General features: G+C 74.0%; 42 protein-coding genes and 2 pseudogenes (2 of these 44 only partly in view). 23 read left to right on the forward strand and 21 right to left on the reverse strand.

Features of this window, described 5'->3' with window-relative positions; all coding sequences use genetic code 11:
- On the forward strand, positions 1-1712 hold the end of the coding sequence (locus ACFFHU_RS19490) for a WG repeat-containing protein (protein WP_377340890.1). 3406 nt of this gene lie to the left of the window's left edge; the window shows 1712 of its 5118 coding nt (coding positions 3407-5118); the start codon falls outside the window, past its left edge; it ends in the stop codon at positions 1710-1712.
- 65 nt (positions 1713-1777) lie between these two features.
- Entirely contained in the window at positions 1778-2776 is a 999-nt protein-coding gene (locus tag ACFFHU_RS19495; RefSeq protein ID WP_377340893.1) for an aldo/keto reductase family protein, read from the forward strand.
- Between the two features lie 158 nt (positions 2777-2934).
- On the opposite strand, the gene ACFFHU_RS19500 is transcribed toward ACFFHU_RS19495, so the two are convergent.
- Positions 2935-3732 carry a site-2 protease family protein gene (locus ACFFHU_RS19500; RefSeq protein ID WP_377340895.1) on the reverse strand — a complete coding sequence of 266 codons (798 nt, stop codon included), beginning with the start codon at positions 3730-3732 and terminating at the stop codon, positions 2935-2937.
- A gap of 52 nt (positions 3733-3784) precedes the next feature.
- A complete protein-coding gene (locus ACFFHU_RS19505; RefSeq protein WP_377340897.1) occupies positions 3785-3988 on the reverse strand; it encodes a hypothetical protein in 204 nt (67 codons plus the stop codon).
- Between the two features lie 131 nt (positions 3989-4119).
- Here ACFFHU_RS19505 and ACFFHU_RS19510 point away from each other — a divergent pair, with 131 nt between their 5' ends.
- The 4 genes from ACFFHU_RS19510 to ACFFHU_RS19525 are packed head-to-tail and all read left to right on the forward strand — an operon-like array spanning position 4120 to position 9079.
- Positions 4120-4647 carry an HIT family protein gene (locus ACFFHU_RS19510; RefSeq protein WP_377340899.1) on the forward strand — a complete coding sequence of 176 codons (528 nt, stop codon included), beginning with the start codon at positions 4120-4122 and terminating at the stop codon, positions 4645-4647.
- Between the two features lie 10 nt (positions 4648-4657).
- Positions 4658-6982 carry a bifunctional adenosylcobinamide kinase/adenosylcobinamide-phosphate guanylyltransferase gene (locus tag ACFFHU_RS19515; RefSeq protein WP_377340900.1) on the forward strand — a complete coding sequence of 775 codons (2325 nt, stop codon included), beginning with the start codon at positions 4658-4660 and terminating at the stop codon, positions 6980-6982.
- Complete coding sequence (locus tag ACFFHU_RS19520; protein WP_377340902.1) at positions 6975-7748, forward strand: adenosylcobinamide-GDP ribazoletransferase; 774 nt, start codon at positions 6975-6977, stop codon at positions 7746-7748. The genes ACFFHU_RS19515 and ACFFHU_RS19520 overlap by 8 nt, the downstream gene beginning before the upstream one ends.
- A 59-nt stretch (positions 7749-7807) precedes the next feature.
- Positions 7808-9079: a DUF2314 domain-containing protein gene (locus ACFFHU_RS19525; protein ID WP_377340904.1), complete on the forward strand. Its 1272-nt coding sequence runs from the start codon at positions 7808-7810 to the stop codon at positions 9077-9079.
- 108 nt (positions 9080-9187) lie between these two features.
- On the opposite strand, the gene gcvT is transcribed toward ACFFHU_RS19525, so the two are convergent.
- Positions 9188-10303: a glycine cleavage system aminomethyltransferase GcvT gene (gcvT, locus tag ACFFHU_RS19530; protein ID WP_377340906.1), complete on the reverse strand. Its 1116-nt coding sequence runs from the start codon at positions 10301-10303 to the stop codon at positions 9188-9190.
- 226 nt (positions 10304-10529) lie between these two features.
- On the opposite strand from gcvT, the gene ACFFHU_RS19535 reads away from it, so the two are divergent.
- Positions 10530-12098: a leucyl aminopeptidase gene (locus ACFFHU_RS19535; protein ID WP_377340908.1), complete on the forward strand. Its 1569-nt coding sequence runs from the start codon at positions 10530-10532 to the stop codon at positions 12096-12098.
- A gap of 73 nt (positions 12099-12171) precedes the next feature.
- On the opposite strand, the gene ACFFHU_RS19540 is transcribed toward ACFFHU_RS19535, so the two are convergent.
- Entirely contained in the window at positions 12172-12498 is a 327-nt protein-coding gene (locus ACFFHU_RS19540; protein ID WP_377340909.1) for a hypothetical protein, read from the reverse strand.
- Between the two features lie 188 nt (positions 12499-12686).
- Here ACFFHU_RS19540 and lpdA point away from each other — a divergent pair, with 188 nt between their 5' ends.
- The 3 genes from lpdA (at position 12687) to ACFFHU_RS19555 (ending at position 17383) form a co-directional block, all read left to right on the forward strand.
- On the forward strand, positions 12687-14075 hold the full coding sequence (gene lpdA / locus ACFFHU_RS19545) for a dihydrolipoyl dehydrogenase (protein ID WP_377340910.1): 1389 nt from the start codon (positions 12687-12689) through the stop codon (positions 14073-14075).
- Between the two features lie 63 nt (positions 14076-14138).
- Entirely contained in the window at positions 14139-16073 is a 1935-nt protein-coding gene (sucB, locus tag ACFFHU_RS19550; RefSeq protein ID WP_377340912.1) for a 2-oxoglutarate dehydrogenase, E2 component, dihydrolipoamide succinyltransferase, read from the forward strand.
- A 263-nt stretch (positions 16074-16336) separates the two neighbouring features.
- On the forward strand, positions 16337-17383 hold the full coding sequence (locus ACFFHU_RS19555; RefSeq protein WP_377340915.1) for an NAD-dependent epimerase/dehydratase family protein: 1047 nt from the start codon (positions 16337-16339) through the stop codon (positions 17381-17383).
- 95 nt (positions 17384-17478) lie between these two features.
- On the opposite strand, the gene ACFFHU_RS19560 is transcribed toward ACFFHU_RS19555, so the two are convergent.
- On the reverse strand, positions 17479-17841 hold the full coding sequence (locus ACFFHU_RS19560; protein WP_377340917.1) for a MerR family transcriptional regulator: 363 nt from the start codon (positions 17839-17841) through the stop codon (positions 17479-17481).
- A gap of 50 nt (positions 17842-17891) precedes the next feature.
- Here ACFFHU_RS19560 and ACFFHU_RS19565 point away from each other — a divergent pair, with 50 nt between their 5' ends.
- Positions 17892-18902, forward strand: a complete 1011-nt coding sequence (locus ACFFHU_RS19565; RefSeq protein WP_377340919.1) for an aldo/keto reductase — start codon at positions 17892-17894, stop codon at positions 18900-18902.
- Between the two features lie 127 nt (positions 18903-19029).
- Positions 19030-19950: a TIGR01777 family oxidoreductase gene (locus tag ACFFHU_RS19570; RefSeq protein ID WP_377340921.1), complete on the forward strand. Its 921-nt coding sequence runs from the start codon at positions 19030-19032 to the stop codon at positions 19948-19950.
- A gap of 228 nt (positions 19951-20178) precedes the next feature.
- Here the strand turns inward: ACFFHU_RS19570 and ACFFHU_RS19575 are convergent, their stop codons facing one another.
- Positions 20179-21351, reverse strand: coding sequence for an extracellular catalytic domain type 1 short-chain-length polyhydroxyalkanoate depolymerase (locus ACFFHU_RS19575; RefSeq protein WP_377341229.1), 1173 nt, complete (start codon positions 21349-21351; stop codon positions 20179-20181).
- Between the two features lie 211 nt (positions 21352-21562).
- On the opposite strand from ACFFHU_RS19575, the gene ACFFHU_RS19580 reads away from it, so the two are divergent.
- Both ACFFHU_RS19580 and lipB read left to right on the forward strand, forming a co-directional pair.
- Positions 21563-23473, forward strand: a complete 1911-nt coding sequence (locus tag ACFFHU_RS19580; protein WP_377340922.1) for a DUF6311 domain-containing protein — start codon at positions 21563-21565, stop codon at positions 23471-23473.
- Between the two features lie 47 nt (positions 23474-23520).
- A complete protein-coding gene (gene lipB / locus ACFFHU_RS19585; protein ID WP_377340923.1) occupies positions 23521-24174 on the forward strand; it encodes a lipoyl(octanoyl) transferase LipB in 654 nt (217 codons plus the stop codon).
- Positions 24175-24316: 142 nt separating this feature from the next.
- Here lipB and ACFFHU_RS19590 read toward each other — a convergent pair whose 3' ends face one another.
- A complete protein-coding gene (locus ACFFHU_RS19590) occupies positions 24317-24826 on the reverse strand; it encodes a MarR family winged helix-turn-helix transcriptional regulator (protein WP_377340925.1) in 510 nt (169 codons plus the stop codon).
- Positions 24827-24907: 81 nt separating this feature from the next.
- On the opposite strand from ACFFHU_RS19590, the gene ACFFHU_RS19595 reads away from it, so the two are divergent.
- Together ACFFHU_RS19595 and ACFFHU_RS19600 are read left to right on the forward strand one after the other, a co-directional pair.
- The gene (locus ACFFHU_RS19595; RefSeq protein WP_377340927.1) at positions 24908-25789 is read left to right on the forward strand and encodes a pirin family protein; all 882 of its coding nucleotides are present in this window, start codon (positions 24908-24910) and stop codon (positions 25787-25789) included.
- Between the two features lie 36 nt (positions 25790-25825).
- Positions 25826-26419, forward strand: a complete 594-nt coding sequence (locus ACFFHU_RS19600) for a nitroreductase family protein (protein WP_377340929.1) — start codon at positions 25826-25828, stop codon at positions 26417-26419.
- 94 nt (positions 26420-26513) lie between these two features.
- Here ACFFHU_RS19600 and ACFFHU_RS19605 read toward each other — a convergent pair whose 3' ends face one another.
- The 5 genes from ACFFHU_RS19605 to aspS form a co-directional block, all read right to left on the reverse strand.
- Entirely contained in the window at positions 26514-26681 is a 168-nt protein-coding gene (locus tag ACFFHU_RS19605) for a hypothetical protein (RefSeq protein ID WP_377340930.1), read from the reverse strand.
- A gap of 146 nt (positions 26682-26827) precedes the next feature.
- A complete protein-coding gene (locus tag ACFFHU_RS19610) occupies positions 26828-27007 on the reverse strand; it encodes a hypothetical protein (protein ID WP_377340931.1) in 180 nt (59 codons plus the stop codon).
- A gap of 109 nt (positions 27008-27116) precedes the next feature.
- Positions 27117-34670: an Ig-like domain-containing protein gene (locus ACFFHU_RS19615; protein ID WP_377340933.1), complete on the reverse strand. Its 7554-nt coding sequence runs from the start codon at positions 34668-34670 to the stop codon at positions 27117-27119.
- 141 nt (positions 34671-34811) lie between these two features.
- Positions 34812-35954, reverse strand: a complete 1143-nt coding sequence (locus ACFFHU_RS19620) for a winged helix-turn-helix domain-containing protein (RefSeq protein ID WP_377340935.1) — start codon at positions 35952-35954, stop codon at positions 34812-34814.
- A gap of 225 nt (positions 35955-36179) precedes the next feature.
- Complete coding sequence (aspS, locus tag ACFFHU_RS19625) at positions 36180-37466, reverse strand: aspartate--tRNA(Asn) ligase (protein ID WP_377340936.1); 1287 nt, start codon at positions 37464-37466, stop codon at positions 36180-36182.
- Positions 37467-37986: 520 nt separating this feature from the next.
- Between aspS and lipA the strand changes: the two genes are divergently transcribed.
- Positions 37987-38898 carry a lipoyl synthase gene (gene lipA, locus ACFFHU_RS19630; RefSeq protein ID WP_377341230.1) on the forward strand — a complete coding sequence of 304 codons (912 nt, stop codon included), beginning with the start codon at positions 37987-37989 and terminating at the stop codon, positions 38896-38898.
- 55 nt (positions 38899-38953) lie between these two features.
- Here lipA and ACFFHU_RS19635 read toward each other — a convergent pair whose 3' ends face one another.
- Both ACFFHU_RS19635 and ACFFHU_RS19640 read right to left on the reverse strand, forming a co-directional pair.
- Entirely contained in the window at positions 38954-41860 is a 2907-nt protein-coding gene (locus tag ACFFHU_RS19635; RefSeq protein ID WP_377340938.1) for a helix-turn-helix transcriptional regulator, read from the reverse strand.
- A 299-nt stretch (positions 41861-42159) separates the two neighbouring features.
- Positions 42160-42330 (reverse strand): hypothetical protein, encoded by a 171-nt coding sequence (locus ACFFHU_RS19640; RefSeq protein ID WP_377340940.1) that lies wholly within the window; start codon positions 42328-42330, stop codon positions 42160-42162.
- 212 nt (positions 42331-42542) lie between these two features.
- On the opposite strand from ACFFHU_RS19640, the gene ACFFHU_RS19645 reads away from it, so the two are divergent.
- Positions 42543-43235 carry a DUF4191 domain-containing protein gene (locus ACFFHU_RS19645; RefSeq protein ID WP_377340941.1) on the forward strand — a complete coding sequence of 231 codons (693 nt, stop codon included), beginning with the start codon at positions 42543-42545 and terminating at the stop codon, positions 43233-43235.
- 41 nt (positions 43236-43276) lie between these two features.
- Here the strand turns inward: ACFFHU_RS19645 and ACFFHU_RS19650 are convergent, their stop codons facing one another.
- Positions 43277-44239 (reverse strand): cyclase family protein, encoded by a 963-nt coding sequence (locus ACFFHU_RS19650; protein ID WP_377340943.1) that lies wholly within the window; start codon positions 44237-44239, stop codon positions 43277-43279.
- 170 nt (positions 44240-44409) lie between these two features.
- Positions 44410-44754, reverse strand: a complete 345-nt coding sequence (locus ACFFHU_RS19655; protein WP_377341231.1) for an RDD family protein — start codon at positions 44752-44754, stop codon at positions 44410-44412.
- Between the two features lie 357 nt (positions 44755-45111).
- On the opposite strand from ACFFHU_RS19655, the gene glnA reads away from it, so the two are divergent.
- Positions 45112-46536, forward strand: coding sequence for a type I glutamate--ammonia ligase (gene glnA, locus ACFFHU_RS19660; protein WP_377340945.1), 1425 nt, complete (start codon positions 45112-45114; stop codon positions 46534-46536).
- Between the two features lie 251 nt (positions 46537-46787).
- Here glnA and ACFFHU_RS19665 read toward each other — a convergent pair whose 3' ends face one another.
- Complete coding sequence (locus tag ACFFHU_RS19665; protein ID WP_377340947.1) at positions 46788-47807, reverse strand: RNA polymerase subunit sigma-70; 1020 nt, start codon at positions 47805-47807, stop codon at positions 46788-46790.
- A gap of 149 nt (positions 47808-47956) precedes the next feature.
- On the opposite strand from ACFFHU_RS19665, the gene ACFFHU_RS19670 reads away from it, so the two are divergent.
- Entirely contained in the window at positions 47957-48541 is a 585-nt protein-coding gene (locus ACFFHU_RS19670; protein ID WP_377340949.1) for a dihydrofolate reductase family protein, read from the forward strand.
- A gap of 26 nt (positions 48542-48567) precedes the next feature.
- Here ACFFHU_RS19670 and ACFFHU_RS19675 read toward each other — a convergent pair.
- The 3 genes and pseudogenes from ACFFHU_RS19675 to ACFFHU_RS19685 all read right to left on the reverse strand — a co-directional run.
- A pseudogene (locus ACFFHU_RS19675) lies at positions 48568-49632 on the reverse strand ([protein-PII] uridylyltransferase family protein); the annotation flags it as partial.
- A 126-nt stretch (positions 49633-49758) separates the two neighbouring features.
- Positions 49759-51672 (reverse strand): annotated as a pseudogene (locus tag ACFFHU_RS19680) (bifunctional [glutamine synthetase] adenylyltransferase/[glutamine synthetase]-adenylyl-L-tyrosine phosphorylase); the annotation flags it as partial.
- A 67-nt stretch (positions 51673-51739) separates the two neighbouring features.
- Positions 51740-52504: a type 1 glutamine amidotransferase gene (locus ACFFHU_RS19685; RefSeq protein WP_377340950.1), complete on the reverse strand. Its 765-nt coding sequence runs from the start codon at positions 52502-52504 to the stop codon at positions 51740-51742.
- A gap of 312 nt (positions 52505-52816) precedes the next feature.
- On the opposite strand from ACFFHU_RS19685, the gene ACFFHU_RS19690 reads away from it, so the two are divergent.
- The 3 genes from ACFFHU_RS19690 to ACFFHU_RS19700 all read left to right on the forward strand — a co-directional run bounded on the left by ACFFHU_RS19690 (position 52817) and on the right by ACFFHU_RS19700 (position 56086).
- Positions 52817-53692 (forward strand): S66 peptidase family protein, encoded by an 876-nt coding sequence (locus ACFFHU_RS19690; protein WP_377341232.1) that lies wholly within the window; start codon positions 52817-52819, stop codon positions 53690-53692.
- A 181-nt stretch (positions 53693-53873) separates the two neighbouring features.
- Positions 53874-54377 (forward strand): hypothetical protein, encoded by a 504-nt coding sequence (locus ACFFHU_RS19695; protein ID WP_377340952.1) that lies wholly within the window; start codon positions 53874-53876, stop codon positions 54375-54377.
- Positions 54378-54676: 299 nt separating this feature from the next.
- Positions 54677-56086, forward strand: coding sequence for a glycosyltransferase (locus ACFFHU_RS19700; protein WP_377340954.1), 1410 nt, complete (start codon positions 54677-54679; stop codon positions 56084-56086).
- Here ACFFHU_RS19700 and ACFFHU_RS19705 read toward each other — a convergent pair.
- On the reverse strand, positions 56079-57671 hold the final stretch of the coding sequence (locus tag ACFFHU_RS19705) for an NACHT domain-containing protein (RefSeq protein WP_377340955.1). 1734 nt of this gene lie beyond the right edge of the window; 1593 of the gene's 3327 nt are visible here — the last part of the coding sequence; its start codon lies beyond the right edge, outside the window — the gene reads right to left on this strand; it ends in the stop codon at positions 56079-56081. The two genes, ACFFHU_RS19700 and ACFFHU_RS19705, sit on opposite strands and share 8 nt — an antisense overlap.

Below are 57671 nucleotides of genomic sequence, written 5' to 3' on the forward strand. Positions count from 1 at the left end.
GCACGGCGAGCGGCACCGGCCCGCGGGACCGGTCGGCCCGAAATCCGGCGACCGGGCCGGCGCGCCGGCCGGCCGTACCGGCCTCGTCCGTGGCCGCGCTGCGGCTGGAGTTCGGCGCCGCCATGACCCGACCGGCGCCCGGCCCGCCGCAGGCCGCCACCGGGCCGGACCCGGCGCGGCCGCAGTCCGCCACCGAGCCGGACCCGGAGCGGCCGCCCGCCGAGCCGGCCACGCCGCAGCCGGCGGCGGGGTCGGCAACACCGCAGCCGGCGGCGGGGGCGCCAACGCCGCAACCGGACCCGCCGGCCGCATCGGCGGAGGACGCCGCGGAGGCCGCCGGGCCGGACCGGGCACAGTCGGCCGACCAGCCGGTACGCGCCGAAGCGGCGGACGGGCCGCGCACCGCGCCGGCCGATCCCGAGCAGGCGCTCGCGGCGTACCGGTGGCAGTTCGACCCGGAGACCCTGCGCGAGGTGGTCGATGACCCGGAGGAGCTGGGGGCGATCCGGGAGGGGCTCACCGAGCGGTTGGCGAACGCCGCCGACGATCGTGCCCGGGCCCGGCTGTTGAGCCTGCGGGCCGTGGTGTCGCGGGTCCTCGGCGAGCTGAGTTCGGCCCTGGCCGACGGCCGGCTGGCCGTGACGCACGCCGAGAACACCGGTGAGCTGCGCCGGATCGCGATCGCGCAGGCCCGGCTCGCCAACGTGCTGCACTGGCGGGGCGAGTTCGGCGAGGCCGACCGGCTCTTCACCGACGCCAACTCCACGGAGCTGCCGGACCGGTTGCGGGCCACCATCCACGAGCACGCCGGGCGATGCTGCTACGAGCAGGGGCGATACATGGAGGCCTGCAACCACTTCGAGCGGGCCCTCGACCTGCGCCGGGCGGACGATCCGAAGCTGATCGCCCGCACGGAGGTCGCGCTCGACGCCGTGTTCGCCCGGATGGCGCGGGACGGCGTCGGCCCGTACCCCCGGAGCCTGGACGAGATCCGCCAGTCGCGGCGGCCGCCGACCCCGGTCTTCGACGACGACCTGCACCGGTGGGGCTACGACGGCCCGGACGGCGACCGGGTGGTCGCGGCCCGGTTCACCGAGGCACAGCCGTTCCACGAGGGCCGCGCCTGGGTGCGCCGTCCCGAGGCGCAGACCTGGGAGCTCATCGACGAGTCGGGCGACCGGATCGACGCGGCCGTCGGTTACCGGGGGGTGGGCCCGTTCGCCGACGGGCTCGCCTGGGTCTCCCGGGACGGCCTCGGCTCGTGGCTGGCCATCGACCGGAGCGGCACCGTGGTGATCGGCGGCGGCTTCGACGACGTACGACCATTCCGGCGCGGCGTGGCCGCGGTGCGCCGAGGCGGCTGGGGTGCGGTGGACCGGGACGGCCGGATGGTGCTGCCGCCGCGGTACGCGGGCTTCGCCACCGCGCTCGCCGACGGCCGGCAGCTGGACGGCTTCAGCGACGAGGGTCTCGCGGTGGTCGAGTTGGACGGCCGGCGTGGCGTGGTCGACCGGACCGGGAAGATCATCGTGCCGCCCACGCACCCGACGCTGGTGATCCATCCGGTGGCGTTCCTCTTCACCACCGGCGCCGGCGGTTGGGGCGCGCTGGACCGTCGGGGCCGGTTGCTGGTCGACCCGGTGCATCCGGGGCAGGCCGAGGTGACCGAGGAGCTTGAGCGGCTGCTCGCGGACACCGAGCCGGTGCTCTGACCCCGGGACACCGGGCCGGGCGTCGCTGCCGAGCCGGTCGCCGGGGGCGGCGTTAGGGTCGGAGCATGGAATTCCGACACCTTGGCCGCTCCGGCCTGATGGTCAGTGAGATTTCGTACGGCAACTGGATCACCCACGGCTCCCAGGTGGAGGAGGAGGCCGCCCTGGCGTGTGTCCGGGCCGCCCTGGACAACGGCATCACCACGTTCGACACCGCCGACGTGTACGCCGGCACCCGCGCCGAGTCGGTGCTCGGCCGGGCGCTGGCCGGCGAGCGGCGGGAGGGCCTGGAGATCTTCACGAAGGTCTACTGGCCGACCGGCCCCGGCCCCAACGACCGCGGGCTGTCCCGCAAGCACATCCTGGAGTCGATCAACGGCTCCCTGCGCCGGTTGCAGACCGACCACGTCGATCTCTACCAGGCACACCGGTTCGACTACTCCACGCCGCTGGAGGAGACGATGGAGGCGTTCGCCGACGTCGTCCGGTCCGGCAAGGCGCTCTACATCGGGGTCTCGGAGTGGAACGCCGGGCAGATCCGTGCCGCGTTCGAGCTGGCCCGCGGGCTGAACATCCAGCTCGTCTCCAACCAGCCGCAATACTCGATGCTCTGGCGGGTGATCGAGAGCGAGGTCGTGCCGGCCAGCGAGGAGCTGGGCGTCGGGCAGATCGTCTGGTCCCCCATCGCGCAGGGCGTGCTGACCGGCAAGTACCAGCCGGGCCAGCCCCCGCCGGCCGGCTCCCGGGCCACCGACGAGAAGTCGGGGGCCGACTTCATCGCCCGGTTGATGACCGACGAGGTGCTGGGCGCGGTGCAGCAGCTCAAGCCGCTGGCCGAGCAGGCCGGCCTGTCCATGGCCCAGCTGGCGGTCGCCTGGGTCCTGCAGAACTCGAACGTCTCGTCGGCCATCATCGGGGCGTCCCGCCCGGACCAGGTCGTGGAGAACGTCAAGGCCGCGGGCGTCAAGCTGGAGGCGGACCTGATGAAGGCCATCGACGACGTGCTCAACCCGGTGGTGCAGCGCGATCCGGAGCTCACCCAGAGCCCGGCCGAGCGGCCCTGATGCCGGTTGCCGCCGGCCGCGCCCGGTTCGCCGGCCGCGCCCGGTTCGCCGGCCGCGCCCGGTTCGCCGGCCGCGCCCGGCGGCAGCCGGGGTAGCCGGGGTAGCCGTTAACAAGGGCCCCTTCCTATACCGAAAGCGACAAGAAGGGGCCCTTCCTTTCAGCCCTCCCAGAAGCGCATGAGGCGCAGGCCGTAGGCGGCGAAGTCGGGGGGCAGGCCGATCAGGTCGGCCAGCGCGTCCACGCCGTCGAAGAACCAGCCGCCCAACCGCGGGTTCCACAGCAGCGCCACCAGCAGCAGGAAGCCGTACGGGGCGAACAGGTCGTACATGCGGCGCCACTGCGGCGACAGCCACGGCTCGATGATGTTCCCGCCGTCCAGCCCGGGCACCGGCAGCAGGTTGAGCAGGCTGGCGGTCAGCTGGAGGAAGCCCAGCGCGGCCACGCCGAACCAGAACTCGATGTGCCCGTACGGGTCGACGCCCAGCACGAAGGGCGCCGCCAGGACCAGCGCGAACACCACGTTGGTGGCCGGGCCGGCGAAGCTGACCAGGGTGTGCCGGAGCCGGCCCGGGATCGCGTGCCGGTCGACCCAGACCGCGCCACCGGGCAGGCCGATGCCGCCCAGCAGCACGGCCAGCACCGGGAAGACGATCGACAGCAGCGGGTGGCTGTACTTCAGCGGGTTGAGCGTCAGGTAACCGCGGTGCGCCACCGTCCGGTCGCCGGCCCGGAACGCCACCACCGCGTGCGCGTACTCGTGCAGGCAGAGCGAGACGAGCCAGCCGGAGACCACGAAGAGGAACACGCTGAGCCGGACGTTCCCGGTGCCGCGCCAGCCCAGGATGCCGCTGACGACGAACAGCGCCAGCAGGGCCAGGAAGATGGGGCTCGGCCGGAAGGCCGCCCGGGGCACGCCGAGCACGAGGCGGTCCCGTTCCGGCCGATCGAAGTCCATGGCGCTCATCCGGGTGTCCCGGCGCGCCGCCGCGGGGCTCGCATGATCCGGGTCACTCGGTGGAGGCCGGTTGCAGGCTCATCTTGTACTCGACCCGGTCGTCCTCGACCAGGGTGACCGAGCTGACCCCGGCGGCCGTGAGATCCCGCCAGGTCTGGCCGATCCACGACTCGGCGTCAGCCTGGCTGCCGAACGTTTCGCTCGGCCCGCTCACCGGCTCACCGTTCGTGCCCTCGTACCGCCAGCTCCACGGCATTGTCGCGTCTCCCCTCGCCGTTGTGCGCGCGCAATCCTCGGCAAGCGTAGTCGCCGGCTCGGGCGGATCGGCCGGTGCCGCTGCCCCGGCTCGCGCCGGCGGCCAGCGGTGGGCGCGGATAGGGTCGTCCGGTGGCCGCCGACGACCGGGTGCCGATCGATCTCGACGGGTACGTCCGGCGGTCCCGGACCGGGCCGTGCTTCGTCTGCGCCATGCTGGCCGGCGATCCGGAGTACGCCCACGAGATCGTGTACGACGACGACACGTTCGTGGCGTTCCTGAGCCGCTATCCCACGCTGTACGGGTATGTCCTGGTGGCCCCGCGGGAGCATCTCGAACACGCGATACGGGACTTCGACGAGGCCGGCTACCTGCGGTTGCAGTCGGTGCTCTACCGGGTGGCCCGCGCGGTGGAGTCGGTGGTGGGCGGGGAGCGCACGTACCTGCTGTCGCTCGGCAGCCAGCAGGGCAACGCGCACCTGCACTGGCACGTGGCGCCCCTGCCGCCCGGGGTCCCGTACGAGCGCCAGCAGTTCCACGCGCTGATGATGAGCGACGGCGTCATCCCCTGGTCGCCACGGCAGGCCGCCGAGCTGGCCGGCCGGCTTCGCCGGGCGTTGGCCACACCTGAGGGCGAAAACCCCGGGCCGGCACTCTAAGGTACGCAGCATGTCGGTTGACGGGTGGAACAGCCTCCTCGTGCTCGGCGGGATCCGGTCCGGTAAGTCCGAGTTCGCCGAGTCCCTGCTCGGCGACGCCGATCGGGTCCGCTACCTGGCCACCGCGGCCGACGCCGGCCCCGACGACCCGGAGTGGACCGCCCGGATCGCGGCGCACCGCGGCCGGCGCCCGCAGGCGTGGGAGACCGAGGAGGCGGCGGCCGATCCGGCGCGGCTGATCCAGCTGCTCACCGAGGCCCGGCCCGGCGAGACCCTGCTGGTGGACGACCTGGGCGGCTGGGTGACCGTGCTGCTCGATCCGGCGCACCAGCCCGCCGACGACGTGGCCACGATCGAGGAGCTGGCCCGGGCGGTGCAGGGCTGCGCCGCCCGGCTGGTGCTGGTCAGCCCCGAGGTGGGGCTGTCGCTGGTCCCGACGACCCCGCTGGGTAGGGCCTTCGCGGACGCGCTCGGCGCCGTCAACCAGGCCGTCGCGGCCGCCTGCGACGCCGTGGCGCTGGTGGTGGCCGGGCAGCCCGCGTGGCTGAAGCCGGAGGGCGGCGCCGGCCGGCGTCCCGCAGCGGGCCCGATCGACGCGGCCGGCCGGCCGATCCCGCTGCCGACCCAGACCGGCGTGCCGACCCAGACCGGCACGGCGAGCCAGACCGGCACGGCGACCCGGACCGGCACGGCGAGCCGGACCGGCGCGCCGGGTCCGGCCGCGGCGGGCGTACCGGATGGGGTGGAGCCGGCGGGCGAATCCCCGGACGTGCTCACCCCGGCCGTGGCGCCGCCCGCGACCAGCGCGCCGCCCCCCGGCCCCGGGTGGGCCGCGCCCACCATGACGCTGCCGATGCTCGCCACCGGGCTGGTCATCCAGCCCGGCATGGAGCTGCCGCTGCCCGACGAGTTCGCCGGGCCGCGCGCGGTCGACCGGCTGGCCACCCTCGACCTCCCCGGGGCGGGGCTGGGCAATCTGGACCGGGTGGTCGGCTTCGCGGCCGGCACCCAGGGCGTCCCGGTGCCGGAGCCGTGGCGGAACATCAGGGTCCTGCTGGTGCACGGGGACCACTCCGGCGGCGCCGCGGCCGGCGTCGCGCCGGGCGAATCGGGGCGGCGGGCCGACCAGGCCCGGGCCGGCGAGGGCCCGCTGGCCCGGCTCGCCGCCGAGGTCGACGCGGGGCTGCAGGTGATCGACGCGCCCACGGCCGCCCCCATCGAGGAGGAGGCGGCGCTGACCGACGCGGCGGTCGAGTCGGCGCTCCGGTACGGCTGGCGGCTCGCCGAGGAGGCCGCGGACGCCGGCGTACAGCTGCTGGTCCTCGCGGCCTGCGGAGCCGGCGCCGACGCGGCCGCGGCCGCGGTGCTGGCCGCCACGGCCGGCGCGGAGCCGGCCGCCGTGCTGGGCCGGGTGGTCACCGCGGGCGGCGGGGTGGACGACACCGCCTGGATGCGGCGCTGCTCGGCGGTCCGGGACGCGCTGCACCGCACCCGCCGGTCGAGCCGGGGACCGCGGGAGATCCTGGCCGAGCTGGCCGGCGGGGACATCGCCATCGCCACGGGCGTCCTGCTCGGCGCGACGGCCCGCCGGCTGCCGGTGCTGCTCGACGGCCCGGTGGGGGTGTCGGCCGCGCTGATCACCCGGGACCTGGCCGGTCAGGCCCGGCACTGGTGCCTGCTGCCCGACCACGGCGGTCACCCGGCGGTCCGGCTGGCCACCGACGTCCTCGGCCTCACCCCGCTCTTCGACCTGCGCCTCGACCTCGGCGAGGGCGCCACCGCGCTGGCCGCCCTGCCGCTGCTGCGCTCGGCCCTCACCCTGGCCCGCTCGCTGCCGGCGCACCCCCGGCTCGGCGGCGCAGACCCGGCGGCCGGCGCCGGCGACTGGTCGCCCGCCGAGGAGGATGCCGGCACCGGCGGCTGGTCGCCCGCCCGGGACGAGGCCGGTACGGGCACCGACGCCTGGTCGCCGTCCAAGGAGGGGGCCAGCGCCGACGCCTGGTCCTCGTCGGAGCAGGGGGCCAGCGCCGGCGCCTGGTCCTCGTCGGAGGAGGAGGCCGGCGCCACCGCAAGCCGGTCCCCGACCGGGGAGGACGACGGCGGGCACGGCGCCGGCGCGGCGGGCGAGAACACCACCGAACCGCACCCCACCGACCCGCACCCCACCGAACCGGCTCCCACCGAACCGGCTTCCACCGAGCCGGATTTCGTCGAGCCGGACGACGCGGGTCCCGGCCCGGCGGACCCGGACCGGCCCGAGTCCCCGCCGGGCGCCGGCCACCCGCAAGGGCTGGGCGCGGATCCGGCGGACGCCCGCACCCCGCACGGTGGCTGAGGGCCGCCTCCGCTCCGGCGCCCGGTTGGCGCTCACCACCTTCACCGTGCTGCCGCTGCCGGCCGGCCGGGCCGACCGGGCCGACGCCGGGGCGGCGATGCTGCTCGGTCCGGCCGTCGGCGCGCTGCTCGGCGCCGCCGGGACCGCGGTGCTGCTCTCCTGCACGGCGGCCGGGGCGCCGCCGTTGGTGGCCGGCGGCCTGACCGTGGCCGCGGCGGCGGCGCTGACCCGTGGCCTGCACCTGGACGGGCTCGCCGACACGGTGGACGCCCTCGGCTCCTACCGGTCCGGGCCGGCCGCCCTGGAGATCATGCGGCGGCCCGACGTGGGGCCGTTCGGCGTGGTGGCCCTCGTCCTCGTACTGCTGGTCCAGGCGGCCGCGCTGGCCACGCTCGCGGGCCGGTCCTGGCCGGTGGCGCTGGCCGGCCTGGTGACCGCGGCCGCCACCGGGCGCCTCGCCGCGGCCTGGGGCTGCCGCCGCGGCGTACCGGCGGCCCGTCCCGACGGCCTGGGCGCGCTGGTGGCCGGCGCGGTCGGCCCGGCGCCGCTGGCGGTGGCCACGGTGGCCGTGGCCGCGGTGGCGCTGGCGGCCGTGCCGCACCGGCCCTGGCAGGGACCGGTGGCGGTGCTCGCGGCGCTCGCCTGCGCCGCCGGCCTGCTGCGCCACCTGGTACGCCGTCTGGGCGGTATCACCGGTGACGTCCTCGGTGCGCTGGTCGAGACCGCCGCCACGGTGGTGTACGTCGGGCTGGTGCTGACCGCCTGATCCCTGTCGGTCCGCGGAGGTAGCGTCGCGGGTGAACGGACCACCAACCGGGAGCACGCATGACGATCACGGACGACTTCCTACCGGTCCCGGTTCCCGAGACGCTCACGGCGACGTACCTGATCCCGGTGCTCGGGCAGCCGGCCGACCCGGCGCGGGCGCTGGCGGGGCTCGGGCCCCGGCTGGCCGCGCCGGTCCGCGATCTGGCCGAGCAGATGCTGGCCGGCCCGCTGCTGACCGTGCGGACCGCGCCGGTGAGCGAGCTGCCGCACCTGCCGCCGGACCTGCTGGCGGCGTTCGGCGCCGCCGACGACCAGCTCGCCCGGCTGCGCGGCGCCAGCGAGCTGATGGTGGTGCAGGGCGAGTTCCGCCCAGGCTGGCCGCCGGCGCACGAGTGGGCCGCCCGGGCGGTGGCGGCGGCGCTGGCCGAGGCCATGGGCGGGGACCTCGTCGACGTGTTCGGGTTCCAGTTCCTCGACCCGGACGCGGCCGTCCGGTCGCTCCCCGACGAGCAGGGGCGGATCCGGCTGGTCGACTGGATCCTGGTGCCCTATTCCGACGATCCGGACGGCCTGTGGTTCACCACGAAGGGGCTGCGCCGGTTCGGCCTGCTGGAGCTGCAGGCCCAGGGCGTGCCGCCGTCGTTGACCCGGGCCTGGGGCGCGGTGATGACCGGGGTGGCCCGACGCCTGCTGCGCACCTGGACCGACAAGCTGGGCGAGCAGGACCTGCCGGCCTTCGTCCAGCTGCCGGTGATGGCGTCGGTGACCAGCCATGACATCGCGGTGGCGTACGGCAATCCGGAGCGGCACGACGGCAGCCGGCCGGCCCGGCTCCGGCTGGAGCTCGACCCGGCCACCGATCCGGAGGCCGACTCGTTCCTGTCCCTGCTCCCCCCGGAGGCGCACCGGGGGCCGGCCGGCCGCTACTTCTCGGCCGTCTGCGGCACGCTGTTCGGGGACGAGCGGCCGGAGATCAGGCACACCCGCACCGACGAGGCCATGGTCCGGGCCATCGCCACGGCCCGGGCCGGGCTGCCCGGCGTGCGGGACCGGTTCCGCGCCGGGACGCTGCCGGAGGCCACCCGGTTGCTGGTGAAGTACGGCCTGCCCGGCCCGGACGGCCCGGAGTACGTCTGGGCCGAGGTGACCTCCTGGCTGGAGCCGGAGCGCGTGCTCGGCACCAGCGCGAGCGACGCCGCCAACGACGCGGCCGTGCGCACCGGCCGGCCGGTGGTGGTGGACGCGGCCGAGATCGTCGACTGGGCGCTGCTGAACGGCGCCCGCATGGTCGAGGGCGGCTGGACCCAGGCCGTGCTCGACAACGGCTGATCCGGGCCGGCGGCCCGCGGGTAGGCGCCGGCGGCCCCGCGCGGGTAGGCGCCCGGCGGCCCCGCGCGGGTAGGCGCCCGGCGGCCCCGCGCGGGTAGGCGCCCGCGGCTAGCGCACGGACGGCTGGACGAACGGCGGCTTGACCACCCGCATGGCCGACCGGCGGCCGCGCACGTCCACCTCGACCGTGTCGCCCTCGGCGAGCCCGGCCGCGGTGTCCAGCAGCGCCAGCGCGATGCCCACCTTCTTCGTGGGCGAGAAGGTCCCGCTGGTGATGCGCCCCACCTCCGCGTCGCCGGCGTACACGGTCATGCCCGCGCGCGGGATGCCCCGGTCGACCGCTTCCAGGCCGCGCAGCGTCCGCCGGGGGCCGGCGGCCTTCTCGGCCAGCAGCGCGTCCCGACCCCAGAAGGCCGGCTTGTCCCAACCGACCGCCCAGCCGGCCCGGGCCTGCACCGGCGTGATCTCCGGGGACAGGTCCTGGCCGTGCAGCGGATAGCCCATCTCGGTACGCAGGGTGTCCCGCGCGCCCAGCCCGCAGGGTCGCAGCCCGAACTCGGCCCCGGCCGCGGTCAGCGCGTCCCACACCCCGGTCGCCGCGGCGGCCGGCACGACCAGCTCGTAGCCGTGCTCCCCGGTGTAGCCGGTCCGGCAGACCACCAGCTCCGCGCCGTCCACGGTGCCGGGCGAGAAGCTCATGTAGCCGTGCTCGGTGGGCAGCCCGAGCCGGTCGAGCAGCTCCGCCGAGCGGGGCCCCTGCACCGCCAGCACGGCATGGTCGGTGTGCTCGTCGGCGATGGTCACCCCGTCCGGCGCCGCCGCGCCGAGCCGCTTCGCCACCTCGGCGGTGTTGGCGGCGTTCGGGATCAGGAAGACGTGGTCGTCGCCGTACAGGTAGGCGATGATGTCGTCGAGCACGCCGCCGGTGGTCGCGTCGCAGCAGAGCGTGTACTGCGCCCGGCCGGGACCGATCCGGCCCAGGTCGTTGCTCAGGCAGGCGTTGACGAAGGCGGCCGCGCCGGGCCCGGTGATCCGGATCTTGCCCAGGTGGGAGACGTCGAAGACGCCGACCGCCGTCCGTACCGCCGCGTGCTCCTTGAGCACCCCGCCCCCGGCGTACTCCAGCGGCATGGACCAGCCGCCGAACGGCGCGAACTTGGCGCCGAGGGCGGCATGCCGCTCGTGCAGGGGGGATCGGCGCAGGCCGGCGGGGTCGTCCGTCATGGCGGCCAACTTACCCGGCGCCGACCGCGGCGGCGCCGCGGAGGCGTGCCGGGACGACGGCGGCGATGGCCCGGGCCGCGGGCACGGAGGGGGCGGAGCGGAGGCGGCGGCCGCGGAGGGGCGGGCGGCGGGACATCCGCGCGGCGCGGCAGGTAGGTTCGCCGTGAGACCGTCCACCGCCGGGCCGCCCACGAGGGGACCGGCCCGCCAGTCCCGGAGCCGCCGAGTGACCTCGTCCAGCCCAACCCTCAGCCTGGTCGACACCGACCCAGCCGAGCTCGCCGTCGACGCCGTCGTCATCGGCGTGCACAGCCAGCCGTCCGACGGCGACGCCGGCGGGCTCGCCGCGACGCTGCTGCTGGCCACCGGGGCCGAGGCCCTCGCGGCCGCCTTCGACGGCAAGCTGACCGAGACGCTGGCGTTGCTCGGTGCCACCGGTGCGCCCGGCGAGGTGACCAAGCTGGCCACGCTCGGCACGGTGACCGCGCCGGTGGTGCTGGCCGTGGGGCTCGGCCCCGAGCCGTCCGGCGCCGCCCCCGCTCCGGAGGCGCTGCGCCGGGCCGCCGGCGGGGCGATCCGGGCGCTGGCCGGCGCCGAGCGGGTGGCGCTGGCCCTGCCGGTGCCGGACGACGCCGACGCCGCCGCCGCGCTCCGGGCGCTCGCCGAGGGCGCGCTGCTGGGCGGCTACCGGTTCGCCGGCTACAAGACCAGGCCGCAGCCGGCCCGCCGCTCCCCCGTGGCGGCCGTGTCGATCTGCGTGCCGGACGCCGCCGACGAGCGGGCCGGCGCCGAGGTGCGCCGGGCCCAGGCGGTGGCCCGGGCGGTGCGGCTGACCAGGGACTGGGTCAACACCGCCCCCAACGAGCTGCGCCCGCCGTCGTTCGCGGACGCGGTGGCCGCGGTGGCCGCCGAGGCCGGGCTCACCGTCGAGGTGCTGGACGAGAAGGCGCTCGCCGCCGGCGGGTACGGCGGCATCCTCGCCGTCGGGCAGGGCTCCTCGGCGCCGCCGCGGCTGGTGAAGCTGTCGTACCGGCCGGACGGCGGCGGCCAGGGCAAGCGGGTCGCCCTGGTGGGCAAGGGCATCACCTTCGACTCGGGTGGCGTCTCGATCAAGCCGGCGCAGGGCATGTGGGAGATGAAGTCGGACATGTCTGGCGCCGCCGCGGTGGGCGCCGCGATGCTGGCGATCGCCGACCTGAAGCCCGCGGTGGCGGTGGACGCCTACCTGTCGATGGCCGAGAACATGCCCTCGGGTAGCTCGTACCGGCCCGGCGACGTGATCACCATGTACGGCGGCAAGCGGGTCGAGGTGCTCAACACCGACGCGGAGGGCCGGATGGTGCTGGCCGACGCGATCGTGCGGGCCTGCGAGGACGGCTGCGACTACCTGCTGGAGACCTCGACGCTGACCGGCGGCCAGGTGATCGCGCTGGGCAAGCGGGTGGCCGGCGTGATGGGCACGGCCGAGCTGTGCGAGCGGGTCCGGACCGTCGGGGACACGACCGGCGAGCCGGCGTGGCCGATGCCGCTGCCGGACGACGTACGCACCGGGATGGACTCCGACGTCGCGGACATCTCCCAGGTCAATGCCGGGATGGATCGGGCCGGTCACATGCTGCAGGGCGGGGTGTTCCTGCGCGAGTTCGTGGCCGACGGGGTGTCCTGGGCGCACCTCGACATCGCCGGCCCGGCGTACCACAGCGGCGAGCCGACCGGCTACTGGACCAAGGGCGGCACCGGCGTCCCCGTACGCACCCTGGTAGCCCTGGTCGAAGACATCGCCACCAACGGCTGAGACGTAAGGAAGGGCCCCTTCTTATCGCTTTTTGTATAGGAAGGGGCCCCTGTTAACCCCCGGTGCCCGAGGGTCAGGGTTGGGGGCGGAGGCGGCGGCGGGTGTTGTAGTCGCGGAGGCGCTGGGGGTAGCCGACCAGGCGGACGTCGTACACCGGGATGGCCAGCCGGTGGGCTAGCCGGCGGGCCCCCTCGGGGCCGTCGATGCGCCGCCGGGTCCACTCGCCGTCGGCGGCGATCAGGATGATCGTGGTCCCGGTGACCGTGGTACGCGGTTCGATGAGCGCCTCGACGCCCCGCCGGGTGCGGACGAACCGCTCCAGATGATCGAGATCCTCCTGGCTGGCCGGGCGTTCGCCGGCCACGCCGGTCGCCCGCCCGCGCCGCCGGAACCAGGCCACCGCTAGTCTCCTCCCCGACCCCACCGCGCCAGGTTTCCCGGGCGTTTCCGACAAGCGTACGTGCCGGGAACGTGTCCTTGGGCACCTCGTTCAGCGCGGCGGGGGGACAAGTGACAAGATGACCGAGGCGACTGTGTCCATTTACCTGGCACGACCCTCGTAGCAGCGACGCGACCTGGGAGACAACTGTGACCGAGCCGAATGAGGCAACCTTCGACGTCGTGATCCTCGGAGGTGGCAGCGGCGGCTACGCGGCGACTCTGCGCGCGGCGCAACTGGGCCTGTCCGTCGCGCTGATCGAGAAGGCCGAGCTGGGCGGCACCTGCCTGCACCGCGGCTGCATCCCCACCAAGGCGCTGCTGCACGCGGCCGAGGTGGCCGACCAGACCCGCGAGTCGGAGCAGTTCGGCGTGAAGGCCGAGCTGGTTGGCATCGACATGGCGGGCGTCAACTCCTACAAGGACGGCGTGGTCAGCCGGCTCTACAAGGGCCTGCAGGGCCTGGTCAAGTCCAGCAAGGCCACGTTCGTGGCCGGCGAGGGCCGGCTGGTGGCCAAGAACGCGGTCGAGGTGGACGGCAAGCGATACACCGGCCGCAACATCATCCTGGCCACCGGTTCATACTCGCGCAGCCTGCCGGGCCTGGACATCGACGGCCAGCGGGTGATCACCAGCGAGCAGGCGCTCAAGCTCGACCGGGTCCCCTCCTCGGTGATCGTGCTGGGCGGCGGCGTGATCGGCGTGGAGTTCGCCAGCGTCTGGCGGTCCTTCGGCGTGGACGTGACGATCATCGAGGCGCTCCCCCGGCTGGTGGCGGCCGAGGACGAGGAGTCGTCCAAGGCGCTGGAGCGGGCGTTCCGCAAGCGCGGCATCGCCTTCAAGGTCGGCAAGCGCTTCGAGAAGGCCGAGCACACCGACGCGGGCGTCAAGGTCACGATCGAGGGCGGCGAGACCGTCGAGGCCGAGCTCATGCTGGTCGCGGTCGGCCGCGGCCCGACGACCGCCAACCTCGGGTACGAGGAGCAGGGCGTCAAGATGGACCGCGGCTTCGTGCTCACCGACGAGCGGCTGCGCACCAGCGTCGAGAACGTCTACGCGGTCGGCGACATCGTCCCCGGCCTCCAGCTCGCGCACCGCGGCTTCCAGCAGGGCATCTTCGTGGCCGAGGAAATCGCCGGCCGCAACCCCGCGGTCATCGACGAGAACGGCATCCCCCGGGTCACCTACTCGGACCCGGAGCTGGCCTCCGTCGGGCTGACCGAGGCCAAGGCCAAGGAGCAGTACGGCGCCGACAAGGTCAGCACGTACAACTACAACCTCGGCGGCAACGGCAAGAGCCAGATCCTCAAGACCAACGGCTTCGTCAAGCTGGTCCGGCTCAACGACGGCCCGGTGGTCGGCATCCACATGGTCGGCGCCCGCGTCGGCGAGCTGGTCGGCGAAGCTCAGCTGATCTTCAACTGGGAGGCCTACCCGGCCGAGGTGGCGCAGCTCGTGCACGCCCACCCGACCCAGGGCGAGGCGCTCGGCGAGGCCCACCTCGCGCTGGCCGGCAAGCCGCTGCACGCGCACGCCTGAGAAGTTTCCGCGCCGCCCGCCGGTACGCGGGCATCGCACCACGCGACGAAGGAGTCTTGAGAGATGCCGGTATCGGTCACCATGCCCCGGCTGGGTGAGAGCGTGACGGAGGGGACCGTCACGCGCTGGCTCAAGCAGGAGGGCGACCGGGTCGAGGTCGACGAGCCGCTGCTCGAGGTCTCGACCGACAAGGTCGACACGGAGATCCCCTCCCCGGCGGCCGGCACGCTGAGCCGGATCGTGGTGAGCGAGGACGAGACCGCCGAGGTGGGCAGCGAGCTGGCCGTCATCGCCGGCGACGACGAGTCCGGCGGCGGCGAGTCCGGTGGCGGCGAGTCCGGCGGCGGCGCGGAGTCCGGCGGCGGCGCGGAGCCGGCCGAGGAGCCCGCGGCCGAGCAGCCGCAGGCCGCCGCGGAGCAGCCGGCGCAGGCCGCCCCGGCCCCGCAGGCCGAGGCCGAGCCGAGCAGTTCCACCGGCGGCGACGCCGGCGGGCAGCGCACGTCGGTGACGCTGCCGGCGCTCGGCGAGAGCGTGACCGAGGGTACGGTCACCCGCTGGCTCAAGCAGGTGGGCGACACGGTCGAGGCCGACGAGCCGCTGCTGGAGGTCTCCACCGACAAGGTGGACACCGAGATCCCCGCCCCGGCCGCCGGCACCCTGGTCGAGATCAAGGTCAACGAGGACGAGACCGTCGACGTCGGCACCGAGCTCGCGGTGATCGGCGCGGCCGGCAGCGCCGAGGCGGCCGCCCCGTCGACCGAGCAGCCGACGCCGGAGCAGGGCACCGAGCAGCCCAAGGCCGAGGCCCCGCAGCAGCAGGCCCCGAAGCAGGAGCAGGAGGCGCGGCAGGCCCCAGCCGAGCCCGCCCGCCAGGAGCCGGCCGAGGAGCCCACGCCCGGGATGTCGTACTCCGAGCCGGCGCCCGAGGCCGAGACGGCCCAGCAGCCCGCGCGGGCCGAGCAGCAGTCCCAGCCGCCGGCGCCGTCGGCCAACGCGCGACCGTCCGCACCGGCGCCCGCCCAGGGCGACGACGCGGCCGGGTACGTGACGCCGCTGGTCCGCAAGCTGGCCGGCGAGCACGGGGTGGACCTGGCCCAGCTCTCCGGCACCGGGGTGGGCGGCCGGATCCGCAAGCAGGACGTGCTGGCCGCCGCCGAGCAGGCGAAGGCCGCGGCCGCCAAGCCGGCCGAGCAGCCCGCGGCGGCCCAGGCGGGCGCGGCGCCGACCGGCGGCGCACCGGCCAAGCCGGCCGCGAAGCCGCAGCCCAGCCCCAAGCGCGGCAGCACCGAGAAGATGCCGCGGATCCGGGCCACCATCGCCAAGCGGATGCAGCAGTCGCTGCACGAGATGGCGCAGCTCACCACGGTGATCGAGGTGGACGTCACCAAGATCGCCCGGCTGCGCGCCCAGGCGAAGGAGAGCTTCCAGCAGCGGCACGGGGTGAAGCTGTCGTTCCTGCCGTTCTTCGCGGTGGCCGCGGTCGAGGCGCTGCAGACGTTCCCGGTGGTGAACGCCAGCATGGACCTGGACGCCGGCACGATCACCTACCCCGGCTCGGAGAACCTCGGCATCGCCGTCGACACCGAGCGCGGGCTGATGGTGCCGGTGATCCACGACGCCGGCGACCTCAACCTGGGCGGCGTGGCCAAGCGGATCGCCGACCTGGCCGAGCGCACCCGGACCAACAAGATCAGCCCCGACGAGCTGGCCGGCGCCACCTTCACGCTCACCAACACCGGCAGCCGGGGCGCGCTGTTCGACACCCCGATCGTGCCGTCGCCGCAGTCGGCCATGCTCGGCACGGGCGCCGTGGTGAAGCGGCCGGTCGTGGTCAACGACCCGAACCTCGGCGAGGTGGTCGCGGTCCGTTCGATGGTCTACCTGGCCCTCTCGTACGATCACCGGCTGATCGACGGCGCGGACGCCGCCCGGTTCCTGGTGGCCGTCAAGGAGCGCCTGGAGGCCGGCAACTTCGAGGCGGAGCTGGGCCTGGCCTGATCCGCCAGCACGAACGCACGACGGGGCGCCCCGGCCGGAAAACCGGCCGGGGCGCCCCGCTGTCCCGCCGGCACCAAGCCGGCGACCCGCGAACGATCTGCCGCTGTTCACCACCAACCCCCACGACTTCGTCGGGCTGACGGAGCTGGTCCGGCTCCACCCGGTACGACGGCCCTGACCGGAGGCAAGCCAGGCCACGCCGCGGCGTCGGGCATGCGGCCGGCCCGGCGCGCTGCCGGGCACCGCGCTGGTACGGTCCGGCCATGCCCTCAGCGACGATCATCGGCGGGACCGGGCTGCTCGGCCGCGCCGTGGCGCGCCGGCTGCGTACCGCCGGTTGGAGCGTCACGGTCACCGGCCGCGACCCCGGCCGGATGCCCGCCGACCTCGCCGCCTCGGGCGTCCGGTTCGCCGCGGCCGACCGGGACGACGCGGCCGGCCTGGCGGCGGCCGTGGGCCAGGGCTGTGACCTGCTCGTCGACTGCATCTGCTTCACCGCCGCCCAGGCCCGGCTGGTGCTGCCGGTGGCCCGGAACGCCGGCTCGATCGTGATGATCTCCAGCAAGGCCGTCTACGTCGACGACGCCGGCAACCACAGCAACTCGGCCGACCCGCCCCGGTTCGCCGGCCCGGTGACCGAGGACCAGCCGACGGTGCGGCCGGGCGACATGCCGTACGACTCGCCCGAGGGGTACGGCGCCAACAAGGTCGCGGCCGAGCAGGTCCTGCTGGACAGCGGCCTGCCGGTGACCGTGCTGCGCCCCTCCAAGGTGCACGGCGAGGGCGCCCGGCCGCCCCGGAGCTGGTACTTCGTCAAGCGGGCGCTGGATCGCCGGCCGGCCGTGCTGCTCGCCGGCCAGGGCGGCGGCGCGGACCATCCATCCGCGGCCGTCAACATCGCGGCGCTCGTCGAGGTGGTCGCCGACCGCCCGGGACGGCGAATCCTCAACGCCGCCGACCCGGACGCTCCGGACGGCCTGACGATCTCCCGGATCATCGCCGCGCTGACCGGCCACGACCGGCGAGAGGTGCTGCTCGACGATGACGCTCCGGCCGCGCTCGGTCGGCACCCCTGGCACCGGGTGCCGCCGGTCGCCCTGGACGCGAGCGCCGCTCGGGCGCTCGGCTACCGCCCGGTCGGCGACTTCGCCGCGACGGTCACCGCTGAGATCGGCTGGCTGCTGGCGGAGGCCGGCCGGCGCCCCGGTTGGGCCCCACCGGGCCTCGACGACGACCTCGGCGCCCGCTGGTTCGACTACCCCGCCGAGGACGCCTGGCTGGAGACGCTGGACCCGACCTGGGCGACGTAGGGCGGCCGGTGCGGCCCGGGCGCACCGAACTGCGAGCCCGGCCGTTAACAGGGGGCCCTTCCTATACGAGAAGCGATAAGAAGGGGCCCTTCCTTTCAATCCGTGATCGACTTGTAGTAGTGGATCTTGTCGCGGAGGTGGTCGTACTGGCGCTGGAGCAGGCGCATGCGGTCCTGCACCGCGCCGGCGTGCTCCTCCAGCAGCTTGCGGCGCTCGGCCACGGTGTGGTCGCCCTCCCGGGCCAGCTCGGCGTACCGGCACATCTGCGCGATCGGCATGCCGGTGTCGCGCAGGCAACGGAACAGGTCGAGCCAGCCCAGGTCGTCCTCGGTGAAGACCCGGCGGCCGCCGCTGGTCCGGCCGACGTCGCTGAGCAGGCCGATCTTCTCGTAATAGCGCAGGGTGTCGAGGCTGAAACCGCTCCGGCGGGCGGTCTCGGACGGCGAGTATCCGCTCATGGCCCGATGATACTTGACCTGGAGCGCGCTCCAGGTTGAACAGTGGACGCATGACGACGACACGGACACTTGGCCGCAGCGGCATCGAGGTCAGCGCGATCGGCATGGGGTGCTGGGCGATCGGCGGACCCCTCTGGGGGGCGAACGGCGAACCGTTCGGCTGGGGCGAGGTCGACGACGACGAATCGATCCGGACCATCCACCGCGCGCTCGACCTCGGCGTCACCCTGTTCGACACGTCCAGCAACTACGGCGCCGGGCACAGCGAACGGGTCCTCGGCCGGGCCCTGGCCGGGCGTCGGGACCGGGCGGTCATCGCCACGAAGTTCGGCAACCGCTCCGACGAGGCCACCCGGCGGGCGCTGGGCAGCGACCCCAGCCCGGCGTACGCCGTGGCCAGCCTGGAGGAGTCGCTGCGCCGGCTGGGGACCGACCACGTCGACCTCTACCAGCTGCACCTCGGCGTGCTGCCGGCGTCCGCCGCGCTCGATCTGGTCGACACCCTGGAGGACCTGGTCAGCCAGGGCAAGATCCGGGCGTACGGGTGGAGCACCGACTTCCCGGATGCGGCGCGGGCGTTCGCCACCGCCGGCCCGCACTGTGCCGCCATCCAGCTGGACGAGTCGGTGCTGGCGGACAACGCGCCGCTGCTCGGCCTGTGCGAGGAGCTGGACCTGGCCAGCCTGTGCCGCGGCCCGCTGGCCATGGGGCTGCTGACCGGCAAGTACGGCCCGGGCGGCGTGCGGCCGGGCGCCGACGATGTCCGCGGGGTCACGCCGGAATGGTTGCACTGGTTCGACAACGGGGTGCCGGCGCCGGAGTGGACCGACCGGGTGGAGCGGATCCGGAGGGCGCTGACGGCCGACGGCCGCACCCTCGCCCAGGGCGCGCTCGGCTGGTTGCTGGCCCGCAGCCCGCGGATCGTGCCGATCCCGGGCTGCCGCACGGTGGCGCAGGCGGAGGAGAACTTCGGCACCCTCGCGCTCGGCCCGCTCGACCCCGACGCGTACGCCGAGGTCGAACGCCTGCTCACCGAGCTGCGCGCCGCCCCGGCCGCCTGAAAGGAAGGGCCCCCTGTTATCGCTTTTTGTATAGCAGGGGGCCCCTTTTAACGTACCCATGGCTGCCCGGCCGGATCGGCACGCGGCTCGCGCGGCCGGATCGGCCTCGATCGGCGAAGATGGCGGTATGCGGATCGTTCTTGCCGGCGCGTCCGGCTTCCTGGGCCGGAGCCTGGTCGACCGGCTCGCGGCCGACGGGCACCAGCTCACCTGGCTGGTCCGGCGGCCGCCCGCCGGGGCCGACCAGGTCCAGTGGAACCCGTCGGCCGGCGCGCTCGACCCGGCGGTGCTGGCCGGCGCCGACGCGGTGATCAACCTGGCCGGGGCCGGCGTCGGGGACAAGCGGTGGACCGACGCCTACAAGCGGGTCATCCGGTCCAGCCGGGTGGACAGCACCGGCACGATCGCCCGGACCATCGCCGGGTTGCCCCCGGCGGACCGGCCGGCCGCGCTGCTCAACTCCTCGGCGGTGGGCTGGTACGGCGACACCGGCGACACGGAGGTCACCGAGGAGGCCCCGGCGGGCGACGGTTTCCTCGCTGACGTCTGCCGGGTGTGGGAGGCCGCGACCCGGCCGGCCGAGGACGCCGGGGTACGGGTCGTCCGGCTGCGCACCGGGCTGCCGCTGGATCGCGACGGCGGCCTGCTGAAGCCGCAGCTGCTGCCGTTCCGGTTGGGCGCCGGCGCTCGGCTGGGCAACGGTCGGCAGTGGATGCCGTGGATCTCGCTGCCCGACTGGCTGTCCGCGGTGCTGTTCCTGCTGGACCGCTCCGACCTGGCCGGACCGGTCAACGTGGTCGGCCCGGCCCCGGTGACCAACGCCGAGTTCACCCGGGAACTCGGCGCCGCGCTGCATCGGCCGGCCCTGCTCATGCTGCCCGGCGTCGCGCTCCGGATCGCGCTCGGCGAGTTCGCCGGCGAGGCCCTGCGCAGCCAGCGGGTGCTGCCGGGCGCGCTCCGGCGGGCCGGGTTCGAGTGGGCGCATCCGGACCTGCCGTCCGCGCTACGCGCCGTCCTGCACGCCGAGCCGGCCACCGCCCAAACCTGATCCCGGACCCGGGCCGGTCACGCACCACCAGAATCCGACGTGGTTCCGACGCCGCGTCCCCACAGCCGCGCGCCTCCGCAGGCACGCCCACTGTCCGCGCCGCGCGCCCCGCAGGCACGCCCACAGTTCCGCGCCGCGCAGCCCCGCTCCCACAGCTCCGCGCTCTCGTGCGTTAACAGGGGCCCCCTGCTATACGAAAAGCGATAACAGGGGGCCCTTCCTTCCAGCTCAGCAGCCGATGACCCAGTAGTTGGGGCCGGTCTGCTTGAGGGTGGTCGTGTAGTACGTGTTGTAGAGGCCCATCTGCTGGTTCGAGCCGTTCGCGTAGGCGTACCCGAGCGACTGGTGCGCCCGGCCGGCCGCCACGTGCGCGTAGTTGCTCGCGGTGACGCAGACCGGCGTGCCCGTGGGGGTCGGGCTAGGAGTCGGGCTGCCCGTGGCCGTGGGGCTGGGGGTCGGCGTGGGCGTCGGGTTGCCGCCGGCTCCGTTGAGCCCGAAGAACAGCGCGTCCCGGTAGGCCGAGCAGATGGTGTCCAGGAAGTACGCGGCCGCCGTGCCGCACTGGTCGGCGCCGGAGCCCGGGTCGACCGGGGTGCCGTGTCCCATCCCCGAGACCCGGTAGATCCGCACGGCGTCGTTGCCGTACGTCTCCAGGCTGGTGCCGGCGGGCAGCGACGAGGTGCTGCTCGGGGTCTGTGACAGGCCGAGCACGTTGGTCCACTGGTCGCGCGACTCGGTGGCGTTGGCCACGTTCACCGTGTAGTCGCTGGTGCCGTGCCAGACGGCGACCCGGGGCCGGGGGCCGGAGTAGCCGGGGTAGGCGTTGCGGACCAGGTCGCCCCACTGCTGCGGCGTCTTGTCGACGCCCGGGTTCATGCAGGAGTACGCGGCCGTCATGCTGGTCGCGCAGGCGTACGGGATGCCGGAGAGCACGGAGCCGGCGGCGAAGACGTCCGGGTAGGTGGCCAGCATGACCGAGGTCATGGCGCCACCGGCGGACAGGCCGCTCACGTACACCCGGCTGGCGGCGGTGCCCCAGTTCGCCTTGGCGTAGTCGGTCATCTGCTTGATGGACAGCGCCTCGCCCTGCCCCCGGCTGATGTCCTCGGACTGGAACCAGTTGAAGCAGGAGTTGGCGTTGTTGCTGGAGTTCTGCTGGGGCAGGATGAGCGCGAAGCCCCACTGGTCGGCGTACTTACGCCAGCCCGAGTTCGTGAAGTAGTCGTTCGCGTTCTGGGTGCAGCCGTGCAGCAGCACCACGGCGGGGGCGCCGGCGGCCAGGCCGTCCGGTCGGTAGGCGTACATGGCCAGGTTGCCCGGGTTGGAGCCAAAGCCGGTGACCTGGGTGAGGCTCGCCGCCACGGCGACGGTGGGCGCCGCGACCAGCGCCGCGGCCACCATGAGGGGTACGAGAAGGGCCCGGATCAGCCGGGTCAGGGTGGACGGGGAACGACGCACGGCGACCTCCTGGTGTGAGCTGGGTCACCCCGAATTTGGCCGGAACGTTACGGCGGTATGACGAAGCCCCGACATGGCCGCCGCTCACACATTCACCGTTACCGCTGTGTGCGGATGCCGGGAGGGGTTCGGTCGCCGGTTGGTAACCTGCGGCGTGCCGCTTCCGCCACCGCTGCTCACCGAGCCATCGCCCGACCCGGCCGGGCCCGGCCCGGGCGGCCCGCCGGCCGCCGCTCCCCGGCCGGACCGACGCACCGACCTGATCGCCGTGGTGGCGAGCCTGGCGCTGGCGTTCTGGATCACCAGCGGGCTGTGGCTGGACCCCAACCGGCGGGCCGTGACGGTCAACTCCAGCGACCAGTCGCTGTTCGAGTGGCTGCTGGCGTTCGGCGCGCACGCGCTGACCCACGGCGACAACCCGCTGCTCACCGGCGTGATCAACGTTCCGGACGGCGTCAACCTCGCGGTCAACACCTCGATCACCGTGTACGCCGTGCTGCTGGCGCCGCTGACGTACCTGCTCGGGCCGCCGGTGACGTTCCTGATCGTGCTCACCGCCAACCTGGTGGCCACCGCGCTGGCCTGGTACTGGCTGCTGTCCCGGCACCTGCTCCGGACCGGACCGGCGGCCCTGCTCGGCGCGCTGTTCATCGGCTTCTCCCCCGGCATGGTCTCGCACGCCAACGCGCACCTGAACTGGACCGCCGGCTGGCTGGCCCCGCTGATCGTCTGGTGGGTGCTGCGGCTCGCCGACCCGGGCCGGTGGCTGCGGTACGGCGTCCTGCTCGGCGTCGGCGTGGCCGTGGCGTTCTCCATCGCCGCCGAGGGGCTGTTCTTCATCGCGCTGGCCTGCGTCGTGTTCCTGGCCGCTTGGGCGCTGGCCCCGGTCAACCGGGCGGCCGCCCGGGCCGCCCTGCCGAACTTCGCCCGTGGCCTCGGAGCGGCCGGCGCGGTGGCCGGGGTGCTGCTGGCGTACCCGCTCTGGCTGCACTTCCTCGGCCCGCAGCGGTTCCACGGCACCGGGTTCAACCCGATCATCCACGCCGAGGACATCGCCGCGTACGGCGCCTACCCGGCGCGCTCGCTGGCCGGGCTGCTCGGGCTCGGCACCCGGCTGGCGCCGAACCCGACCGAGGAGAACTCGTTCTTCGGCGTACCGCTGCTGGTGCTGACCGTGGCGTGCGCGGTGCTGCTCTGGCGGCGGGCCGACCCGGACCGCCGGGCGACCCTGCGGGCGCTGCTGATCACCGCGGGCGTCTTCGTGGTGCTGTCCTGGGGCCCGCGGGCCAAGATCCTCGGTACCCACACCCCGGTGCCCATGCCGTTCGCGCTGCTCGGGCACCTTCCGGTGATGAACGCGGCGCTGCCGGCCCGGCTCGCCCTGGTGGTCACGCCGATCGTCGGGCTGCTGCTCGGCCACGCCGTCGACGCGCTGCGCACGACGCCACCGCGGGACCGCCCGCGGCGGCTGGCCTGGGCCGCGGGCTTCGCCGTGGCGCTCGTGCCGCTGTTCCCGATCACGCTGCTCACCAGCGTCCGCGAGCCGGTGCCGGCCTTCATCACCAGCGGGGCCTGGCGGCCGTACGTCTCGACCGGCGGGGTGATCGCGCCGTTGCCGTTCACCCTCGACGTCACGCCCGACGGTCAGCGCTGGCAGGCGTACGCGTGGACGCACCGGCAGGGCGAGTTCGCCATCCCGTCCGGCTTCTTCCTCGGCCCGGGCGGCCCGGACGGGCGGGGCCGGATCGGCCCGGTGCCGAGGCCCACCAATGCCCTGCTCAACGAGGTGGCCGAGACCGGGGTGGTGCCGCCGATCGGCCCGGCCGAGCGGGCCGCCGCCCGGGCCGATCTGCGGTACTGGCGGGTGGACGTGGTGGTGCTGGCCGACCGGATCCACGGGGCCAAGTGGCCGGTCCAGCACGACGCGCTGCTGCGGGCGGCCACCGAACTGCTCGGCCCGCCCCAGCGGGTGGCCGACGTATGGCTCTGGCCGGTCTCGCGGACCTCGGCTGCCCCGGGGCCGCCGGCGGTGTGGGCCCCGCCCTCGCCGCGGGCCGGCGGGTGAGCCGGCTCACCGGGGCCGGCCGGCCGGCGCGGGATTACCCTGGGGTGGTGACCAGGACGATTTCCGGACTCTCCGCGGTCCGCATGGGGACGGTCGACTACACCGCCGCCTGGGACGAGCAGCGCCGCGTGCACGCGGCGGTCGTGGCCGGCGAGACGCCCGACACCGTGCTGCTGCTGGAGCATCCGAGCGTCTACACGGCCGGCAAGCGCACCGAGCCCTGGGACCGGCCCACCGACGGCACCCCGGTGATCGACGTCGACCGGGGTGGCAAGATCACCTGGCACGGCCCGGGCCAGCTCGTCGGCTATCCGATCGTCAAGCTGCCCGTGATCGACACCGGCTACCGGGTGGACGTGGTGGCCTTCGTCCGGCGGGTCGAGCAGCTGCTGATCGACGTGTGCGCCGAGTTCGGCCTGACCACCGACCGGATCGAGGGCCGCAGCGGGGTCTGGGTGCCGGCCGACGACCGCGGCCCGGCCCGCAAGGTGGCGGCCATCGGCCTGCGGGTGGCGCGCGGGGCCACCCAGCACGGCTTCGCGCTCAACTGCGACTGCGACCTGGGCTGGTACGACCGCATCGTGCCCTGCGGCATCCGGGACGCCGGCGTGACCTCACTCAGCGCCGAGCTGGGCCGCCCGATCACGGTGGCCGACGCGCTGCCGGTGGTCGAGCGCCACCTGCCCACCCTGCTCGGCTAGCCGCCACCGAGCTGGTCCACCGGCCAGGTGAGCCGGGTCCCGCCGCCCGATCGGTCCGTCGGGCCGCCGAGAGCCGGCTGTGACGCCGCATGCTCGACCCGTGTCGGTGGCGCCGGTGCGAACGGCCGGAGTGTCGTCCGGTTCAGGGGGCGCCGTCGGCCGGCTCGCGACCGCCGCAGTCCGCGTCGAGGTCGCCGCCGGCCTCCGCCGTAGCGGCCAGCACCCGGGTCGCCACCGCGGTCAGCACCTCGCGCTCCGCCGGGCGGACCAGGTCGACGAAGAACCGGCGGACCGTCTCGACGTGGCCGGGCGCCGCCGCCCGCACCGCGCTCCGACCGGCCGCGGTCAGCTCGACCATCGTGCCCCGGGCGTCCGTCGGGCACTCGAAGCGCCGGACGAGACCGCGCCGTTCCATCCGGCGTAGCTGGTGCGCCAGCCGGCTCCGGTCCCAGCCGGCGGCGCGGCCCAGGTCGCGGACCCGCAGCACCCCGTCCGGGGTTTCCGAGAGCGGCGCCAGCATGGCGTAGTCGGCCGAGGAGAGCTCGAGCCCGGCCAGTTGCCGCTCGGTCGCCTGGGCGAGGGCGCGCTGCATGCCGAGAAAGGCACGCCACATCGCCTGCTCGTCCTCGTCCAACCACCGCGGCTCGGCCACGGCACAAGGCTACCAGGAATGCTGACACGTCAGCCTCGGTTGTATCGTGTTGCTGATGCGTCAGCATGAAGGAGGACGGCCATGACGGCACCGCTCGCGGCCCGGCGGATCGACCGGGTAAGCACCAAGCAGCGACTCGGCCCGGACGCCCAGGTCGACGACAAGGCGTTGCTCATCTCGCCGGCCGACCCCACCCGGACCGATCCGTTCCTGCTGCTGTCCGAGGACTGGTTCTCCGAGCCGGGCTTCGAGTGGCACCCGCACCGCGGTCTGGAAACCGTCACCACGGTCCTCGACGGGGTGCTGGAGCACGGGGACAACCTCGGCAACGCCGGCGCGCTGGAACCGGGCGACGTGCAGTGGATGACCGCCGGCCGCGGCATCATTCACCGGGAGCTGGCGTTCCGCAACGAGCACGCGCACACGCTGCAGCTCTGGCTCAACCTGCCGGCCCGGCACAAGATGGCCGCCACCCGCTACCAGGACCTGCTGGCCGCCCGCCGACCTCGGATCACCCTCCCGGGCGTGGTGGTCGACGTCATCTCCGGCACCGTCGCCGGGATCACCGGCCCGGCGCTCAACCATCATCCCGTGCAGGGCGCGCTGGTCACGCTCGAGCCGGGAACCGCGTACCGCCTGCCGGTGCCGGCCTCGCACCGGGCCTTCGCGTACGTCGTCGAGGGCGCGGTCTCGGTGGCCGGCCGCCGGGTCCGGGCCGGGCAGACGGCCTGGTCCGATCCGGTACGCGGCGCCGCCGACGCCCCGCTCCCGCTGGCCGCCGGCGACGGCCACTCCCCCGCCCGGGTGCTGGTCTTCAGCGGACGGCCTCTCCGCGAGCCGATCGCGATGGGTGGCCCGTTCGTGATGAACCGGCGCACCGAGATCACCCAGGCGTTCGCCGACTTCCACGCCGGCCGGTTCGGCCCGGTGCCGCGCCAGGCCCGGCTGAAGTACGACCGCTGACGACCGCCCCCGAGAACCTTCCGAGAGCTGAGGACCATGAAGACCGCCGAAACGTCCGTCCCGGTGCACCCGCTGCTGGCCGACCGGTGGAGCCCGCGCGGGTTCGACCGGGCACACTCGCTGGCGCCGGATCAACTTGCCGCGCTGCTCGAGGCGGCCCGCTGGGCGCCGTCGGCCAACAACAGCCAACCGTGGCGGTTCCTGGTGGCCCAGCGGGGAGCGCCGGAGTTCGACCGGCTCACCGCCGCGCTGGCCCCCGGCAACCGGGCCTGGGCCGACGCGGCCAGCGCGCTGCTGCTGGTCGCCGCGGAGACGGTCGACGAGACCGGCCGCCCCCGCCCGTGGGCGCTGTACGACACCGGCCAGGCGGTCGCGCACCTGATCACGCAGGCGCAGGCCGACGGGTTGGCCACGCACCAGATGGGTGGGTTCGACGCGGCGGCCGTGCGGGACGACTTCGGGCTCGCCGAGGCGCTCAGCCCGGTCGTGGTGATCGCCGTGGGTCGACTGGACGGCGACGCCGCGCTGCCGGAGCCGCTCGCCGCCCGGGAGCGCGCCCCGCGTACCCGAGCGCCGCTGCGCTCGCTGCTGCTCACCCCCGCCCAGAACACCGAGCTGCCCGCCGCCTGAGCGCGTGCGGACGTCGCGGATTGGGCCGGCCGCCGGCCCAATCCGCGACATTCGACAGATCGACGCCCGGCCGGGCCAGCGCCCGGGCCGGCCGTCATCCCAACCGGCGCAGACCGCGTAGGCAGAGGAAGAACAGCAACCCACCGATCAACGCCGCGGGCAGACCCCAGAGCCGCGTGGTGGTCGCGTGGAGCAGCCACAGCACGCCCAGCAGGAAGAGGATCACGCCCACCGTCGCGATCAGGTTCAGCAGCGCTCGCACACGAACCTCCTGAAGGTCGGTAGGGAGATGGCGGGCCGAGGGTACCGGCCGGAGCCGGCCCGCGGCCCCGATCGGTACGCCCGCGCCGCCGGCCGTTGCGGCGCTTGGCGGCGCTGGAACCCTTCTTCGCGAGGGTTCAACTCCGTTCAGGTCCGGGACCGCTGGGAGAACGCGGCCCAGAAAAAGGCGACCACCGCGAGGATCGCGACCAGCAACCCCCAGAACCGGCTGCTGTCCTCGATGCCGAACAGCCAGATGACGCCCAGCCCGAACGCGACGACCGCGAGGGTCGCGACCAGATTGGCGAATCCACGCCTTACTGCCACGTGCACCCTCCGATGTCTCGGCGGCACGTCCGGGTCGCGTCCGGGATGTGCCTCGTGGCCCGGTCGCGCCTACCGGCCGTGCAGCCCGGTAGGCGCGACCGATCCACCTTTAGCCAATGCCCAGATGGTCGCCCAGCCAATCCTGGGCGGTGCCTAGGCCCTTGTCGATCGAGCCCTCGTTCCGCTTGACGATCTCGTCACCGGCCATGCCGCCAAGGATGCCGCCGACGAAGCCGCCCACGATTCCGCCGGCGGCGGTGCCGACGCCGGGTATCACCGATCCGAGCGCCCCGCCGGCCAGGGCGCCGGCCTTGGCCCCGACGATGACGCCGCCGGTCTTGATCCCGGCCTTGCCCACCGCGGGCAGTGCCTTGTCACCCTGGGCGTAGTTCTCGACGACGTCCAGTCCGAAGGAGACCGCGGCCGCACCGCGCTTCAAGATCTTGCCGGCCGGGGACGAGGTGAATTTCTTGGCTCCCTGGAACGCCTTGTCCTTGGCGACGTGGTTCAGCCACCAGCTGCCGGCCTGCCGGAACTTGCGCGGCAGATCCTTGTTGCGCATCCAGCTCCCGGCCACGCTGTTCAGGTTCTGGATCTTCTCCACGGCGCCGTAGAAGCCATCTACCTCCTTCTGTCCCTCCTTCGCGACGTTCTGCGCCTGCTTCCCGACATCGCTGTTGAGCCACTCCCGGGTGGACTTGCTGGCCTGGTCGGAGGCGCTCTTGAGGGCGTCACCGGCCTTGTCCGCGGTGTCCTTGATGGAGTCGGAGATCTTGTCGGCGGTTTGCTTGATGGCATCCCCGATGGCGTCGAGGATCGCCAGGTGCCCGTCCATCTCCATGTAGCTGACCGGGTTGCCGCCGGCGAGGGCGTACCGGTTCTGGGTCAGCGGGTCGAGCGCCAGGCCGAGGTTGGCCACCGCGCCGTAGAACTTGTCCTGCTGGAGGAACCGCGCGGTGTCCGGCCCGTACCGCCGGGCCCCCATGTCGTATCCGCCGGAGCCGTTCGGCACCGGGCTCGGCGTGCTGCCGCTGCTGACCGTGCCGGAGTCCATCCGGCGGTTGCTGTACCGGTACGGGTTGACCGGCGCCAGGTTGTTGGTGTCACCGGTGGTCAGCGCCTGCGGGTCGGTCGACGGCGCGTCCGTGCCGCCGTACGCGTCGTAGCCGTAGGAGGCCTTGACCTTTCCTGAGTCGTCGATCAGCTGCGAGACCGAGGCGTGCGCGTCCCGGCCGAAGGTGTACTTGTCCGGCTCCGCCGTGCTGCCGGTGGCGGTGTCGGTCATCGTCAACCGGTGACCGTAGGAGTCGTACGAGAAGGTCCGGGTACGCGGGTTGTCCCCGCCGGTCTGCTTCTCCTCGGTCGTCTGGTTGGTCAGGCCCTGGTACGTGAAGGTGGTGCTGCGGTCGTTGCCCGAGCCGGTGTGGTCCTCCTTCTCCTGGCTGGTGCGGTCCAGCGCGTCGGTGGTGTACGTGGTGTTGTCCGTCCTGGCGCCGGCCGAATACTGGCTCACCTTCGCCAGCCGCTGCAGGTAGTCGTAGCCGTAGTCGGAGATGAGATTCGCCGACGGGCCCGCGCCGTCCGACGGCGAGCAGTCGGCCTGGCTGCCCGCGGCCAGCGTCAGGCAGTCGGTGTTGCCGAAGTCGTCGTACCAGAACTTTCCGGTCGCACCGCCGGTGCTGACCTCGCTGAGCTGGTCGGCGGTGTACTTTTTGGTGGTCGTTGCGCCGTTCTTGACCTCGGTGGTGACGTTACCGGCCCGGATGGTGTTGTCGCCGAGCAGCTTGTCCGACTCGTCGAGCGTGTACGTGTCGGTGCGCCCGGCCCGCAGCTGGTGGCTGATCAGCTTGTCCCGGGCGTCGTAGCTGTACTTCGCGTCGCACGGGTTCGCGGCCAGGCACGTGGTGGCCCCGGTGTTGCCGTCGGCCCGGGTCAGCACGTACCTGTCGGTGGCCTTGTTGCCGTTCTGGTAGATCCCGTTGTCCACGTAGCCCACGTCGTGCGACTCGGTGACCGTTCCGCCGCCGTTCTTCGTGGTCAACGTGCGCAGGCTGCCGTTGTCGAACTGGGTCCAGTTGGTGGTCTGCTTCTTCGCCCAGGTGGTCGGGTCGGTGCTGCATCCGCTGCCCGCCCGGTAGATGTCCCGCTGCTTCTCCCAGCCGGACGCCCAGAACGTGTTGACGATGCGCTCGTCGTTCTTGCACGTCGCCGCGCCGTCGGTGCCGAGGTCGAGCTGGCCGGTCAGCCAGTCCGCGCCGTCGTAGCTCATCGTGTAGGTGCGCGGCGCCTTCGTCTGGTTGCCGTTGTCGTCCTCCTCGCCGTTCTCCCGGCGCTGGGTGACGTTTCCGTTGGCGTCGTACTGGTAGTCCGCGAAGGTCCACGGCGTGACGCCCTGCTTGCGGTGGCTCACCTTGGCCTGCTCGTCGAACCCGGTCCAGGTGGTTCGCAGGTCCACCGCGGTCTCGGTGCTCTCGCTGGTCCCCCGGACCGTGCCGGTGAGCAGGTTGTTGTTCGCGTCGTAGCCGTACTCGCTGCGCTGGTCCTGCACGTCGGTCCGGGCCTTGACCTGCCCGTCGTCGTAGTATTCCCAGCCCATCTTCTGGGTGTTGTCCGGTGAGCCCGGCGCGGACTTCTGGTCCGGCACCCGGCTGAGCTGCCAGCCCTCCGCCCGGTAGTCGTAGCTGACCTTGGGGTTGCTGGGGTCGTCCGAGGTCCGGATCCAGCCGGGGTCGAAGTACGTGTTGACGGTCCGAGCGGTGTCGGCCACGCCGCTGGCCGTGGCGGTGGTCACCGGCAGCGAGGTCCAGGCCAGGTTGCCGTTCGGGTCGTACGCGCGGTGCACGTACTGCCGCTCGGCGTTGTCGCGCGCGTCGTGCGGCATCTCCTGCCGGGTCATCCGGTTGGCGCCGTCGTAGCTCAGGAAGGTGACGTAGTAGTCCGAGCTGCTGTACGTGGTGCTCGGCCGGGTGTCGTAGCCCCGGGGCGACACCAGTTTGGACCGGTTGCCGTTCTTGTCGTACTCGATCACCGTGGTGGCGCTGCGCGCGGCGCCGTCGACCTGCTCCACCGACTTGATCGGCAGGTCGCGCTGGTCGTAGGTGACGGTCGTCAGGCTCGTCCGCCCGGTGGCCGGGTCGATGTCCTGGCGCTTGGTGTCGACGTTGCCGTTCTTGTCATAGGTCTGCTGGTCCTTGTGTCCCAGCGGATCGGTGCTGGTCAGCTGCCGGTGCGCCGCGTCGTAGGTGTACGTGGCGGTGAAGCTGCCGGTGGCCGGACCGTTGCCGGGGCAGGTCACGGACGCGAGACCGGCCCGCGGCGAGGTCACCGAGCGCAGGTCGCCGGCGACGTCGTAGCAGAGGTGGCTGGTCCGGCTCTGCCCGGCGCTGGTGTCGGTGCCGTACTCGGTCTGCCGGAGGACCCGGTCCAGGCCGTCGTAGGTGTACACGGTCGAGTAGTCGTCCGCCGTCGCCGAGAGGACACCCTTGGGCTGTTCCTGCTCGCGCAGCCGGCCGGCGGCGTCGTAGCTGTACCGGGTGCGCTCGCCGTTCGGGTCGACGCTGGTGTCCGGGTTGGCGACCACCAGCGGCCGGTCCATCGCGTCGAAGGTCGCCGTGGCGACCGGCGCCCCGTTCGGGTCGTCGCCGGTGGCCTTCGCATAGTGCGGCTGCACCTGGCGAACGACGTTGTCGTTGAGGTCGTACACCGCGCTCGACCAGAGCACGTTGCCGCGGTCGGTGGCGGTGGACTTGGGCGCGGACTGCCGGGCGAGCCGACCGAACGGGTCGTAGTCGAACCAGGTCTTGTACGACCGCTCGTCGGTGCCGGAGTCGTTGAGATGGTTCGGGTCCTGGATCCACTTGACCCGGCCGTCGAGGTCGTATCCGAACTGGGTGGTGTCACCCACCGGATCCACGATCTTCGCCGGCTGCCCGGACGGGTCGTACGTCGGGAAGGTGGTCGGCCCGTTGCCGTTCGCGTCGTAGATCCGCGCCACCGTTCCCGGATCGGTCGACCCGGCCAGGTTGTAGTCGTAGTTGGTGACCGCGTTGGTCGGGTCCTGCACCGTGTCCGGGTTGCCGGCGCTGTCGTAGGTGTAGCTCCACTGGTAGTCGCCGGTCGTGGTGGTGGCGGTGCCCTTCGGCCGGGTCACCGTCGCCAGGTCGCTCAGGTGCTTGCCGGTGTCGTACGCGTCGACGCCCGTGTCGTAGTAGGTCAGGGCGGTCGTCTCGGTCGCCTCGTTCGTCTGCGACGTCGGGTAGCCGTTGGCGTTGTAGCCGTAGAGGCTCTTCGCGCCGCTCGGCTCGGTGACCTGCGAGACCTTGTTGTCGGTCGTCCAGTAGACGCTGGTCGACTGGTTGAGCGGGTTGACGATCGTGCCGACCCTGCCGGTGCTGTCGACGGTGTATCTGGTGACCCTGCTCAGCGGCGCGGTGACGGTGGTGACCAGGCCGTACGGGTCGTAGCCGTACGAGGTGACCTGGCCGTCCCGCTCCGTGCGCGACTTGATCCGCCAGCGCAGCAGCGAGCCGTTGGGGTCGGTGGCGGTGTAGTAGGCGAACGTGGTCTCCGGGCCCGGCGGGTTGACGGACCGGGGATCGCGCACGGAGTAGATCCGCGTGGACTGGTTGTTCGTGGCCGGGTCCGGGTCAACCCGGTCCGTGGCGTTGGCGATGGCCGGCCCGGTGCCGTTGTTGACCATGTACGTGAAGACGTGGATCCGGTCGGGCAGGATCGAGCCGTCCGGGCTGGACCCGCCCTTCTGGACCAGCCGGCGCAGGTTGCCGTCGTCGTAGTACTCGAAGGCCAGCACCGAGCCGTCATGGTCGGCGATGGACTTTATCTTTCCGCGGACGCGCGCCTTCTTCACCTCCGCCTTGGCGTAGTAGCTGATCGTGAACGACCGTCCGCCGGCGTCCCGAACGGAGGTGATCCGCTTCTTCGGGCCGCCCGGATCCTCCCCGGCCGGTGTGGTCTGCAGCACGAAGGTGAGGGTGTTGGAGTTGCGGTCCACCACCGCGGTGGGGAAGCCGTCGGTGTCGAAGTAGTAGGTCACCCGGTCCGGCCGGGTCACCGCCCAGCGCCGGTCGGCGGAGTTGCCGGGGATGGAGCGCAGGTACAGGTTCACGCCCGCCGGCTCGGTGAACCGGGTGATCCCGTCCACCCCGGTCACGCCGCCGGTGAACTTGTGCGAGGTGCCGTCGCCGTCGGTGAACACCACGTACTTGTCGGCCTTGCCACCCAGCGTGTCCGCGTTGTTCGGGTGGATGTCCAGCCCGTTGCCGAACCTGGTGAGGCCGGACATGGACAGCGAGAAGTTGTTGCCCACCGGCGACTCGGAATGGTCCTCGAGCGAGTTGTAGGTGAGGTCCAACATGGTGGACAGACCCCGGCCGGGGCTGTACATGGGCGAGTAGCGCAGCAGCAGGTTGCCGTTGGCCACGTTCACCAGGCTCGACATGCCGGCGCCCACGGACGCCGTGTCGTACTGCCAGAACCGCTCGAGCCCCAGCAACCCCTCCAGGTACTTGTTGGTGATCACCGGGTTGTCCACCGGCGCGTTGCCCTGGCCGCCGAACCACTTGTTGGTCGCGGTCGAGCCCGTGTCGTAGACGTCGAACCGGAGCCGGATCTGGGACATGTCGACGCCCGGCTGCCGCGGCGGAGGCTCGACCGTGACGGGGATCTTCTTCGACGCTCCGGGCTGCACGGTTTGCGGGAAGTAGTCCGAGCCCGGGCCCTCGAACAGCACCACGCCGTCGCTCGTGTACCAGCGGTACCAGAGCCGCAGGTCGCCGCCCTTCCACGCCAGGGTGCTGGCGTTCGTCACGGTGACGTCCACCCGGAAGGCGTACGCCGACACCGCGCCCGGTGGACGGGCGCTGCCCCCGCTGGCGTCCGTGAGGCCCAGCGGCGACGCCAGCGCGGTGGCCGTACCGTCGGTGGGGGCGTCGCTCAGCTTCCCTCCGCCGCCGGTCGTCGGGTCCACGGTCGCGGCGTACTCGTTGACGCCCACCTGCGGCGGGATGGCCAGGGCGTCGTCCGCGGCGCCCGAGGCGTTCAGGTCGAAGGTGGCCTTCCGCGAGGTGCCGGTGGTGTTGGCCACCGTCACCGTCCGGCTGGCGACCGTGGAGGACTGGCCGGTGGCGCTGAACGACCGGGCCGAGAGCACATGCGTGCCGTCGAAGGCGGTGTTCAGCAGGTCCAAGGTGTTCCAGGTCGCCGCGTACGGCGACGTGGTGTCCGTGGCGATCGGCACGTCGTCGGCGTAGAAGACGACCTTCGCGGCGCCGGTGCTGGCCGTCGCCGCGAGGCTCACCGTGCCGGTGACCGTGGTGGCCGTCGGCGCGGTGAGCGAGACGGTCGGCGCGCTGCTGTTGTCGGCCGTGACCGTGACCCCGGAGGACACCGTCACGTTGCCCACGTCGTCGGTGGCGCGGGCGGTGATCACCTTGGCGCCCGTGCCGGCGGAGGCCCAGGTGGCGGTCCAGGGTGCGGAGGTGACCGAGGCGACCTGCGTGCCGTCGACCAGGAAGTCGACCTGCTTGACCATCCGGTCGTCCCCGGCGGACGCCGACAGCGGTACGGATCCGCGAACGGTGTCCCCGGCCGCCGGCGAGGTCACCGAGACGCGCGGCGCGCCCGCCCGGCTGCCGTCGGCGAAGTCCACGACCAGCTTGGGCCGCTGGTTCGGGTCGGTCGCGTCGTCGGAGTTGTAGTCGAAGTAGTCGTCGCCGGTGCCGGGCGTCTCGCTGTCGAGCTTCAGCAGCATGCCGAAGTTCGGGGTGCCGTTGGCCCACTTCTGCGCGAGGTTCTTCACGTCGTACGTGTCGGTCCCGGCCGTGGCTCGTGACTTGGCCGGCAGGCCGGCGTCCACGGTGCCGTCGAAGTCGCCGCCGTTGGTGTGCCAGGGCACGCCACGCTGGCGCTCGAACCAGGACGTGCCGGGCTTGTTGCAGTCGAACGAGCCGGTGCCCTCGTCCCAGTCCGCCGTGAGCCGGTGCACCTCGATCGGCCGCGCGGCCGCCGCCGTGGCCGCGTACGTGGTGGTCATGCTCGCCGCCGAGATCGCGGCGCCCTTGGGCAGGTCGCCGAGGTCGAACCGGAGCAGCACCCGGCGGATGACCCCGTCCGCCGACACCCCGAGCCGGCTGGTCTGGCCCGCGCCGTCGTTCTGGTAACCCTCGCAGGGGCTCGACGCGACGGGATTGGCGTAGATCCGGGCCATCCGACCCTGCTGCGGATCCGGTTGCAGGGTCAGCCGCCCCTGGCCGTCCTGCGGCGTGGTCACGGCCACCTCGTTCGAGGCCGTACCGGCGGAGACGACCTTGTAGTAGAACTGCGTGCCGGCCGCGGCCGTGGTGTCCTGCCAGGAGACGACGTCCCGGTCCCGGATGGTGGTCAGCAGCGTGGCGGTTGAGGGGGTGAATCCGGGGGTACCTGACCGGTGGACCTGGTAGCTGTCGAAGGTGGAGGTCCCGGCGTACCGGGACCAGGTGACCTCCGCGCCCGTGGAGTGGACCAGGCGGAAGGTGGCCGGCAGGGTCACCGCGTCGCCGGCCAGCGCGGCGTGGGCGGCGGGCAGATAGGCCCGCGGGAGGGCGACGCCGTAGCCGAGTAACAGCAACAGAGCGCCGAGTAGCGAGACGCAAGCGCGACGGGTCATGGGACCAGCTCCATCCATAGGCCGCGCGCCGACGCGGGGTCACGCGCCGGCTACGGACTGAGAGATCTCGATGTCCTCACCCTTGATGCCGGGAGTCGCACCGACAAGAGATCGACTGTCACCGAAACATCGACAGATTCCCTACAAGATCTCTTCAGCCCGGGTGGGCGTCGCCCATTCGGAACCCGCCGGCTCCTGCGCCGCCATCCGGAAACCGCGTCCCCAGACCGTCAACAGCAACGTCGGCCGGAGCGGATCGAACTCCACGAGCAGCCGGATCCGCCGTACGTGTGCCTGCAGTCGGCCCCGGTCGGCGCTGCCCTGGTCGCCGTACACCGCTCGGGAGAGGTCGGCGAACTGCACGACCTCGCCGCCGGCGTGACAGAGCGTCCACAACAGCCGGAACTGGAGGTCGCTCAACGGCAGCAACCGGCCCTGGAGGTAGGCCGACCGGTTGCGACGGTCCAGCCGGAGCGAGAGCCAGCGCAGCTCGGACTGGCCGCCCGCCAAGCCGTCCGGCAGGTCGGCCTCCGGATTGGAACCGGCACCCGGGCCGGGGCCCGCCGCCGGGTCGGCCCCCATACCGGAACCGCTCCGGGGGCCGGAACCCGTCGCCAGGTCGGCCCCCATACCGGAACCGCTCCGGGGGCCGGAACCCGTCGCCAGGTCGGCCCCCATACCGGAACCGTGCGCCGAGCCGGGGTCGCCGTCGGGCTCGCCGGGCAGCCCGGTGGCCACCGCCGCGCCCGCGGGTGAGCGGGTGTCCGTACCGGGACCGGCCGCCGACCGCCCGTTGTGGACCAATGATCCCCCGGGCCGCGCCTCGGCCACGCCGCCGAGCCCGTCCACCAGCAGGATCGGGCAACCGCACGCGTCCCGCAGTTCGTCGGTCAACTCCGCCAGCCCGGCGTCTCCGCCCACCAGGTCGAGGTCGACCACCACCACGGAGGGCTCGGTCAGCGCGGCCATCCGCAGCAGCGACGCCGGGTCGAAGCAGGTGAGCCAGGTGAGGCGCCAACCGGTGAGCTGGCTCAGCAACGGCAACGGCGAGCGCGTCGGCGGCACCCCCAGGAGTCCGCTCGGGGTGTCGCGCGCCGCCCGGAACGCGGCACCCGCGCCGGCGGGGCCCCCGGGCGGCCCGCCGACCGGTCCGGCCGGCTCCCCGGGCGGTCGGTCGTCCGGCGAGCGGCCGCCCCACCCGGTCGGCTGCCGGTCGTCCGGTCGCCGGTTCGTTCCGTACGGCGTTCGCCCGAACGGGACCGACGTCCCCCGCACCTCACCCATGGCATCCCCCGATAGCCACCTGGCGCCGGACAACCGGCGCGAGCCCCCGCATCGAGAAAGCGCCCAGCCGGATCAATACGTTTCATCTCATCGATCGGCGCGGCCCGGCAGCGTCCGCGCAGCCCGGCAGCGTCCGCGCAGCCCGGCAGCGTCCGCGCAGCCCGGAGGTTAGGAAGGGCCCCTTCCTATACGAAAAACGATAAGAAGGGGCCCTTCCTTACAACCTCAGGGCGTGAGGCGGTGCAGGTCGCGGGGGAAGGCGGTCACCTCGCGGACGTTCGCCGCGCCCACCAGGCGGGCCACGAAGCGTTCCAGCCCGATCGCGAAGCCGCCGTGCGGCGGCAACCCGTGCGCGAACCCGGCCAGGTACCCGGCGTACGGCTGCACCGGCTCGCCCCGGGCCGCGAGCGCCGCGAGGTAGTCGGCGTGCTGGTGCAACCGCTGCCCACCGGTCACCAGCTCCACGCCGCGGAACAGCAGGTCGAACCCGTTCGAGTACGCGGGCCGCTCCGGGTCCGGGTGGGTGTAGAACGGCCGCTTGGCCATCGGGTAGCCGGTGACGAAGACGAAGTCGCAGCCGTGCTCGCGGCGCGCCCACTCCGCCACCGCCCGCTCGTGTGCGGGCGCCAGGTCGGGCTCGTCGGCCGGGGCGCCGGCGATCTTCAGCGCCTCGGTGAAGTGCACCGCCGGGATCTCGGCGGGCACGGCCGGCGGTTCGACGCCGAGCGTGGCGCACGCCGCGCCGGCCCGCTCGTCGACGGTGGCCAGCATCCCGGCGAGGGTGTCCCGGAGCACGGCCATCACGTCCCGGTGGTCGGCCACGAAACCGAGCTCCGCGTCCAGCGAGGTGTACTGGGCCAGGTGCCGGGCCGTGTCGTGCGGCTCGGCCCGGAACACCGGCCCCACCTCGTAGACCCGCTCGAACACCCCCACCATGAGCTGCTTGTAGAGCTGCGGCGACTGGGCCAGGTACGCGGGTCGGCCGAACCAGTCCAGGGTGAAGACGTTCGATCCGGACTCGGTGGCCGAGCCGACCACCTTCGGGGTGTGGATCTCGGTGAAGCGGGCCCGGTCCAGCGTCGTCCGAAAGCCGGCCGTGGCGGCCGCCGAGATGCGCAGCGCGGCCGACCGGCGCGGGTGCCGCAGCGCCACCGGGGCGTGGTCGAGCTGGGTCGGCAGGGTGGCCGCGAGCTCCGGCCGGAACAGGTCGAACGGCGACGGTACGGCGGGGTCGCCGAGCGGACGTACCCGCGGGTCGGTCAGCTCGACCCCGGCGGGGGCGGCGGGGTTCGCGACCACCGTGCCGGTGATCTCGACGACGGTCTCCTCGGGCAGGCCCTCGAGGGCGGCCCTGGCCGCCGGCTCGGTGACCACCACCTGGGTGGTGCCGGCGGCGTCCCGCAGGATCAGGAAGGCCACCGACTTGAGCAGCCGGCGGCGGTGGATCCAGCCGGCGACCCGGACGATCGCGCCGACGTGCTCCGGCAGCTGGGTGGAGAGGATGCGTTGCATGGCGGTTACCTCCTCGTGGACTGCGCAACGCGATCCCAGGGAGGCGTGGGCGAGCGGGAACCTCGCGGTGCCACCACACCTTCGCCGCCGAGCCGCCCGGCCCAGGTCGGGGTCGGCGCGGCCGGCGGCCTCGTTCGTCGCCCGTGACGTGGGCCAGCCGGCGGGCTCTACTGGGTGTTAAGCGGGGGCCCTTCCTATCCGAAAAGCGATAAGAAGGGGCCCTTCCTTGCGCTCACACCGTTCTTCCCGCGGCTCGGGAGGGTCTTCGCGGACCGGCCGGAGACCACCTTCCAGCAACCGGTGGCTCTCTCCAACTCCGGGATCGGGACGCTACTCGGCTCCGTCGACGCCGTTGCGCCGTACCATACCGGAGCCGGCTTCGGCTGTGACAGCGAAATTTCGGTTGCCGGTGAGGGGTGTCACAGCATCTCCCGGACGTGAGCCCCATCGCCCACGGTGCATACCCAGGTCGTCCCGGCGTAGTCTCGATCCTGTGACCATCGCTCCCGAAGGACGCCGGATGCTGCGGATCGAGGCGCGTAACGCCGCGACCCCGATCGAGCGCAAGCCGCCGTGGATCAAGGTCCGGGCCAAGATGGGCCCCGAATACAGCCACCTGCGCGGCCTCGTGGCCCGCGAGGGCCTGCACACGGTCTGCCAGGAGGCCGGCTGCCCCAACATCTACGAGTGTTGGGAGGACCGGGAGGCCACCTTCCTCATCGGCGGTGACCAGTGCACCCGCCGCTGCGACTTCTGCCAGATCGACACCGGCAAGCCGGCCGAGTTCGACGCCGACGAGCCGCGCCGGGTGGCCGAGTCGGTGGCCACCATGGGCCTGCGGTACGCCACCGTCACCGGCGTGGCCCGGGACGACCTCCCCGACGGCGGCGCCTGGCTGTACGCCGAGACCGTCCGGCAGATCCACGCGCTCCAGGCGGGCTGCGGCGTCGAGCTGCTGATCCCGGACTTCAACGCGGTGCCCGAGCAGCTGGCCGAGGTGTTCGGCGCGCGCCCCGAGGTGCTCGCGCACAACGTCGAGACGGTGCCGCGGATCTTCAAGCGGATCAGGCCGGCGTTCCGCTACGAGCGGTCGCTGGACGTCATCCGGCAGGCCCGGGCCGCCGGCCTGGTCACCAAGTCCAACCTGATCCTGGGCATGGGCGAGGAGCGGGCCGAGATCTCCCAGGCGCTGCGCGACCTGCACGACGCCGGCTGCGAGCTGATCACCATCACGCAATACCTGCGCCCGACCCCCCGGCACCACCCGGTGGAGCGGTGGGTCAAGCCGGAGGAGTTCGTCGAGCTGAGCGCCGAGGCCGAGGAGATCGGCTTCGCGGGCGTGATGAGCGGGCCGCTGGTGCGCTCGTCGTACCGTGCCGGCCGGCTCTACCGGCAGGCCATCGACGCCCGCGCCGCCGTAACCGCCGGCTGACCCGCCGGGTCCGCCCAGGCTCAGCCCCGGGCCGACCCGCCGGGTCCGCCCAGGCTCAACCCTCGGCCGGTACGCCGAGCAGGCCCAGCCGGTGCGCCACGGCGGCCGCCTCGACCCGGTTGGCCACGTCCAGCTTCGCGATGATCCGGGACACGTGCACGCTGGCGGTCTTCGGCGAGATGAACAGCTGCCGGGCGATCTGGCTGTTGCTCAGGCCCTCGGCCACCAGCCGCAGCACCTCCCGCTCCCGGGCGGTGAGCGGGTCCGCGCCGGTCCCGACGGCCGGGGCCGCGGGCCGCAGGCCCATCCGCCGGGCCAGCGTGCCGATCCGCTCGCCGAGCGGCCTCGTGCCCAGCCGCGCGGTGATCTCGGTGGCCTCGGCCAGCGCGGCCGCGACGGTCCGCCGGTCGCCCGCGGCGGCGGCCGCCTCGGCCTGCCAGATCAGCGCGCGGGCCAGCGGGTAGGGCTGCCCGTCCCCCCGCCAGGCCACCACCGCCGCCCGCCACCGCTCGGCGGCGACGTCGGGCTCGGCCAGCGCCGCGGCCAGCTGGGCGGCGTACGCCTGCTGGGCCGGGAAGTCGGCGGGCACCGCGGCGCCGATCCGGCCGGCCGCCTCGGCCAGCCCGGGCTCGTCCGTGGCCCGGGCCACCGTGGCCACCGCGGCGAGCACCGGCCAGCCGTACCGGGGATGCCCCGCCACGGCCGGGTCGGCGAGCGCCGTCCGGGCGGCCTCGATCGCGGCCGGCCCCTCGCCGGCGGTCAGCGCGGCCTCCATCCGCAGCTCGTGCAGCGGCAGCCGCTGCTGCGGGTGCAGGTGTGGCCGGGCCAGGAAGGCGAGCGCCCGCCGGACCAGCTCGGCGGCCCCGTCCTCGCCGCGCGCCAGCCGCAGCCGCGCGCGCAGTTCCAACCAGTGCAGGCCGAGGGTGCCGATCGGGTCGAGCCGGGCGGCCTCCGCGCAGGCCAGGTCGGCCTCGTCCCACTCGCCGAGGGCCAGCAGCGCCTCGGCCCGGTTGCTGGACAGAAAGGCGCCGGTCGACCGGCTGATCCCGTACCGGCGCGCCACGGCGGTCCCCTCGACGGTCACCCGCACCGACTCCGCGTATCCGCTCTGCTCGAACAGCGCATCCGAGATGTTCACCAGCGCGTTCACCAGCCCCCGCGGGTCGTCAGCGGTCCTGGCCAGCTCCGCGGCCCGGCGGAGCGCCGCCAGCCGCGCCCCGGTGTCGACGCCGGGGCGGCGCAGCCGACCCATCGCCAGGTACGCGACCGTCAGCGCGGCCGGGTCGCCCAGCGCCTCGGCCGCGGCCATGGCCTCGGTGACGATCCGGTCCCCCTCGTCGGGGTCGTTGTGCGACAGGTATCCCCCGACCTCGGCCAGCAGCCGGACCCGGCGGGTATCGTGCGGCCCCGAAGCGGTCGACACCAGCCGGTACGCCTCGCGCAGTTCCTCGACGCCGACGCCCTTGCCGAGCACCTCGATCAGCCGACCGCGCCGGCTGAACAGGCGGGCCGCCCGGACCGGCTCCACCGCCGGGTCCACCTCGGCCAGGGCCGCGCGGCTCAGCGTCAGCGCCCGGACGTAGTCACCGGCCGCCGAGGTGGCCGCCAGGGTCTCCTCCAGCAGCGCCAGGTGATCCATCCCGGTCCGCGCGGCCGCGTCGGGCACCTGTTCCCAGAGCCGGAGCACGCGTTCGAGCAGCCCGCTCTGCTCGGCGTACGCATAGCGGGCCCGCGCGTCCTTGGCGGCGACCAGGCTGGTGACCAGCGCCCGCGGGTGGTCGTGCGCGGCGTGCCAGTGGTGCGCCACCTCGGTGGCCGCGCGGCCGGCCGTCACCAGCTGCGGATCGGACTCGATGGCGGCCGCGTACCGGGCGTGCAGCCGGGCGTGCTCACCGGGCAGCAGCTCGTCGTGCACGGCCTCCCGGACCAGCGCGTGCCGGAACTCATAGCCGCCGTCGGGATCGGCCACCACGAGCTGCGCGGCCACCGCGGGCCGCAGCGCCTCCTCCAGCTCGCCGTCCGGCAGGCCGGCCACCGCGGCGAGCAGGTCGTGGCTCAGCCGGCTGCCGCCGGCGGCCGCGACCCGGAGCACCCGCTGCGCCGGCTCCGGCAGCCGCTCGACCCGGGCCAGCAGCAGGTCCCGCAGGCTCTCCGGCAGGGTGGCGCAGCCGGCCGCGTCGCCGGCCGCGGTCAACTCCTCGATGAAGAACGGGTTGCCCTGGGCGCGCTCGTGCACGGCGTCCACGGCCGGGCCCGGCGGCTCGGCGCCGAGCAGGTCGGTGAGGATGCCGGCGGTGCCGTCGCGGTCGAGCCGGCCGAGCTCCCGGCGCTCCACCCCGCGCACCCGGTCCAGCTCGGCCAGGAACGGCCGCAGCGGATGCCCGCGGTGCAGCTCGTCCGTGCGGTACGTGCAGATCAGCATGGCCGGTCCGGGCCGCCCGGCCCGAACCAGGAACCCGATCAGGTCCCGGGTGGAGCGGTCCGCCCAGTGCAGGTCCTCGATCACCAGGACCAGCGGGCGATCCTCGGCGAGCCCGGCGAACAGCTCGGCCACCGCCTCGAACAGGTAGCCCCGGTGGGCGGGCGACACCTCCGACCCGGCCGGCGCGCCGGCGGCCGTGCCCCGGAGCAGCTCGGGCAGCAACCGGCCGAACTCGGCCTCCCGGCCGTCCAGGATATCGGGGCCGTACCGGCGCACCACCTCGCGCAACACCGCCGCGAACGGGGCGAACGGCAGGCCCTCCTCGCCCAGCTCGAGACAGCGCCCGATGAAGACCTGGGCGCCGTCCTCGCCGGCGACCCGGGTGAACTCGTCGACCAGCCGGCTCTTGCCCACCCCGGCCTCGCCGCCGACCATCACCGCCCCGGGCACGCCCGCGCGGGTGCGCCGCTGCGCCGCCCGCAGCGCGTCCAGATCCGCGTCCCGGCCCACGAAGGTCCGGCTGCTTACCCGCGTCGTCACGGCATCGAGGATGCCACGCCGGTCCGACGGGCCGCCCGTCCCCGGGCGCGACCAGGGCCGGGACCCGGCGGTCGCGGGCACCCGCCCGGCCTCCCGGCCAGACCCGTCCCGCCCGGACGTCCCACCCGCGGGCCCGTCCCGCCCGGACGTACCACCCGCGGGCCCGTCCCGGCCGGACGTCGCAGCTGCGGGCCCGCCCCGTGCCGGGCCCGCGGCGACGCCGGCGGCCGGACCGCCGGCGGCGACGGGACGGATGCCGACGTCGCCGGCGGCCGCGTGGCCGCCGGCGACGCCCGCGGTCATTCGGCCGGCCCGGCGCTCGAGCGCCGGCGCAGCCAGGACCGCCCCGTACCGTGCCGGGTCCGGGCGGCGGAATGCGCGAGCCGCACCTCGGCGGCGTGCCGGCGCATCTCCTGGGACCGGTCGCGGTACATCTCGAGCATGATTTCCTCGTGCGACAAGCCGATCATGATGTGCTCCTGAGTTCGTCGTTCCTCGCTGACGACGTTGACTCTGCTCGCGCAGGCCCCCCGGCCACATGGGTAGCGCGCCTCATCTCGGCGGCCCGCCCCTCCTTACCCGGCCCCCCGGCGCCCCCGGAACCGGCCTAAGGTACTTACTCCGCCGGCCCGCGGCCGGGCGCGGATCCGCGCCGTGCGCGCGGGCCACTAGACTCCCTGCCATGGCAGCAAACCCCCAGGAGAAGGTCTCGTTCGGCCAGCGGCTGAAGCAGATCGGGATGGTGTTCTCGTTCACCGCCAAACAGGACAGGTGGTTCGTCCCCCTGGTCGTCGTGGCGGCCCTCATCCCGCTCGCCCTCACCGTGGTCATCGGCCTGGTCTGGGGCTGGATCTGGGCGCCGGTGGGCGTCCTGCTCACGCTGCTCGCGGTCCTCATCGTGCTCAACCTGCGGTCCAACAAGGCGATGATGAACGCGGCCGAGGGGCAGCCGGGCGCGGCCGCGCAGATCATCGAGAGCATGCGGGGCGACTGGCGGGTCACCCCGGCGATCAGCGCCACCACCCAGATGGACATGGTCCATCTGGTCATCGGCAAGCCCGGCGTGATCCTGCTGGCCGAGGGCAGCCCGCAGCGGGTGCGCGGGCTGCTGGGCCAGGAGAAGCGCCGGCTGTCGAAGGTGATCGGCACCGCCCCGCTGTACGACTACTTCGTCGGCTCCGGCGAGGACCAGCTGCCAATCCGCAAGCTGCGCACCACCCTCATGCGGCTGCCCGGCACCCTGTCCGGCAAGGACGTGAACGCCCTCGACCGCCGGCTCAAGGCCCTGTCGGCCCGGCCGCAGATGCCCAAGGGCGCGATCCCGAAGAACATGCGGCCGCCGCGGGGCGCGTTCCGGCAGATGCGCGGTCGCTGAGCTCGGCCGTACGCGAAGCCGGGCCGGCGCCGAGACGCCGGTCAGGGCAGCACGGCGTACGCGCGGACCGGGAACGTGCCGAAGCCGCGCACCCGGGGCGGGGCGGCGTGCAGGCGCGCGCCGGTGACCGGCACCGCGGCCAGGCCGGTGAGGTGTTCCAGGACCGGGATGTCCGCGCCGAGCAGGATCGTGTGCGCCGGGCGGTGCGGGTCGGCCACGTCGTCGATGTTGACGCTGTCGATGCCCACCAGCCGAGCGCCCCGCTCGACCAGGTGCCGCGCGCCCGCCCCGGTCAGGTAGGGCGCCGGTTCGCCGTACCGGTCCGTGCCCCAGTGCCGGTCCCAGCCGGTGTGCAGCAGCACCGCGCAACCGGCCACGTCGTACCCGGCCAGCGCCGGCGGGTCAATGTCCCGCCGCGTGCCGCCGGCCAGCCGCAGCACGACGGCCGGCAGGTCCGCCACGGCGGCCAGCGTCAGGTCCGCCAGGTCCGCGCCGCCGGCGTGCCGATGGTACGGGCTGTCCAGGTACGTGCCGGTGTTGCCGACCATGCTGATCCGGTCGATGGTGAACTCCACCTCCGAGGCGTAGCGCCGCCGGGACTCGGCCCGGCTCAGGTGCGGGGTGATCTCGGGGCCGGGCAGGCCGGGATAGGTGGTCATGCCGGCCACGATCTCGTGGTTGAGCTCCACCAGCCGGCCGGCCCGGCCCGTGTCGCCGGCCCGGTCCGATCCGCCGCGCGGATCCGATCCGGCGGCCGGGTCGGCGGGCGGGGCGGGGTCGGCGGGCGGGGCCGGGGTCGTGCGGTGCGGCTCGGCGAACACCCGGATGTTGCTCAGCTGGACCCGGTCGACCAGCACCAATCTGAGCAGGTTGATGAACAGGACGGCGATCTGGTCCTCCGAGACCTCCGCCGCCGGGAGGTCCAGCCGGAAGTCGTGGGCCCGCAGGCCGCCGCCGTTCCGGAACGTCACGTCGGCGTCGAAGGCCGCTCGATACTCGGTCACGCTGCCATGCTGGCCCAGCCCTACCTGCACGGCAATCGCGACTTTCCAGATCCTGCGTGCGGACCGCCCCCGGCGGCTCGCCGGCGGTCAGGCGGCTCGGTCCGCCGGCGGTGAGGCGGCTGGGCCGCCGGTGGTGAGGCGGCTCGGGCCGCCGGAGTCGGGCGGGGCGATCAGGCCGGGATCATGATCGAGCCGGCCAGCCGGTCGTGCCAGCCGCGCCGCTGGTCGTCCATGATGAGCGCCGGTACGAGCAGGGCGAGCAGCAGTCCCCGCAGCAACGCCCGGGGGATCCCGATCCGGCCGCCGTGGCTGTGGTCGACGCACCTGATCCGGGTGAGGAACATGCCCGGCGTCTGCGCGAACAGGCCGATGAAGAAGCCGTACTCGATGATCAGGACCAGCACCGGCGGCCAGCCGGCGCGGACGGGATCGGCGATGAGCCCGCCGATCAGCAGGCAGAGCACCCAGTCGATGAGCAGCGCTCCGAACCGCCGGCCCAGGCTGGCCGGCTCGATCCCGCCGCCGGTGGCGCCCGTCGTCCCGGCTGCGGCCGGTCCGGTCCCGCCGCGGGCGGACCCGGCCGCGCCGGCGCTCGGCTCCCCGTCGTCCTGTCTGGTCACGGCATGCCAGGGTAGTCGGGTACGACCGACGGGCGACCGCCGGTCGCCGACGGGCCGGCGGGCCGGCGGGCCGGCGGGCGTTACCGGAGCAAACCGCGCATAGCTCCGCAACGGCCTCCTAATCGCCGGCCCGGAGTATCGTCGATCGGGGCCGTAACACGGCAGAAACACCCGCGACACTCCCGGGCAACCGCCCGGCCATAGCGTCGCCAGCGACGCCGGAACGCCATGTGGAAGCGCCAGGAGGATCGTGTGTTTGCCAATCCCGAGGAACTGCTGCGGTACCTGAAGAACGAGGACGTGAAGTTCGTCGACGTGCGGTTCTGCGACCTGCCCGGGGTGATGCAGCACTTCAACCTGCCCGTCGAGAGCTTCGACGAGAGCGTGTTCGATGACGGTCTGGCCTTCGACGGGTCCTCGATCCGCGGGTTCCAGGCGATCCACGAGTCGGACATGCTGCTGCTCCCGGACGTGGCCAGCGCGTTCGTCGACCCCTTCCGGGCGCAGAAGACGGTGGCGCTGAACTTCTTCATCCACGACCCGTTCACCCGGGAGGCGTACAGCCGGGACCCGCGGAACGTGGCGAAGAAGGCGGAGGCCTACCTGGCCGCCAGCGGGATCGCCGACACCGCCTACTTCGGGCCGGAGGCGGAGTTCTACATCTTCGACTCGATCCGGCACGAGACCTCGGCGCACCAGGCGTACTACTACATCGACTCGATCGAGGGCGCCTGGAACACCGGCCGGGAGGAGGACGGCGGCAACCGCGGCTACAAGACCGCGTACAAGGGCGGCTACTTCCCGGTGCCGCCGGTGGACCACTACGCCGACCTGCGGGACCGGATCGTGCGCCGGATGGTAGACGTCGGGTTCACTGTCGAACGCTCGCACCACGAGGTGGGCACCGCCGGCCAGGCGGAGATCAACTACCGGTTCTCCACCCTGCTGCACGCCGGCGACCAGCTGCAGCTCTTCAAATATCTGGTCAAGAACGAGGCCTGGGCCGCCGGCAAGACCGCCACCTTCATGCCCAAGCCGCTGTTCGGCGACAACGGCTCCGGCATGCACACCCACCAGAGCCTGTGGCTGGGCGGCGAACCGCTGTTCTACGACGAGACCGGCTACGCCGGGCTGTCCGACACCGCCCGCTGGTACATCGGCGGCCTGCTGCACCACGCGCCGTCGCTGCTGGCCTTCACCAACCCGACGGTCAACTCGTACCGCCGGCTGGTGCCGGGCTTCGAGGCGCCGGTCAACCTGGTCTACTCGCAGCGCAACCGCTCGGCCTGCACCCGCATCCCGGTCACCGGTGGCAACGCGAAGGCCAAGCGGGTCGAGTTCCGGGTGCCCGACCCGTCGGCCAACGTCTACCTGGCCTTCTCGGCCATGCTGATGGCCGGCCTGGACGGCATCCGCAGCAAGATCGAGCCGCCGGAGCCGATCGACAAGGACCTGTACGACCTGCCGCCGGAGGAGTGGGGCTCGGTCAAGCAGGTGCCGGGGTCGCTGTCGGAGGTGCTGACCGCCCTCGAGGCCGACCACGACTACCTGCTGGACGGCGGGGTCTTCACCCCGGACCTGATCTCGACCTGGGTGGACTGGAAGCGGACCAACGAGGTCGACCCGGTCCGGCTGCGTCCCACCCCGCACGAGTTCGAGATGTACTACAACGTCTGAGCGCAGCCGTACGACCGATCATCGTGGAAACCCCCGGCCCTGCCGGGGGTTTCCCCTTCTCGGTGTCACGCGCTCCTCCACTGTGGTGCGCCCCACAGAGCCACCGCGTGCGCCGACGCCGACCAGCTCGAGAACTGGATCCGCCGTGCCACCACCGCCGACTCGGTCAGCGAGATCTTCGCCTCACACCCGGTCGACCCCCGCCGGGCTCTGGCGAACCGCCGCACCGGCGATGCTGATCGGGACGCGGTCTATCCAGCCGCCGGCGGGAGCGACCGCGGCAGCCCGAAGCTCGGGAACACCCCGTTCTCGAAGCGGATCATGGCGCAGATCCGGTCGCCGGCGAGGGTGAGGACGAACAGTCCCGTCCCGTGCCGGATGCCGGTCCCCGCGCACAGGTAGGCGCCGAACGCGGGTTGCCCGTTGGCCCGGGTCGGCACGAGGTCGAACCGCCGGCCCGCACCGAACATCCGGGCGCAGAACCTCGCCACCGCGGGCCGGCCCCGGTATTCGAGCGGCAGCGGCGGCATGGACATGAAGACGTCGTCGGTCAGCAGGGCGACCAGCGCGTGGACGTCGGCCGACCCGTAGGCGCGCACGAACCTCGACACGATGGCGTCCTCGGCGGCCGTCCCGGCGGTGGGCGGCGGGTCATGGTCGACGGCCGTCAGCCGTCGCCGCTCCAGGGCGGCCCGGGCCCGCTTGAGGGCGCTCTTGACCGAGTCGACGGTGCTGCCCAGCATGGTGGCGGTCTCGTCCGCGTGGAATCCGAGAACGTCGCGCAGGATGAGGACGGCGATCTGCCGGGGAGGAAGCGCCTGGAGCGCGGTCACGAAGGCCAGCGAGATGGCTTCGGCCTGCTCGTAACGCGCCTCCGGGCCGAGCGGCGCCGCCAACGCCCCTTCCAGCAGGTGGTCGGGACAGGGCTCCAGCCAGGCGCATTCGCCGAGCCCGGTCGGCTCGGGCGGTTCGATCCCCGGGATGTCCCACTCCTTCGCCGGGCGTCGGCTGGCGGAGCGGAGCATGCTGAGGCACCTGTTGGTGGCGATCCGATAGAGCCACGTACGGAGCGATGCTCGGCCCTCGAACCCGGCCAGCCCCCGCCACGCGGCCAGCAAGCTGTCCTGGAGCGCGTCCTCGGCGTCCTGAACGGATCCGAGCATCCGGTAGCAGTGCACGAACAGCTCGCGGCGATGCGGCTCGGTGAGCGCCCGGAACGCCTCGCCGTCCCCGTGCCGTGCCCGGTCGATCAGCTCGGTCCCCGGCTCCATCCTCGGCACCCCTCCCGCACTCCTGTCGCGCCTCCACTCTGGTACGGACGCCGGCGCCGCGCCGAACGGGGCGGTGGGCCGCGCCTCCTTTCCCGACCACGCGGCGTCCACATCGGTGTCGACCCAACACCGGACGCGGGAGGAAAGCCATGGGCAGGATCATCATCAGCGAGAACATCACGATCGACGGGGTGATCGAGGTTTCGGCCGGTGCGGACGGTTCCGGGCACGGCGGCTGGTTCGCCCGTACCGCCGATCGGGACCGCACCGCGTGGGCCAAGGTCGGGATCGAGGAGGCGCTCGGAGCCCGGGCCCTGTTGATGGGGCGGCGCACCCATGCGTGGTTCGTCGAGCGCGGCTGGGTGTCCCGCGGCGACGAGTGGGCGGAGCGGCTGCGAGAGCTGCCGAAGCACGTCGTCTCATCCACCGCCCTCGACGCCGCGGGATGGCGGAACTCCACCGCGCTGCGGGGCGATGTGGTCAGGGGGGTCGCCGAGCTGCGGGCCGACGTGCCCGGGGACGTCATCGTGTACGGCAGCGGACGGCTGGTGCGCACCCTGCTGGAGCATGACCTCGTCGACGAGCTGCGGCTGATGACGTTCCCGTTCGTGGTGGGCGCGGGCGAGCGGCTCTTCGGCGCCGTCAGCGCCATGAAGCCGATGCGGCTCGTCGACAGCCGCGCCGTCGGCGACGGTCTCGCTTCGCTGGTGTACCGGCCGGACCGGGACGCCTGAGCCGAGCGACGGATCCCCCGGCGTGCTCAGGCCTCGAGCACGCGTTCCATGGCCGCCCGGGAACGCCGGGCCGTCCGCAGGTAGTGGTCGAGGAACTCGCCCGGGTCCTCGGCGCCGAGCAGCTGCACCACGCCGGCCAGCTGCGTGCCGTGCCGGGGCAGCTGGTCACCGGCCCGGCCGCGGACCAGCATGAGCGCGTTGCGGACCCGCGCCGCGTGGGCCCAGCCCGCGGCCATGGCGTCGGCGTCGTCCGCCGGCACCAGGCCGGCGTGCCGGGCCGCCGCGAGGGCGTCGAGGGTACGCGTGCCGCGCAGCTCCGGCCGCGCGCCGGCGTGCCGGAGCTGGAGCAGCTGCACCGCCCACTCGACGTCGGCCAGGCCGCCCCGGCCCAGCTTGGTGTTGGTGGCCGGGTCGGCGCCCCGGGGCAGCCGCTCGGTCTCCACCCGGGCCTTGATCCGGCGGATCTCGACGATCTGCTCCCGGCTCAGCCCGTCCGCCGGGTAGCGGGTCCGGTCGGCCACCGCGAGGAACTCCTCGGCCAGGTCGGCGTCGCCGCAGACGTAGCGGGCCCGCAGCAGCGCCTGCGCCTCCCAGACCTTCGACCAGCGGGCGTAGTACGAGGCGTACGCGGCGAGGCTGCGCACCAGCGGCCCCTGCCGGCCCTCCGGCCGCAGGTCGGCGTCCACCAGCAGCGGCGGGTCCGGCGCCGGCACGCCGAGCAGCCGGCGCAGCTGCTCGGCGATGGCCAGCGCCGCGGCGCTGGCCGCGTCCTCCGCCATTCCGGCCGGCGGATCGTAGACGAACAGCACGTCGGCGTCGGACAGGTAGTTCAGCTCCCGGCCGCCCAGCCGGCCCATCCCGATGATCGCGAAGCGCAGTCCCGGCGGCGCCGGCCGGGTCGCCCGGGCCACCCGCAAGGCGGCGGCCAGCGTCGCGTCCGCCACGTCGGAGAGCGCCGCTCCGACGGCCGTCACGTCCAGCGGCTCGGCCGGGGCCAACGTGCCGGCCCGGTGCAGCACGTCCGCGCAGGCCAGCCGGAGCAGCTCGCGGCGGCGCAGCGCGCGTACGGCCCGGATGGCCTGCACCGCCGCGGCCTCGTCGGCCGCCGGCCGACCCCCGGACCCGGCGCCGCCCCCGGACCCGGCGCCGCCCACGGACCCGACGCCACCCGCCGACCCGGCGCCGCCCGCCGACCCGGCGCCGGCCGTGGGTCCGGCGCCGAGGTGCCGGTCGGCCGCCGCGGCGAAGCCGGCGCACAGCGCCGCGGTGGCCCGGGGCACCAGCTCGGCGTCGGTGGTGAGCAGCCGCAACGCCTCCGGTTCCCGGCCCAGCAGGTCGGCCGCATACCGGGACAGCGCGAGGGTACGGGCCAGCCGCCGGGCCACCGGGCCCTCGTCCCGGAGCACCCGCAGGTACCACGGGGTGCTGCCGAGCTTGTCGGACACCTGCCGGTAGGTGAGCAGGCCGCGGTCCGGCTCCGGGGCGTCGGCGAACTCCTGCAGCAGCACCGGCAGCAGCGTCCGCTGGATCGCCGCGGTCCGGCTCACACCCCCGGTTAGCGCCTCGATGTGCCGCAGCGCCCCGGCCGGATCGGCGAAGCCGAGCACCTCCAGCCGGCGGCGCGCGGCCTCCGGGGTGAGCCGCAGCTCCTCGGCCGGCACCCGGGCCACCGATTCGAGCAGCGGCCGGTAGAGCAGCTTGGCGTGCAGCCGGCGTACCTCGGCGGCGTGCGCCACCCAGTCGGCCCGGAAGGCAGCCAAGGCGTCCCGCGCGGGCGTGGTCGCGTAGCCGAGCGCGTGCGCGAGCCAGCGCAACGCCGGCCGGTCGCTCGGCACGGTGTGCGTCCGCCGCAGGCTCTGCAGCTGGAGCCGGTGCTCGACGCCGCGCAGGAACCGGTAGCCCCGCAGCAGCGCCTCCCCGTCGGCCCGGCCCACGTACCCGCCGGCCACCAGCGCCCGCAGCGCCGGGATGGTGCCGGGCACCCGCAGCGCCTCGTCGACCCGGCCGTGCACCAGCTGCAGCAGTTGGACGGCGAACTCGATGTCCCGCAGGCCGCCCGGGCCGCGCTTGATCTCGCGTTCCAGCTCGCCGGGCGGGATGTTGTCGATGATCCGCCGGCGCATCGAGCGCACGTCCTCGACCGCCTCCGGCCGCTCGGCCGCGTGCCAGACCAGCGGCGCCAGCTGCTCGATCCATTCGGCGCCCAGGGCCCGGTCCCCGGCCGCCGGCCGGGCCTTGAGCAGCGCCTGGAACTCCCAGGTCCGGGCCCACCGGCGGTAGTAGGCCAGGTGGCTGGCCAGGGTGCGGACCAGCGGGCCGCGGCTGCCCTCCGGCCGCAGCGCCGCGTCGACCGGCCAGGCCACCAGGCCGCAGACGTGGATGAGCCGGGTCGCCACGGTGGTGGCCGCGGCGAGGTCGTCGTCCGACCCGGCCACGAAGATCACGTCGACGTCGGAGACGTAGTTCAGCTCGTCGCCGCCGCACTTGCCCATGGCCACCACCGCGAGCCGGGGCGCCGGCGTACCGTCCGGCAGCTCGGCCACGGCCAGGTCGTACGCCGCGGCCAGGGTGGCGTCGGCCAGGCCGGACAGCGCGGCCATGGTCTGCTCCAGCGACGCGCCGCCGGTGAGGTCGGCCGCCGCGATCCGCAGCAGGGCCCGGCGGTATGCCAGGCGCAGCCCCGCCACGGCCGGGACGCCCGACGGCAGCTCCCCGAGCTCGCCGGCCACGGCCGGCGCCACGCCGTCCACCGTGGCCAGCACGGTGTGCTGCTCGGGATGCGCCACCAGATGGTCGCCGAGCGCCGTGGAGGCGCCCAGCACCGCCACCAGCCGCCGGCGCAGGCCGGGGTCCGCGCCCAGCGCGTCCAGCAGCGGTACGGCGGCCGGCGCCCGGCCCGCCGCCTCGACGATCCGGTGCAGCTGCCGGACCGCCAGGTCCGGGTCGGCGGCCTGGGACAGCGCGCCGAGCAGGGCGCCGGCCGACTCGTCCACCGGCTCCTGGGTCTCCGGGTCCCACAGCCGCAGGCCGCCCGGTCCGAGCAGCTCGGCGACCCGCTCGGCGGGCTCCCCCGACGTGCGGCCGAAGCCGTACCGGGCCAGCCGCCCCCGGACGCCGGCCGGCCTGCTCATTCCGGCCCCTCGCCACGCCGGCTCCCGGTGCGCCCGTCCGCGTTGCGCTCCACCACGGCGCGCCCGCTCAGTGGCCCAGCAGGGGCAGGTCGCGGCGGGGTTCCGCCTCGGCGAGCTCGCCGCGGGCCAGCGCCGCGAACCGGATGGCGAACGGCTGCCAGGCCTCCTCGACGTCGGGCAGCAGCCGGGTGGCCGCCGCCACCACCAGGTCGGGTTCGAAGCCCAGCTCGGCCAGCAGCTCGGAACCGGTGGCCCAGTCCCGCACCGTCTCCGCGTCGCACTCGAGGTGGAACTGCAGCCCCCAGGCCCGGTCGCCCAGCCGGAACGCCTGGTGGGCGCAGCGCGTCGAGGCCGCCAGCAGGGTCGCGCCGTGCGGCAGCTCGGTGATCTCGTCGACGTGCCAGTGCAGCACGTCGGGCATCAGCGGGACCCAGCGGAACAGCGGATCCCGATCGGCGGCGTCCCGCTTGCCCACGATGCCCGGCCCGGCCTCCGGCTCCGCGGCCCGCTCGACCTGACCGGCATGCGCCGTGGCCAGCAGCTGCGCGCCCAGGCAGACCGCCAGGGTCGGCAGGCGGTGCCGGACGGCCTTGCGCAGCAGCCCCTCCAGGGCCGGGAACCAGGGCGCCCCCGGCGAGCCGTCGGCCCGCGGGTACGCCTGCTGCTCGCCGCCGAGCACCACGAGCGCCGCGTACCCGGCCAGGTCGTCGGGGAGGCTGTCACCCGCGTACGGCCGCAGCACAGCCAGCTCGAGGCCGCCCTCGGTCAGCCAGTCCCCCAGCCGGCCCGGGCCGTCGCTCGGGTCGTTCTCGATCACCAGTGCCGTCGCCACGACGTCGAGGCTAGCCGCTCGCCCGGGCCGGCCGACCCCGGCGGTCCGGGTGGGATCGGGCACCACCCGGACACGTCGAGGGTCGGCAGGGGCCCGTTGGCCCGTGGCGGCCCACCACCGACCGGCCCGCCGACTCGCGGCCGACCGGGTCGGCAGCCTTCACCGACCGGGACGCCGGTCGGGCCGCGGCCGGACCGGGCCGGTCGCCGGGGGATCTGCGGCCCGGCGGCGGACCGGTCGCCGATAGGCTCGGTGATCGTGTCCGACGATGCCGCGATCCGCCCGCCCAGACTGCGTCCCGGTGACGCGGTGATGCTGGTGTCCCCGTCCGGCCCGACCCGCCCCGAGCGGGTGGCCCGGGGCATCGAGCTGATCACCGGTTGGGGCCTGCGGCCGGTGGTGGCGCCCAACGCGTACGCCCGGCACGGCTTCCTGGCCGGCACCGACGACCTGCGGGCCGCCGACCTGAACGCCGCGTTCGCCGATCCCGACATCCGCGGGGTGCTGTGCACCCGGGGCGGCTACGGCGCCCAGCGAGTGGTCGACGCGATCGACATGGCGGCCGTGCGCCGGGACCCGAAGGTGGTGGCCGGGTTTTCGGACATCACGGCCCTGCAGTTCGCGCTCTGGCGCGGCGCCCGGCTCGCCTCCGTACACGGTCCGGGCGCGGCCTGGCTGGACGAGCGCACCCCGCTGGCGTCGGCGGAGTCGCTGCACGCCGCGCTGACCAGTGGCGAGCCGGTGTCGATCGTCCGATCGGCGGTCGAGGAGACGGCCCGGCTGGTGGTGCCCGGCGTGGCCACCGGCCCGCTGCTGGGCGGGAACCTCTGCCTGATCACCGCATCGCTCGGCACCCCGGACATGCCCGACCTGACCGGCGCGATCCTGCTGATCGAGGAGGTGGAGGAGCCGCCGTACAAGATCGACCGGATGCTCACCCACCTGCGCCGGGCCGGCGCGCTGGACGGCGTCGCCGGGGTGGCGGTCGGGCAGTTCACCAGGTGCGCGGACGACTGGCCGGTCACCGCGGTGGACGTGCTGGCCGAGCGGCTCGGCGATCTCGGCGTCCCGGTGCTGGCCGGGCTGCCCATCGGGCACGGCGTGGGTCAGCTCACGGTGCCGGTCGGCACCCCGGCCACCCTTGACGCGGTCACCGGAACCCTGACGGTCACCGCCGCGGTCCGCTGAGGCGCCGACCGCCCGGCCGTCGCCCGGTCCACCCCGTCGATGGCGGATCCAATCGGGTGATAATTGGGCACTCCGGGCGAGATTTTCAGCTGGTTGACAGGTTCGCCACGGGTGGGTCCAAGGCTGGTTCCGCACCGTCATCAGGTCAGCGCGATCCGCACACACCAGGAGGAGCACCACGATGGGCGTGACCGTCACCCGTAAGAACCTGCTCACCGGCTTGGCCGCCGCGGGCGTACTGGGCGTGGGCATCGCCGTACCGACCCTCGCGTTCGCCGACAACGGCGGCGGCCCGAGCGCGACCCCCGCCGCGTCGACCTCGGCCGCGCCGCCCGCCGCGCCCGGTAAGGCCGGCCGGGAGGGCCGGCAGGCGGCATTCGCCGCGGAGCTGGCCCAGGAGCTGGGGGTCCCGCAGGACAAGGTCGAGGCGGCCCTGGCCAAGATCCGCGCCGAGCACAAGCCGGCCGGCCGGCCCGAGCGCCCGGACCCGGCCAAGCTCAAGGCCGACCGGCAGGCGGCGCTCAAGGAACGGCTGGCCCAGGCGGTGAAGGACGGCAAGCTGACCCAGGAGCAGGCCGACGCGATCACCAAGGCCATCGACGCGGGCGTACTCCCGCTGGGTGGCTTCGGCGGTCCCGGCCGCGGCGGCTGGGACCACCGCGGTCCCGCCGCCGGCGGCCGGTAACTCCCCGGTTCGCACCGGCGGGCGGTGCTCGCGGGAGGTACGTCCGGCCTCCCGCGACACCGCCCGCCCCAGCGGCCCGGGCCGGCGGTGTCGCGTACCCGGCCCGACCGAGCCACCGGGATCACCGCGAACGGCCCGACCGTCCTTCCCCGCGCCGCGGCGGGCCGGGAATCCGGTCCGGATCGGGGCGGTGGCCCAGGAGTCGTCCGGTTACCGTCTGAGGGTTCGTGGCGGCCGGTGGCGCTCGGCTCACCGGGTCGTGCCCGGCCCCTCGGCGGGACCGGGCCAGGGGAGGTCCGATGGCCAGGATTCTCGTGGCGTCGCTGCCGTTCGCCGGCCACGTCGGTCCGCTGGGCGCGCTGAGCGGCGAGCTTGTCGACCGCGGCCACGCGGTGACCGCGTACACCGGGACCAGGTACCGAGACCGGTTCGCCGGGGCCGACCTGCTGCGCTGGAACCGGGCGCCGGACTTCGACGACGCGGACCTGGCGGCCACCTTCCCGCGGATCGGCGACGGCAAGGGGGCACGCGGCGCCATCGCCAATTCCCGGTACGTCCTCTTCGGCACCGCCGCGGCCCAGGCGCAGGACATTCTCGCGGCGGCCCGCGCGGCGCCGTTCGACCTGATCGTCACCGACCAGTTGGCGTTCGGCGGGGCGCTGGCCGGCGAGAAGCTCGGCGTCCCGTGGGTGTCGGTGGCGGTCACCCCGCTCAACCTGCCCAGCCGGGACCTGCCGCCGCCCGGGATGCGGGTCCGCCCCGCCGCCGGCCGGACAATCCGCCCGGCCACCGGCCGCGCCCTCCGGACCCGCGACGCGGCGCTGCGCGGACTCCTCCGGGCCGGCTCGCGCCTGCTCGAACCGCAGATCACCCGGATGCGCGCGACCGTGGGGCTGGGCCCGGCCGCCAGCGGCGGGATCGACCGGCTCTACTCGCCGCACCTGGTGCTCGCCCAGGGCGTGCCCGGGCTGGAGTACCACCGTTCCGACCTGCCGCCGCACGTGCGCTTCGTGGGCCGGCTCGCCCGGCAGCGCGCCGCCACCGAGGCCGGCGCTGTCCAGCCCGATCCGGTCCAGCCCGATCCGGTCCAGGCCGCCGCCGCCCCGGGATGCGGCCCGGCCCTCCGAGCCGTAGCCGGCGGCGCCGACCCGGAGCCGGAGCTGCCGCCCTGGTGGCCGGAGCTGGCCGCGGCGCGGGCCGCCGGCCGTCCGGTCGTGCACGTCACCCAGGGCACCCTGGATGTGGACCCGACCGACCTGCTCAGGCCGGCGGTGACCGGCCTGGCCGGCGAACCGGCGCTGGTGGTCTGCACCACCGGCGGCCGGGACCCGGCGGTGCTCGACCCGCTGCCGGACAACGCGCGCGTCGCCCGGTTCCTGCCGCACGATCTGCTGCTGCCGCTGGTGGACGCGATGGTCACCAACGGCGGCTGGGGCGGCGTGCTGAACGCCGTGCACGCCGGCGTCCCGCTGGTGGTCGCCGGCGGCTCGCTGGACAAGCCCGAGGTGGCCCGCCGGGTCGCGTGGTCCGGCGTGGGCCTGGACCTGCGCACCGGCCGGCCCCGGCCGGAACGAATCCGCCGGGCCGTCACCGAGGTCCTGGCCCGCCCGGCTTTCCGGCGGCGCACGGCCGAGCTGTCCGCGGCCCTGGACGCCGCCGGCGGTACGCCCCGAGCCGCCGCCCTGATCGAGGAGCTGCTGGCTAGGTAGCCGGATCCGGTGTGGAGCCCGCGGACCGGATCAGTGGCTTGATCCGCTCGAGGAGATCTGGCCGGCGTTGCCGGTGCAGCGTCGTCAACCGGTCGACGTCGTCCGGGGCGATGAGCAGCGCCCGGAAGCCCAGCTCGAACAGCCGGACCCGCGCCTCCAGCGCGAGCTCCGTGGTCCACAGGTGCCGAGCGTGCTGCTTGTCCTCGATGATCTCCTCCACGAGGTCCGCGAGCATGTCTGCCCGACGCAGCTCCACGTCGAGAAACGCCAGGCAGCACCGCAGCAGCGGCTCGGACAGCTCGAACAGCTCGGGGGTGAGCACCTCGCGGCTCAGCAGGTCGAGGATCTCGACCGCCGCCTGCGGCGACACCTTGGTGTCGATGCTGAGCTGATCGAGCACCAGGCGAAGAAAGGTCACGACGTCCCGGCTCGACCCCAGATCGTCAAGCAGTACGACGGCCCTCACGCACCGCCGGTACAGCGCCACCCGATCCTGCGGCGGCGTCGACCACAGGGCGAGGGCCAGGTGGGTGATCGAGTGGAGCGGCTCGCCCTCCCGCCCCACCATGACGTGCAGCCCGCCGGGCAGGGCCTCGGCGAGCGGCTCCAGCGCGTGCTGCACCACGTCCGTGCTCGCCCCGCACTCGAAGTTGGCCTTCCGGCGCAACACCTGTTGCTCCTGGCCGACATTGTTGTAGGACCATCGGCGCTGCGTCGTCTGGCGGAGGTCCGGGCCCAGGTTGTAGGTCCAGTGGGTGTCGACCGGAGCGGGCGGCGCCGGGCGGTCTCCGATGCGAAGCATGATCTCCCGACGGTCGCCGTCCCATCGCCGGTCCAGCGTCAGGGTGTCGACCAGCGAGGACCAGCCCTCCGCGTCAAGCTGCGACCGCCACAACAGCGCCTGGGCGTGCCACTCCTGGACCAGGTCGTCGGCATCCGGGTAGAGCTGCCGGCCGCCGATCTCGCCCGCCGCGCAGACGGCCAGCACCAGCAGGTTGGCGCTGTAGGCGGCGTACCGGGCGGGCACCGGGAGCCGAAGCGGCGCGTACCCGTCGTACCGGCGCGGCGCGGCCGTGTGGTGCACGGCCCGGAACAGCCGGACCAGCAGCTCGGTCCAGCCGGCCCGGCGGGTTTCGTCGAGCCCGGCCAGCCGCTCGGCGAGGAAGCCCACGATCGGCGCTCGGCCGGTCAGCACCGCGTACGACAGCAGCGCCTGCAGCAGGTCGTCGTCGACGGGCGTACCGGCGAACGACAGGGTGGACGCCGACTCCCGATCCACCAGGTTGTCGACGACCAGCCAGCTGAGCCGGGCCACCAGGTACTCGCCGAAGGTGGCGTGCAGGAACTCGTACGCGGTGGGCCGGTCGGCGTCCCGGGTCGCCTGGGAGCGGTGCACGAAGAAGAACCGGCCGAGCACGATCTCGGCGGCCCGCAGCGGGGTGCGCCGGTCGTCCCGGGCCACCACGGCGGCGCCGCCGAACGGCAGCGCGGCCAGGTCGGCCTCCAGCTCGGCCTCGGTGACCCACTGCGCGCGGCGGTTGAACATGGCGAACGCCACCACCGAGAGCCGGCGCAGCTCCTCCTC

It is taken from the genome of Plantactinospora siamensis, from assembly GCF_042434095.1.
Classification (GTDB): domain Bacteria; phylum Actinomycetota; class Actinomycetes; order Mycobacteriales; family Micromonosporaceae; genus KBS50.

Excerpts from the sequence above, each read along its gene's own strand:
- ACFFHU_RS19495 (WP_377340893.1), top strand. The coding sequence starts at position 1,778 with ATGGAATTCCGACACCTTGGCCGCTCCGGCCTGATGGTCAGTGAGATT.
- ACFFHU_RS19500 (WP_377340895.1), bottom strand. The coding sequence starts at position 3,732 with ATGGACTTCGATCGGCCGGAACGGGACCGCCTCGTGCTCGGCGTGCCC.
- ACFFHU_RS19505 (WP_377340897.1), bottom strand. The coding sequence starts at position 3,988 with ATGCCGTGGAGCTGGCGGTACGAGGGCACGAACGGTGAGCCGGTGAGC.
- ACFFHU_RS19515 (WP_377340900.1), top strand. The coding sequence starts at position 4,658 with ATGTCGGTTGACGGGTGGAACAGCCTCCTCGTGCTCGGCGGGATCCGG.
- ACFFHU_RS19525 (WP_377340904.1), top strand. The coding sequence starts at position 7,808 with ATGACGATCACGGACGACTTCCTACCGGTCCCGGTTCCCGAGACGCTC.
- gcvT (WP_377340906.1), bottom strand. The coding sequence starts at position 10,303 with ATGACGGACGACCCCGCCGGCCTGCGCCGATCCCCCCTGCACGAGCGG.
- sucB (WP_377340912.1), top strand. The coding sequence starts at position 14,139 with ATGCCGGTATCGGTCACCATGCCCCGGCTGGGTGAGAGCGTGACGGAG.
- ACFFHU_RS19555 (WP_377340915.1), top strand. The coding sequence starts at position 16,337 with ATGCCCTCAGCGACGATCATCGGCGGGACCGGGCTGCTCGGCCGCGCC.
- ACFFHU_RS19560 (WP_377340917.1), bottom strand. The coding sequence starts at position 17,841 with ATGAGCGGATACTCGCCGTCCGAGACCGCCCGCCGGAGCGGTTTCAGC.
- ACFFHU_RS19565 (WP_377340919.1), top strand. The coding sequence starts at position 17,892 with ATGACGACGACACGGACACTTGGCCGCAGCGGCATCGAGGTCAGCGCG.
- ACFFHU_RS19570 (WP_377340921.1), top strand. The coding sequence starts at position 19,030 with ATGCGGATCGTTCTTGCCGGCGCGTCCGGCTTCCTGGGCCGGAGCCTG.
- ACFFHU_RS19575 (WP_377341229.1), bottom strand. The coding sequence starts at position 21,351 with ATGGTGGCCGCGGCGCTGGTCGCGGCGCCCACCGTCGCCGTGGCGGCG.
- ACFFHU_RS19595 (WP_377340927.1), top strand. The coding sequence starts at position 24,908 with ATGACGGCACCGCTCGCGGCCCGGCGGATCGACCGGGTAAGCACCAAG.
- ACFFHU_RS19600 (WP_377340929.1), top strand. The coding sequence starts at position 25,826 with ATGAAGACCGCCGAAACGTCCGTCCCGGTGCACCCGCTGCTGGCCGAC.
- ACFFHU_RS19615 (WP_377340933.1), bottom strand. The coding sequence starts at position 34,670 with ATGACCCGTCGCGCTTGCGTCTCGCTACTCGGCGCTCTGTTGCTGTTA.
- ACFFHU_RS19620 (WP_377340935.1), bottom strand. The coding sequence starts at position 35,954 with ATGGGTGAGGTGCGGGGGACGTCGGTCCCGTTCGGGCGAACGCCGTAC.
- aspS (WP_377340936.1), bottom strand. The coding sequence starts at position 37,466 with ATGCAACGCATCCTCTCCACCCAGCTGCCGGAGCACGTCGGCGCGATC.
- lipA (WP_377341230.1), top strand. The coding sequence starts at position 37,987 with ATGCTGCGGATCGAGGCGCGTAACGCCGCGACCCCGATCGAGCGCAAG.
- ACFFHU_RS19640 (WP_377340940.1), bottom strand. The coding sequence starts at position 42,330 with ATGATCGGCTTGTCGCACGAGGAAATCATGCTCGAGATGTACCGCGAC.
- ACFFHU_RS19645 (WP_377340941.1), top strand. The coding sequence starts at position 42,543 with ATGGCAGCAAACCCCCAGGAGAAGGTCTCGTTCGGCCAGCGGCTGAAG.
- ACFFHU_RS19665 (WP_377340947.1), bottom strand. The coding sequence starts at position 47,807 with ATGGAGCCGGGGACCGAGCTGATCGACCGGGCACGGCACGGGGACGGC.
- ACFFHU_RS19670 (WP_377340949.1), top strand. The coding sequence starts at position 47,957 with ATGGGCAGGATCATCATCAGCGAGAACATCACGATCGACGGGGTGATC.
- ACFFHU_RS19690 (WP_377341232.1), top strand. The coding sequence starts at position 52,817 with ATGCTGGTGTCCCCGTCCGGCCCGACCCGCCCCGAGCGGGTGGCCCGG.
- ACFFHU_RS19695 (WP_377340952.1), top strand. The coding sequence starts at position 53,874 with ATGGGCGTGACCGTCACCCGTAAGAACCTGCTCACCGGCTTGGCCGCC.
- ACFFHU_RS19700 (WP_377340954.1), top strand. The coding sequence starts at position 54,677 with ATGGCCAGGATTCTCGTGGCGTCGCTGCCGTTCGCCGGCCACGTCGGT.